We start from the raw sequence: 56,577 nt of genomic DNA, 5'->3' as shown, positions 1-56,577 counted from the left end.
CTGGACGTCCTTCTTGTTCTGCTCCAGCTGGGCGCGGGTGGCGGAGAGGTCCTTGAGCTTCTCGCTGGCCTCGGCCCGCTCCTGGGCCAGTTCGCGCTGTTTGTCCTGAATCTTCTTCAGGGCGTCGACCTGCTGCGCGCTCAACTGGTCGAGCGTGGAGGCCTTGTCCAGGAAGTCGTCCGGATTGGAGGACAGGAAGAGCTGGACCGAGGGGTCGATGCCACCGGAGCGGTACTGCGAGGTGGCCAGCGAACCCAGGCCGTCGCGCAGCTTGTTGAGGTCCTGCTGACCTCGCGCGACATTGTCCTGGATGGTGGATATGTCCTTCTGCAGCTTCTGCTGCTTCTCCTTCGCCCCGTTGAACTTCTCGGTGGCCTGCTCGGCCTTCCCGTAGAGGTCGTCTACCTTGGCCTTTACCTGGTCCTTGCTGAGCTTCTGGCTCGGCGCGGCGTTGGCGGCGTTCGCGCTCAGCACGACAGCGGCGGCAGCGGCAGTGGTCAGCACGGTCACGCGAGCGCGACTCTGCTGCTTGGGTCGACGGTGGGACGCCACGGAGGACGAACTCCTTCTCGTGAGTGAGTGAGCGATCACCCGTTCGGAGGTTCGAGCCCAGACCCTAGTGACCCGACTGTGATCAGTTCAAATCCTCACACTAAAAAATCCCATCACACAATGCATTCTTTGCACACAACCCACATGCTGTAACGCGAGGTTGACGCTACGTTGCGTGACGATCCGGCTAATTCGGGCATTAGCTCTGCCCGTTGGGCCTTCAGGACAGTCGCTTGAGAAGCACCGCAGACGCGACCGGGCGGGCACCGGCCCTGGCGACCCCGTCGGCCACCTCGCGGTCGGTGGAGGCGACGATGACCGGACGGCCCGGCGGCTCCGCGCGCACCAGCTGGCGGATCAGCTCGTCCGCCGTGACGCCCGGCTTGGAGAACAGCACGCGCACCCCGCGCGGCGGCGCGAGCAGCACCGGCGCGGCCAGTTCGGCGCCGTCGAAGACGCATGTCACCTCGGCGCCGGTCTGCGCGGCGAGCGCCGAGAGCTGGCCCAGCAGCCTGAGGCGCTGCTTCTCCAGCGGCATCTGCGGATAGCCGGTCTTGGTGACGTTGTAGCCGTCGACCACCAGATGCGCCTGGGGCAGCGCGAGCAGCTGGTCGAGGATGGCTGGATCATTTTCGGACAGGGCCCGGGCCGCGATGTCCTTCGGTGTCATACGTCCCGGTTCGACCGCGTCCACGGTCTCGGCGGGCCGCACGGACACGGGCGGCAGGGCGAGTTCGCGGCGCAGCCCCTGGGTGGCCTCCAGCAGGGTGTCCAGCAGCAGCCGTACCCGCATGTCCTCCACGCTGCGGCCCTCGCGGGCCGCCCGGCGGGTGGCCTCGAGGGCCGCCTCGGCCTCGCCCAGGCGTGCCTTGAGCCGGCGGGACTCGCTCTCGGCGGCCGACACCTGCGTCTGCGCCTCGGCCCGTACCGCGTCGATCTCGCCGTGCGCCTTGCGCAGTGCGGCCTCGCCCCGCTTGACGTCGCTGTGGGCGGCGCGGAGCTTGCGGTGAAGCGATTCCGCTTCCTTCCTCGCCGACTCCAGCTCCGCGCGCAGCCGTTCGGTCTCGGCGCGGGTGTGGTCGCGGGCCTGGGCCAGCTCGGCGCGCAGCCGCTCCAGCTCGGCCCGGCTCTCCTCGTCCGCGCGCTCGGCGTCGACGCGCTGGGCCTCCTCGCCGGCCGCGGTGACCAGCTTCACCCAGCCCGCCGGGCGCAGTACGTAGGCCGCGGCCGCCACGTCGAGCGGGTCCGCGGCCGGGGGCGGGGAGCCGGAGTCGAGGGCGCCGGTGAGTTCCGGCTGGGCCTCTCTGAGCTTCTCCCCGATCCGCTGCCGGAACAGCGCATCGGTCTCCAGCGCCGCCGCCATCGCGTTGCCGGCGAACTTCGCCCGGCGATTGGGGGCGAACCGGGCGTACTGCCTCAGCTGGGCGGGCAGTTCCGTCACGGTCAGGCCGCCGAAGCCGTCCGAGACGATCTGCACGACCCGTCGGCGCACGCCGTCGGGCAGCGGACGGTCAAGCACCTCAGCGGTGCCGTCGCCCGGCCCCCCGCCTGCGGTCTCCACCATCCCTCACACCCCACTACGTCACTTCTTCGGGGCCGCTCCGCTCAGGAGCCGGCACCCGGCCTGTCCACGAGTTCCACCTGGTCCACCGCATTGCACCAGCGGCAGCGCACCGACTCGATGGTCTCACTGACCACGTCGCGCTCCTCCACCTTCGGCTCACCGGCGAGATCGAGATGGACGTACTCGACGACCTTCGAGGAACGGGTCACGTCGAACCGGGTGAGGTTGCCGCACAGGGTGCAGCGCCATCGGGTCGTCGCGGTCGGCAGGGGAACCGTCATCGTGGCTGTCCGCTTCCTTGTCATTGTCGTTGTCACTCGTACGCGCTTCCGCGCCGCCGGCCGACGCGTGTGGCCGTAACCCTACGGCCTGGCGGGGACTCGCCGCTGGTCCGCGGCGACAACGCCGCAGATGCGCGCGCACCCTACCCCGCTCACCTGCACCGACAGGGCGCCCCACGTCCCTGCGAGCTGATCCACCGGACAGGCCCCGGCGGCGAGGCGGTCTGTCAGCCTGCGTCCCGTTACGTCATGCTCTGTGTTCATGATCAGCGCGTGGAGCACGGCGACCGGCAGGGCCCTCAGAGCGGTCCGGAGCACACCGACACCCCTGACATACGGCCTCATCGCCCTGTGCAGTCTGCTCTTCGTCCTGGGCCCGGCCTCGGGTCTCACCCCCGGATACGGCACCGGGGACGCCCTGCTCGCCGCGCAGCGGACGTACTTCCGGCGCTGGGGCGTGGTCCCGGCCGAGGTGTTCGCCAGGCCGGTGCGCGAGGCCCTGACCCCCGCCACGGCCCTGTTCGTGCACGGCAGCTGGGTGCATCTGCTCGGCAACATGCTCTTCCTCTTCGTCTTCGGCGCGATGACCGAGGAACGGATGGGCCGGGTCGAGTTCACCCTCTTCTACGTCGGCTGCGGATATCTGGCCCTGCTGGGCTACGCGGCCGCCAATGCCACCTCCGAGCAGTCGCTGGTCGGCGCCTCCGGGGCGATCTCGGCGGTCCTCGGAGCGTTCCTCTACCTGTTCCCCCGCGCCCGCGTCACCAGTCTTCTGCCGTTCCTGTTCTTCCTGCCGCTCAGGTTTCCCGCGTGGGTCGTGCTGCCGTTCTGGGCGGCCCTGCAGTGGGCGGCCGCGGAGCAGACCTCCGACGGCCCCGGGGTGGCGTATCTGGCCCACCTGGTCGGCTTCGGGCTCGGCTTCGGCTACGCGTGGGTGCGCTACGGCCGTGCGGCTAGAGTGAAGTCCGCCCCAGCTCCGGCACCCGAGGGAGAGAACCAGCCGTGATCACCGCGATCGTCCTCATCAAGACCAGCGTGGACCGGATCCCCGAGATCGCGGAGCAGATCGCTTCGCTGGAATCGGTGAGCGAGGTTTTCTCCGTCACGGGTACGTATGACTTGATCGCGATGGTCAGGGTGCGGCAGCACGACGATCTTGCCGATGTCATTCCGGGCCGGATCAGCAAGATTCCCGGGGTGGAGGGGACGGACACGCACGTGGCGTTCCGGACGTACTCCCAGCACGACCTCGAGGCGGCGTTCTCCATCGGGCTGGAGTCGTAGGGGCGCCTCGGTACGTCTGCGGGGCGGGGCCGCATACCGATACAGCCCCGCGCCCCTCCGGGTGGATCAGTTCACCGCCGGTACACAGCGGCCGTCCTCCGTCCTGTACGTCCACTTCGCGCCGTCGGTCACCAGTTCCCGGACCGCCGCCACGAAACGCTCCACGTGCTCGTCGGGCGTTCCCGCGCCGAAGCTGACCCGGATGGCGTTGAGGGACTTCTCGCCGGGGGCCGCCTCGGGGGCGCCGCATTCGCCCTGGGTCTGGGGGTCGCTGCCGAGCAGGGTGCGGACCAGCGGGTGGGCGCAGAAGAGGCCGTCGCGGACGCCGATGCCGTACTCGGCGGAGAGCGCCGCGGCGAAGTGGGAGCTGTTCCAGCCCTCCACCACGAAGGAGATCACGCCGACGCGCGGGGCGTCGTCGCCGAACAGGGACAGCACCTTCACCTGCGGGACCTCGGCGAGGCCCTCGCGGACCCTGGTGATCAGATGCTGCTCGCGGGCCACCAGGGTGTCCCAGCCGGCCTCGGTGAGCGCCTTGCAGGCCGACGCGATGGAGTAGGCGCCGATCACATTGGGCGAGCCCGCTTCATGCCGCGCGGCGCTCTCGTGCCACTCCACGTCCACGCCGCCGTCCTGACGCCGGGTCACCTTGCGGCTGGCGCCGCCGCCCGCGAGGTACGGCTCGGCCGCGCGCAGCCAGTCGGCGCGGCCGGCCAGGACGCCGGAGCCGAAGGGGGCGTACAGCTTGTGGCCGGAGAAGGCGACCCAGTCGACGTCCAGGTCGCGGATGTCCACCGGGTGGTGCGGGGCGAGCTGGGCGGCGTCCAGGACGATCCGGGCGCCGTGCGCGTGCGCCGCGGCGGCCAGTTCGCGCACCGGCCACAGCTCCCCGGTGACATTGGAGGCGCCGGTGACGCAGACCAGGGCCGGACCGTGGCCCCCTTCGATCGACACGGTGCGGTCGGCGAGGGCCCGCTCCAGGGTCGCCACGGCCTGCTGCGGGGTGCGGGGGGCGTTGAGGTAGGTGACGTGCGCGTCCTGCCAGGGCAGCAGGGAGGCGTGGTGCTCGGTCTCGAAGACGAAGACCTGGCAGTCGGCGGGGAGCGCGCGGGCCAGCAGGTTCAGGGAGTCCGTGGTCGACCGGGTGAAGACCACCTGGTCGTCGGCGCGGCAGCCGAGGAACTCGGCGACCGCCTTGCGGGCGTTCTCGAACAGGTCGGTGGAGAGCTGGGAGAGGTAGCCGGCGCCGCGGTGGACGCTGCCGTAGTAGGGCGCGTAGGCGGCGACGTCGTCCCAGACGCGCTGCAGGGCGGGGGCGCTGGCCGCGTAGTCGAGGGCCGCGTAGGTGACCTCGCCGCCGGTGACCAGCGGGACGGTGACATCCCGGCCCAGAACGGGCAGCGCCCCCGAAATGTCACGGCAAACGGACTGGTCGGCGGCAGCGGTGAAGACGGACATGGGTGAACTCCCGTGAGGACATACGCCCTGAGGGCGTAGGAAGAAGAGGAAAAGGGTGTGCGGAGGCGGGGCTCGGCGGCCCTATCGCATTCGCTTGCTCACGGGAGGCTCCTCGACGACCAGGACCCCTGCCCTCGCATACAAACCAAAGGCGCGCGAGGGGTCCGCGCTTGCCATAGACCTCACTGCCTACGGCCTGGTCTTCACCCGGGGCACCCCGCCACGGACGGAGGGTTGCCGGACAGTCGGCCGGGGCCTCATGACTGTCACTCATGACCTGGGACAGGAACGTACGGGAAACGATCGTCGTCCCGCAACCCGAGTCCGGATCGCGGGACGACGACCGGTGCACGCTAGGCGTTGCTGGCCGCCACCCACCGCTCCAGCGTCCGCTTCGCCGCGCCTGAGTCGATGGACTCGGCGGCCCTCACCATGCCGGCCCGGAGCTGGTCGGCGAGCGGGGCGTCGGTCGGCGCGAGAGCGACCAGCGCCGCCGCAGAGTTCAGCAGGACGGCGTCCCGGACGGGGCCGCGCTCGCCGTCCAGCAGGCGCCGGGCCACCTCCGCGTTGTACGCCGCGTCGGCGCCGCGCAGGGCCTCCACGGGGACGAGGTCGATGCCGACCTCGCGCGGGTCGAAGATCTCCTCGGTGACCTTGCCGTCCCGGACGACCCAGACCCGGGACGTGGACGTCGTCGTCAGCTCGTCCAGTCCGTCGTCGCCCCGGAAGACCAGGGAGGAGTTGCCGCGCTCGGCGAGGACTCCGGCCACGATCGGTGCCATCCGGGGGTCGGCGACACCGACGGCCTGGGAGCGCACCTTGGCCGGGTTGGTCAGCGGGCCCAGCACATTGAAGGTCGTACGGATGCCCAACTGGCCGCGGGCCGGGGCCACATGGCGCAGTGACGGGTGGAACTTCACCGCGAAGCAGATGGTGATGCCGGCCTCTTCGGCGACCTCGGCGACCCGCTTCGGGGTCAGGTTCAGATTGATCCCGAGCTTCTCCAGGACGTCGGAGGACCCGGAGGCCGAGGACGCGGCGCGGTTGCCGTGCTTGACGACCTTGGCGCCCGTGCCCGCGACGACGATCGACGACATCGTGGAGATGTTCACCGTCTTGGCGCCGTCGCCGCCGGTGCCGACGATGTCGACGGCCGGACCCGGCACCTCGATCACGTTCGCGTGCTCGTACATCGCGCGGACGAGCCCGCTGATCTCCTGGACCGTCTCGCCCTTGGCCCGCAGCGCCACCATGAAACCGGCGATCTGCGCGTCGGTCGCCTCGCCGCGCATGATCCGGTCCATCGCCCACGCGGTGTCGTCGGCGGACAGGTCCTGGCCGTCCAGCAGACCGTTCAGCAGGGCGGGCCAGGAGCGGCCCGCCGCGGTGTCGCCTCCAGCGGGGGTCACAGCGCTCATAGCCGCTCCTGGGTGTCGTACCTGCGAAATCACTGGTTCGAGATCACTGGTCCGAAATCAGTGGTCCGAAATCAGTGGTGATCCCACCCTATCGGCCCCGGGACATGGCGAAGGGCCCCGTCCGTAAGCCGGACGGGGCCCCTCAGCGTGGCGTGGCGACGCGGGGATCAGTGGTGGCCGTGGCCGCTCGTGATCTCCTTGTACTCATCGACGGTCGGCTTCGGGATCTGGTTGTCCTCGCCGTAGTAGGCGTTGGACAGCTTCGCCCGGACCTTCTCCGAGGTGCCGACCTTGCGCTCGACACCGTTCTCGTCGACCGTCGGGCCGATCTCGGCCGGCTCGTACTGGTGGTGAGCCGTGAGGGTGTGCAGCTGCTCCTGGCTGAGCGGCTCGTGCACCTCGATGAACTCACCGTGCGGCAGGCGCTTGATGATGCCGGTCTCGCGACCGTGCAGCACCTTGTCGCGGTCGCGGCGCTGCAGGCCGAGGCAGATCCGCTTGGTCACGAGGAACGCGATGACCGGGCCGACGAAGAACGCGATCCGGACGAACCAGGTCACGGCGTTGATCGACAGGTGGAAGTGCGTGGCCCACAGGTCGTTGCCGCCGCCGACCAGCAGGGTCAGGTAGATCGTCATCCAGGCGACGCCGAGACCGGTGCGGGTCGGGGCGTTGCGCGGGCGGTCCAGGATGTGGTGCTCGCTCTTGTCGCCGGTGACCCAGGACTCGATGAACGGGTAGACCGCGATCGCCACCAGGACCAGCGGGAAGATCACCAGCGGGATGAACACGCCCAGGACGAGCGTGTGGCCCCACAGGTTGATCTCCCAACCCGGCATGAAGCGGATCAGACCCTCGGAGAAGCCCATGTACCAGTCGGGCTGGGCGCCGGTGGACACCTGGTCCGGACGGTAGGGGCCCATGGCCCAGATCGGGTTGATCTGGGCGACCGCCGCGATGGCCGCGATCACACCGAAGACCAGGAAGAAGAAGCCTCCGGCCTTGGCCATGTAGACCGGCAGCAGCGGCATGCCGACGACGTTCTTCTCGGTCTTTCCGGGACCCGCGAACTGCGTGTGCTTGTGGTAGAAGACCAGGATCAGGTGCGCCACCATCAGGCCGAGCATGATGCCCGGCAGCAGCAGGATGTGGATCGAGTAGAACCGGGCGACGAAGTCGTGGCCGGGGAACTCTCCGCCGAACAGGAAGAACGACAGGTACGTGCCGACGATCGGCACGGACAGGATCGCGCCCTCCATGAAGCGGACACCGGTGCCGGAGAGCAGGTCGTCCGGGAGCGAGTAACCGGTGAAGCCGGTGAACATGCCGAGGACGAACAGCAGGAAGCCGAACAGCCAGTTGATCTCACGCGGCTTGCGGAACGCGCCGGTGAAGAACACACGCATCATGTGCACGAACATGCCGGCGAGGAAGATCAGCGCGGCCCAGTGGTGGATCTGCCGCATGAGCAGACCACCGCGCACGTCGAAGGAGATGTGCAGGGTCGAGTTGAACGCCTCGGACATCAGCTGTCCCTGGAGCGGGACATAGCTGCCGTGGTACTGCACCTCGTTCATCGACGGGTGGAAGAACAGTGTCAGATAGACACCCGTCAGGATGATGATGATGAAGCTGTACATGCACACTTCGCCCAACATGAACGACCAGTGGTCGGGGAAGATCTTGCGCATGTTGGCCTTGGCCAGGGAGTAGATCCCGAGCCGGCCGTCGGCCCAGTCGGCGATCCGCTCGCCGGCCGGTGCCTTCCCGCGAGAGCGGGGCTCTTCATTCGGTGTAGTACTCATCCGCGCTCCCAGAATGCAGGACCGACGGGCTCCTCGAAGTCGCCGAGCGCCTGGAGGTAACCGTCACTGTCCACGCCGATGCGCAGCTGCGGCAGGGCGTGGCCGGCGGGGCCGAAGATCACTCGGGCGCCGTCGGAGAGGTCGAAGGTGGACTGGTGGCACGGGCACAGCACGTGGTGCGTCTGCTGCTCGTACAGCGAGATCGGGCAGCCGACGTGGGTGCAGATCTTGGAGAAGGCGACGATGCCTTCGTGCGACCAGTCGAGCTCGCGCTTGTCCTTGATGTTGCCCGGCTGCAGCCGGACGATCATCAGCGCGGCCTTGGCGATCTCCGTCTGGAACTCCTCGTCCGTCTCCTCCAGCCCGTCGGGCTTGGCGAAGGTGAGAGAGCCGACGGCGACGTCCTCGGGACGCAGCGGCTGGTTGGTGTTCATGTTGACCAGGCGCTTGCCCTTGGCCCACATCGTGTGCCGCAGCTTGGTCCCGGGCGCCGGGCCGAGACCGCCGAGCAGCATGACGCCGGAGAGCGGCACCAGGGCCAGCGCGCCGAACATCGTGGTGCGGATCAGCTTGCGGCGGCCGAGCGCCGACTCCTTGGCACCCTCGCGGAAGTCCGCGTGGACCTTCGCGCGGACCTCGGGCGAGGCCGCGATCGCGTGCCGCTCGTCGGCGACCTCGACGTCGGACATCAGGGTGCGGGCCCAGTGGACCGCGCCCGCGCCGATGCTGAACAGCGCCACGCCGAGGGTCAGACCCAGCGTGAAGTTCATCGCGCTGAGGTGCCCGATCGGGAAGACGAAGATCGACTTGTCGTTCGGGACCACCAGGTACGCGACGATGAAGGCGATGGTGGCCAGCATCGACACCGTGAACAGCAGGGCGACCATGCGCTCGGACCGCTTGGCGGCCCGCTCGTCGATGTCCTGGATCCGGTGCTCGTGCGGCGGCAGCCCCGGGTCCGCGAACGGGTTCTCCTCGTCCGCGACCCCTACCGCCACGCCGGGTGCGTGGCCCTGCTCAGCGGGCAGGTTCTCTTCTGGAATGTCTTGGCTACTCATGACTTCTTGGCCTTTGCGGTCCGAGCGGCGACCCAGACGGCGACCGTGATCAGCGCGCCGAGGCCGAAGATCCAGGCGAACAGACCCTCACTGACCGGCCCGAGGCCGCCCAGCTCCAGACCGCCCGGGTTCTCCGTCTTGTCGCCGTTGACCGCGTTCAGGTACGCGATGATGTCCTTCTTGTTCTTCGAAGACAGCGTGGTGTCGGGGAAGGACGGCATGTTCTGCGGGCCCGTCTGCATGGCCTCGTAGATGTGCTTCGGAGCGACACCCTCCAGGCTCGGCGCGAACTTGCCCTTGGTCAGGGCGCCGCCCTTGCCGGTGAAGTTGTGGCACTGCGCGCAGTTGGTGCGGAACAGCTCGCCGCCCTTGGCGATGTCCGCGCCACCCGGGCCGTACTGGTCGTTGGTGGGCACGCTCGGGCCGGCGCCCAGCGAGGCGATGTAGGCGGCGAGCTGGTCGATCTGCGTCTGGTCGTAGACGACCTTCTTGCGCGGGACCTGGGCGCCCTGCGAGGTGGCCGCGGGCATACGGCCGGTGCCGACCTGGAAGTCGACGGCCGCGGCACCCACGCCGACCAGGCTCGGTCCGTCGGAGGAGCCCTGGCCACCGGTGCCGTGGCAGCTGGCGCAGCCGACCTCGTAGAGCTTCTTGCCCTCCTTGATGGTCAGGGACTGGGCGGAATCATCGGCCTGTGCCTTGCCCGCGGGTGCGAACGCGGCATACAGCCCCCCAGTGGCCGCCAGCGCGAGGAGTAGGACGACGACCGCCGCCAGCGGATGGCGTCGTCGTGCGGAGAGCTTTTTCACGGATTACCCCGGTGTCAGGATCTTCTGCGTCGGTGCTTCTGGATGTGCGGGAGCCGGTCCCGCTACTTGATCAAGTAGATCGTGGCGAAAAGGCCGATCCAGACCACATCGACGAAGTGCCAGTAGTAGGACACGACGATGGCGGCGGTCGCCTGCTCGTGGGTGAACCTCTTGGCCATGTAGGTGCGGCCGAGGACGAACAGGAAGGCGATGAGGCCACCCGTCACGTGCATGCCGTGGAAGCCGGTGGTCAGGTAGAACACCGAGCCGTACGGGTCCGAGGACAGCGAGATGCCGTCCTTCTTCACCAGCTCCGTGTACTCGTAGATCTGACCGCCGATGAAGATCGCACCCATGATGAAGGTGAGGATGAACCAGCCACGGAGCTTCTTCACGTCACCGCGCTCGGCCGCGAACACGCCGAGCTGGCAGGTGAGCGAGGAGAGCACCAGGATCGTGGTGTTCGTCGCCGAGAAGGGCACATTGAGCGCCTCGGCCATGTGCTTCCAGTGCGCCGGACCCGTCACCGATCGCAGGGTGAAGTACATCGCGAAGAGGGCCGCGAAGAACATCAGCTCGGAACTCAGCCAGATGATGGTTCCGACGCTGGTGAGGTTCGGCCGGTTGACCGACGGGTGCGCGTGCCCGGTTTCTACTGTCGTTGCTGTCGCCACGACCGACATTATGTCGGTCGCTTATCCCGCCCTCACTCCGGGGGGTGCCGTTCGGAGTGTTGCTGCCCGCCGAACCGGTGTTGACGTGGTGTTCAGGGAGACTTCGACGGGAGTAACATCCGCCCCGAACGGCCCTGTACTTCCCGTCCGTACGACGCCGACGTCCCGGAGGAACCATGCAGCCGACCGCCACGGTGCTGGTCTACAGCGACGACTCCACCACCCGCGAGCAAGTACGGCTGGCCTCCGGCCGTAAACCGGCTCCTGATGTTCCCTTTGTCGAGTTCGTGGAGTGCGCCACCCCCGAGGCGGTCGTCCGGGAGTTGGGCCGAGGCGGTATCGACGTCTGTGTGCTGGACGGTGAGGCCGTGCCGATGGGGGGCATGGGGGTGTGCCGGCAGATCAAGGACGAGGTGTTCAACTGCCCGCCGGTGCTGCTGCTCATGGGGCGGCCGCAGGATGCGTGGCTGGCCACCTGGAGCCGGGCCGATGCGGCTGTGACGCTGCCGGTGGATCCGGTGGAGTTCGCCTCGGCCCTTGCCTCGCTGCTCCGTCAGAAGAGGTTGCTGAGCGCCTCGTAGCCCGGGGCGTGGGACCTCTGCGCCGGTGCGGGCCGTGGGGCCTCTTCGCGCCCGCGCGGCGGACCCTCCTGTCGGCACAGCCCGCGCCCCTGGGTTCGCTACAGCGCTGCCGGCTGGAGACGTACCGTGTTCGTCTCCGACGGTGTGTTCGTCGTGCCGCGGGTCAGGGCGCTGCCCTGGCTCCATCTCTTCCAGTCCAGGTTCCAGTCGCCGAAGCCGTTGCCGAAGGGTTCCATCGCCTTGCCGTTGGTGTTGACGACCTTGACGATGTCGCCCTCGTGGACGGTGTTGAAGAACCACGCGGCGTTCGCCGTGCTCATGCCGGTGCAGCCGTGGCTGACGTTCGCGTAGCCCTGTGAGCCCACGGACCAGGGCGCCGCGTGGACGAACTCGCCGGACCAGGTCACCCGGGTGGCCCAGTACACCGGCAGGTCGTACGAGTCGGAGGTGCCCGCGGCGATGCCGACCGTGGTACCGCGCATGCGGACGAAGTACTGCTTGGCCAGGATGACCTTGACGCCGCTGCGGGTCTCCCAGCCGGGCTTGCCGGTGGTGACGGGGAGCGCTCTGAGCACCGCGCCGTTCTTGTAGACCGTCAGCCGGTGCGCCGCGGCGTCCGTGAGGGCCTCGATCCGCTCCCCCGTGGTGATCGTGAGCGGCTGGGACCTGCCGCCCCACAACCGGTCGCCGATCTTCATGCCGTCCAGGTTGCTGTGCACCGTGATGGTGGCGTGGGTGGGCCAGTACTCCTTGGGCCGGTAGTGGAGCTCCTTGCCGTTCACCCAGTACCAGGAGCCCTGCACGGCCGGTGCGGAGCTCACCCGGAGGGCGTTCTCCACGACGGCGCGCTGCGCCCTGTCCTTGACCTCCTGGTCGAGTTGGGCGGTGATGGGCTGTCCCACGCCGTACTCGCCGGCGTCCGGCCCGAAGGTGACGGTCAGTCGCTTCTTGTTCGTGGGCAGGCTGGTGTCGAACGCGAGGACCTTGCGGCCGGGCGCGCCGTCGTCGTCCTCGGTGCTCACCGTGACCGTGTAGTGGGCGTTGGCGGCCAGCGGAGCGGTGCTGTGCCATCTGCTGCCGTCGGCGGCGAGTTCGCCCGCCACATAGCGCCCTGTGGAGTCCTGGACGGTGACGTCGGTGATCTGGTCGTCGTCGCTGTTGGCGGTGATCTCCAGGGGCTTGTCCGGGTCGGCCCGCTTCCCTGCGTCGATGGGGCCGTTGAAGGAGATCAGGCCCGCCGCGTCGTACGGCTTGGCGGACAAGGGGTTGCCGTCCGAGCCGCAGGCGGTGACGCCCGCGCCGAGTGCGGTCACCAGCAGGGTGCAGCCGACGACGGTGCGGGTCCGCGGAATGTGGTTCATACGATCACGCTATGAGGCGCAGACCTCACCGGCGCGGCAGGTAATCCGTTCGAGTGATCGACACTGCGGCAGGCGGCCGACAGCGGACGGGTGACGGGGCAGGTGGGCCGCGCGGAAAGGCCGGAAGCCCAGACCCTCCTGATGGAGTGTCCGGGCTTCCGGTGGCTGCGCTCGTGTGCTACTGGGTGCGGTTCTCACCGTGGTAGTACTCGAACACCCAGCCGAACAGACCGACCACGATGAACGGGGCCGAGAAGTAGATCAGCCACCAGCCGACCGCGATGCTGAGGAAGGCGATCGCACCGCCGAAGCCCAGCATGAGCGGCTGCCAGCTGTGCGGGCTGAAGAAGCCCAGCTCGCCCGCGTCGTCCGCGACATCGGCCTCCATGTCGTCCTGGGCGCCCGCGTCGACCCGCCGGGCGGTGAAGCCCAGGTAGAAGCCGATCATGACGCTCAGGCCGAAGGCCAGGAACAGTGCGGTGGTACCGGCCGGCTCCTTCGACCACACGCCATACACGATGGCCATGATCAGGATGAAGACGCTCAGCCAGATGAACATCCGACCCTGGATCTTCACTTGCCGGCCTCCTTGCTGCCCTCGACGGCGGTGCCGTGACCGGCGTACTCAAGCTGCTCGAGCGCGGCGATCTCGGGGTGGTGCAGATCGAATGCCGGGGATTCACTGCGAATCCGCGGCAGGGTGAGGAAGTTGTGCCGCGGCGGCGGGCAGGAGGTCGCCCACTCCAGCGAACGGCCGTAGCCCCACGGGTCGTCCACGTTGACCGGCTTGCCGTACTTGGCCGTCTTCCACACGTTGTAGAGGAACGGCAGGATCGACAGGCCGAGCAGGAAGGAGCTGATGGTCGAGATCGTGTTCAGGGCGGTGAAGCCGTCGGCCGCCAGATAGTCGGCGTAACGACGCGGCATGCCCTCGGCACCGAGCCAGTGCTGGACCAGGAAGGTGCCGTGGAAGCCGACGAACAGCGTCCAGAAGGTGATCTTGCCGAGGCGCTCGTCCAGCATCTTGCCGGTCATCTTCGGCCACCAGAAGTGGAAGCCGGAGAACATGGCGAAGACGACCGTGCCGAAGACCACGTAGTGGAAGTGGGCCACCACGAAGTACGAGTCGGAGACGTGGAAGTCCATCGGCGGCGAGGCCAGGATGACACCGGTCAGACCACCGAACGTGAAGGTGATCAGGAAGCCGGTCGCCCAGAGCATCGGTGTCTCGAAGGACAACGAGCCCTTCCACATCGTGCCGATCCAGTTGAAGAACTTCACACCGGTCGGTACGGCGATCAGGAAGGTCATGAAGGAGAAGAACGGCAGCAGCACACCGCCGGTGACGTACATGTGGTGGGCCCACACCGTCACGGACAGACCGGCGATCGCGATGGTCGCGGCGATCAGGCCCATGTAGCCGAACATCGGCTTGCGGGAGAACACCGGGATCACCTCGGAGATGATTCCGAAGAACGGCAGCGCGATGATGTACACCTCTGGGTGTCCGAAGAACCAGAAGAGGTGTTGCCACAGCAAGGCGCCGCCGTTGGCGGCGTCGAAGACATGGGCGCCGAACTTGCGGTCCGCCTCCAGGGCGAACAGCGCGGCCGCGAGGACCGGGAAGGCGAGCAGGACCAGGACACCGGTGAGCAGCACGTTCCACACGAAGATCGGCATGCGGAACATGGTCATGCCCGGGGCGCGCATGCAGATGATCGTGGTGATGAAGTTGACCGAGCCGAGGATGGTGCCGAAGCCGGAGAAGGCCAGACCCATGATCCACATGTCGGCGCCGACACCCGGGGAGCGGACCGCGTCCGACAGCGGCGAGTAGGCGAACCAGCCGAAGTCGGCCGCGCCCTCGGGGGTGAGGAAGCCACCCACCGCGATCGTGGAGCCGAACAGGTACAGCCAGTAGGCGAACATGTTCAGCCGCGGGAACGCCACGTCCGGCGCGCCGATCTGCAGCGGCATGATCCAGTTCGCGAAGCCGGCGAACAGCGGCGTCGCGAACATCAGCAGCATGATCGTGCCGTGCATCGTGAACGCCTGGTTGAACTGCTCGTTCGACATGATCTGCAGACCCGGCCGGGCCAGCTCGGCGCGCATGAGCAGCGCCATCACGCCACCGATCAGGAAGAACGCGAACGACGTCGCGAGGTACATCGTCCCGATCGTCTTGTGGTCGGTGGTCGTCAGCCACTTCACCACTACGTTGCCGGGCTGCTTGCGCCTGACCGGCAGCTCGTCCGCGTACGAGCCTTCAGCTGCCGCGGCACCCTGGGGTTCGTTGAGGATGCTCACAGGTTGTTCGTCTCCCGGTTCTTCTCGTGGCTCGTCTGCGCGATGCCGGCGGGAATGTAACCGGTCTGCCCCTTCTTGGCGAGGTCCTTGAGGTGCTGCTCGTACCGCTCGGGCGAGACGACCTTCACGTTGAACAGCATCCGGGAGTGGTCGACGCCGCAGAGCTCGGCGCACTTGCCGAGGAAGGTGCCCTCCTGGTTGGGAGTCACCTGGAACGAGTTGGTGTGGCCCGGGATCACGTCCATCTTCATCAGGAACGGCACCACCCAGAAGGAGTGGATGACGTCACGAGAGGTGAGGACGAAGCGGACCGTCTTGCCCTTGGGGAGCCAGAGCGTCGGACCCGGGTTGCCCGTCTGCGGGTTCTTCGTGGCGGGCGTACCGGCGTCGTAGACGCCGCCGGCGTTCACCGGGAAGTCCTTCTTGAACCGGTCCGGAATGGCGTCCAGGTTCTTGTCGGTCTTGGCGTCGCCGGCAACACCGGGAACGTTCTCGACGTAGTTGAAGCCCCAGCTCCACTGGTAGCCGACCACGTTGACCGTGAGGTCCGGCTTCTTGGAGAGGTCCAGGAGCTTCGACTCGTCCCGGGCCGTGAAGTAGAAGAGCACCGAGATGATGATGATCGGGACCACCGTGTACAGGGCCTCGATCGGCATGTTGTACCGGGTCTGCGGAGGTACCTCGACCTTGGTGCGGCTGCGCCGGTGGAAGAAAGCACTCCACAGGATCAGGCCCCACACCAGCACGCCGGTGGCCAGTGCGGCAGCCCAGGAGCCCTGCCACAGGGAGAGGATCCGCGGAGCCTCTTCCGTGGTCGGGGTGGGCATGCCAAGGCGGGGGAAGTCCTTGTATGTGCAACCGGTTGCGGTCGCCAGGACCAGGCCCGCGGTCAGTGCCTGCAGCAGCTTCCGCCGCATCGGGCGCCGCGGCGAGCGGTCGGAGCCGTTGGGACTCACGTAGCGCCTTCCCGAGAGTCTCGCCCGCGCGGTCGGCTGCGGCCTTCTCGCTGGTCGGTCGCCGCCCTGCGGCGGGCAGGGGTTTGGATGTTTATGCGGACCAAACCCTAGCCGACGCCCTCCGGGGGTTCGCGGGGAGGGGGGCCTACTGGAGTGGGTGGTTCGCTGAATTGGCGGCCGGGGGCTCGTCGTGGCTGGTCGCGCCCCGCGGCGGAGCCGCAATTGACACAGCCACGCGCCCCTGGGTCGGCTCCCTCCGCCGGGGTCTTAACGTTGCCGTATGGCCTACTTTGACGCTGCCTCCGCCGTTCCTCTCCATCCCGTTGCCCGTCAGGCGCTGTTGGCCTCTCTGGATGAGGGATGGGCGGATCCCGCGCGGCTGTATCGGGAGGGCCGTAAGGCTCGCATGCTGCTCGACGCCGCTCGGGAGGCGGCCGCCGAGGCTGTCGGGTGCCGGGCGGACGAGGTGGTCTTCACCCCCTCCGGAACGCGGGCCGTACACAGCGGCATCGCGGGTGCGTTGGCCGGGAGGCGGCGGGTGGGGCGCCACCTGATCGTGTCGGCGGTCGAACACTCCTCCGTACTCCATTCGGCGGAGGTGTTCGAGGCGGACGGGGGGACGGTGACCCGGGTGCCGGTGAACCGGGCCGGCGCCGTGGACCCGTCCGGCTTCGCGGAGGCGCTCCGTCCGGACACCGCGCTGGCCGTCCTGCAGTCGGCCAACCACGAGGTGGGGACCGTTCAGCCGGTGGCCGAGGCGGCCGAGGCGTGCCGGGCCGCCGGTGTGCCGCTGCTGGTGGACGCGGCACAGTCGCTGGGGTGGGGGCCGGTCGGGGGTGCCTGGTCGCTGCTGACGGCCAGTGCGCACAAGTGGGGCGGGCCGTCCGGGGTCGGGCTGCTCGCCGTACGCAAGGGGGTGCGGTTCGCCGCCCAAGGCCCGGCCGACGAGCGGGAGTCGGGGCGGGCGCCCGGGTTCGAGGACATCCCGGCCGTCGTGGCGGCCGTCGCCTCGCTGCGCGCGGTACGGGCCGAGGCGGCCCAGGAGGCGGTACGGCTGCGGGAGCTGACGGAGCGGATCCGGGCGCGGGTGCCGCAGCTGGTGCCGGATGTGGAGGTCGTCGGCGACCCCGAGCGACGGCTGCCCGGGATCGTCACCTTCTCCTGCCTCTACGTCGACGGCGAGGCCCTGCTGCACGAACTGGACCGCGAGGGCTTCTCCGTCTCCTCCGGCTCCTCCTGCACGAGCAGCACGCTGACGCCCAGCCATGTCCTGAAGGCCATGGGTGTGCTGAGCGAGGGCAATGTCCGGGTGTCCCTGCCGATGGGGGCGGCCGAGGAGGACGTGGAGCGGTTCCTCGCGGTGCTGCCGGGAACCGTCGCGGGAGTGCGCGAGAAGCTGGGCGCGCCGACACCGGCCACACAGGCCGGCCCGGGCGAACTCGTCGTCGACTCCCTCGGCAAGCGCTGCCCGATCCCGGTCATCGAACTGGCCAAGGTGTTCGACCGGGTACCGGTGGGCGGGACCGTCCGCGTCCTCTCCGACGACGAGGCCGCCCGCCTGGACATCCCGGCGTGGTGCGCGATGCGGGGGCAGGAGTACGTCGGGGAGGAGCCGGCGGAGCGGGGAACGGCGTACGTGGTACGCCGGGTGAGCTGAGGAGGTCCGGGGGCGGAGCCCCCGGACGCCGGGCTCAGCCCAGGTGGGCCTGAACCTCCTGGGCGGCCTCGTCCCCGTACGCCTTGGTGAACCGCTCCATGAAGTGCGCCCGCCGCAGCCGGTACTCCTGCGTCCCCACGGTCTCGATGACCAGCGTGGCGAGCATGCAGCCCACCTGGGCGGCGCGCTCCAGCGAAACCCCCCAGGCCAGTCCGGACAGGAACCCGGCGCGGAAGGCGTCGCCGACACCCGTCGGGTCGGCCTTGCGCTCCTCCTCGGCACAGCCGACCTCGACCGGGTCCTCACCGGCCCGCTCGACGCGCACACCGCGCGAGCCCAGCGTGGTGACGCGGTGGCCGACCTTGCCCAGGATCTCGGCGTCGCTCCAGCCGGTCTTGGTCTCGATGAGGCCCTTCTCGTACTCGTTGGAGAACAGGTACGTCGCCCCGTCCAGCAGGACGCGGATCTCGTCGCCGTCCATCCGGGCGATCTGCTGGGAGAAGTCGGCGGCGAAGGGGATCGCGCGGGAGCGGCACTCCTCCGTGTGGCGGAGCATCGCCTCCGGGTCGTCGGCGCCGATGAGGACCAGGTCGAGGCCGCCCACGCGGTCGGCGACGGTCTTCAGCTCGATGAGGCGGGCCTCGCTCATCGCGCCGGTGTAGAACGAGCCGATCTGGTTGTGGTCGGCGTCGGTGGTGCACACGAAGCGGGCGGTGTGCAGGGTCTCGGAGATCCGGACCGACTCGGTGTCCACACCGTGCCGGTCGAGCCAGGACCGGTACTCGTCGAAGTCGGAGCCGGCGGCACCGACCAGGATCGGCCGGGTGCCGAGCTGGCCCATGCCGAAGGCGATGTTCGCGGCGACACCGCCGCGGCGCACGTCCAGATTGTCGACCAGGAAGGAGAGCGAAACCGTGTGCAGCTGGTCCGCGACGAGCTGGTCGGCGAAACGGCCGGGGAAGGTCATGAGGTGGTCGGTGGCGATGGAGCCGGTGACTGCGATGCGCACGACGGGAATTCTCCTGCGGGAGGCTGGATTGACAGTTCACGCTACCCGGTCGGCCGTCTGCGCTGTAGGTGGCGAAACTACCCGATAGTAGATCTTTCTTCGCGACCGGGAGCAGGCCTACGGTGCGGTCATGACGAACCTCAAGTTCCGCTCCACCGCCCCGGCCGACCTCGACGGCGATCTCGCCGCGCTGCGCGGTGACTGCGCCCGGATGGCTCCGCACTGGACGGTTCCCGAGCACTCCGAGTCCCGGCCGGTGCCGCCGTCCCTGATCCACGGGGTGACCGTGCCGGCGAAGTCCGCGCGTCTGCTGGACGCGATGTCGGACTACGGCGACTGACCCGGGGCGCTTTTCGCAGGGAACCGCACGCTCCCCTCCCGCGTCCCATCGCCGTCCCCCACACGGGGGATGCGGGATACGACCAGCGAGGAGCGATGCGGTGAACACCGAGGGACCTGAGAACCGCGAGCACCCCGAGGGCTCCGAGCATGCCGAGAACGGCGAAAGCACCGGGAGCGCCGCGAGCCGGGAGGGCTTCGAGGCCTCCGCGGACGCGGCGGACCCGGCGGGCCCGGCGGACTCCGGGAAGCCCGAGCCGGCGGCCTCGGCGGAGGACGTCACCGCCGTCGCTGACGTCACTGACATCACTGACGTCACCGCCGTTTCCGACGGACGCGACGTGAACGATGTCGGCGACGGCGGCGAAGGTACGGCGGACCGGCCGGGCGGGCGGCGCCGGTCGAGGCTCGCCGTTCTCTCCGTCGCCGCGGCCGTGCTGCTGGTCGGCGGCGGTGGCGCCTACCTCGCGGCGAGCGGCGACGCGGGCGGTCGTACCGGCGGCCCCGGCAGGGCCGGTGACGGCGCCACTCCCCCACCGCTCGCCCTGGACGGCTTCAGCGGCGGCACGGGCGGCATCGCTCCGGGCGAGCCGGACCCGTACGGCGCGACGTATGCGGCCGCGGGCGAACTGCCGGCCGGCCCCGGCTCCGCGCCGGTGTACGCGCCGAAGGGCGAGGTCGGCAAGGACGCGGTGGCCCGGCTGGCGAAGGCGCTGGGCGTCGACGGCACACCGGTGGCCGAGGGCGGGATCTGGCGGGTCGGCGGCAAGGCCGGCTCCGGGCCGAGCCTGCAGGTGAACCGGGACGCGCCGGGCAGCTGGACCTTCAGCCGCTATGCGCCGGGCACCGACGACTGCAAGAAGGGTGTCCTCTGTGCGCACGATCCGATGGGCCCGACGGGCAGCCCGGTGAGCGCGTCCAGGGCGATCGCGGCCGCGGCGCCCGTGCTGAAGGCGGCCGGGCTGGACGACGCGAAGATCGACGCGAGCCAGGTCATGGGCCTCCAGCGGGTGGTCAACGCCGACCCGGTGGTCGGCGGGCTGCCGACGTACGGCTGGACGACGGGCCTGACCGTGGACCGGCAGGGCGAGCTGGTCGGCGGGCACGGGCTGCTCGGGACGCCGGTGAAGGGCGACACGTATCCCGTGCTGAGCGCCGCGAAGACGCTGAAGCTCATGAACGCGGCGCCGAAGGGCGACCACCGGATGGGGATCGGCGGCTGTGCCGATCCGGGGCCGCTGAAGGACCGGCTGGAGCAGCCCTGCCGCGCCTCCACCGGGGCGCCGAAGCAGGGGGCGGACCCGGGCACCGACACGGTCGGCGTGGCGAACGCGGTGTTCGGGCTGGCCGCGCACTCGGTCGCCGGGCGGCAGACGCTGGTGCCGTCCTGGCTGTTCCAGGTGCGGGAGCCGGCCGGTCAGGGCGCGTCCACGGTGACGTATCCGGCGGTCGACCCCCGGTACCTGGCCTCGGCCACGACTCCCTCCGGCGGGCCGAGCACGGCGCCGAAGCCGCACAACGTGCAGGTGACCGGGTACACGGCCGACGACCGGGAGCTGAACGTGAGCTTCTACGGCGGGGTGTGCGCCGACTACACGGCGACGGCGAAGGAGGCCGGCGACCGGGTGACCGTGACCGTCACCGAGCGGCCCTGGCCGAACAAGGTGTGCGTGCTGATCGCCAAGGAGTACGTGAAGACCGTACGGCTGGACAGGCCGCTGGACGGCCGGACGGTCGTCGGCACCGACGGCAAGCCGATCCCGCAGGCCAAGCCGGGCGAGCTCCGGCCCGACGCGCCGACGCAGGCTCGTTAGCCTCCTGACGTACGGCAGCCTCCGGGCGTACGGAAAAAGGCGGCGGCCCCCATGACAAGGGGCCGCCGCCTTTTCGATCCGTCAGGCAGAACCGTCGGCTCAGCTGAAGGAGTCGCCGCAGGCGCAGGAGCCGGTCGCGTTCGGGTTGTCGATCGTGAAGCCCTGCTTCTCGATGGTGTCCACGAAGTCGATGGTGGCGCCGCCCAGGTACGGAGCGCTCATCCGGTCCGTGACGACCTTGACCCCGCCGAAGTCCTTCTCCACGTCGCCGTCGAGCGAGCGCTCGTCGAAGAAGAGCTGGTAACGCAGACCGGAGCAGCCGCCGGGCTGAACAGCGACGCGCAGCGCGAGGTCGTCACGGCCTTCCTGGTCGAGCAGGGCCTTGACCTTGGCCGCGGCGGCGTCGGTCAGGATGATGCCGTCGGTGACGGTGGTGGTCTCGTCCGATACGGACATCTACATCTCTCCCGGGTTGTACGGAGACTGCTTGCCGACGAGTGCAACCGGCGCTTCCGCGGATTCATTCCGGGCCGGGCAGTCGTGTTGTCGCGTTTTTCTTCCGCTTTCATGCTCGCACATGCCCCACGGCACCGGCAGCGGCCTGTGGAGGGACCCGGGCGGGATTCATGTCACATCGACGTTATGGCCATCGTCAAAGTGACATGAACCAGTTATGATAGATAGCGTCAGTTAGACGAAAAGTAGAAAGGGTGCGTGTCGTGACCACCGCCCAGACCCCGGAGCTCGACGTGCAGCCGACTCCGCTCGCCCTGCTGCTGCTCGGCCGTGAGGCCGACCCGAAGAGCGAGCGGGGCGTCGAGTGCCCCGGCGACCTGCCTTCGCCGTCCGACCCCGACCTGGTCGAGCGCGCCCGCGCGGCCAAGGAGAAGCTCGGCGACAAGGTCTTCGTGCTCGGCCACCACTACCAGCGCGACGAGGTCATCCAGTTCGCGGACGTCACGGGCGACTCCTTCAAGCTGGCCCGGGACGCGGCCGCGCGCCCGGAGGCCGAGTACATCGTCTTCTGCGGTGTGCACTTCATGGCCGAGTCGGCGGACATCCTCACCTCCGACGACCAGAAGGTCGTCCTGCCCGACCTCGCCGCCGGCTGCTCGATGGCCGACATGGCGACGGCCGAGCAGGTCGCGGAGTGCTGGGACGTCCTGACCGAGGCGGGCATCGCCGAGCAGGTCGTGCCGGTCTCGTACATGAACTCCTCCGCCGACATCAAGGCGTTCACCGGCAAGCACGGCGGCACGATCTGCACCTCGTCCAACGCCAAGCGCGCGCTCGACTGGGCCTTCGAGCAGGGGGAGCCCTCGACAACAAAGGTGCTGTTCCTGCCGGACCAGCACCTCGGCCGCAACACCGCGGTCCGGGACATGGGCATGTCCCTGGACGACTGCGTGGTCTACAACCCGCACAAGCCGAACGGCGGCCTGACGGCGGACGAGCTGCGTGCGGCGAAGATGATCCTGTGGCGGGGCCACTGCTCGGTCCACGGCCGCTTCAGCCTGGACTCGGTCAACGACGTCCGCGCCCGCATCCCCGACGTGAACGTCCTCGTCCACCCCGAGTGCAAGCACGAGGTCGTCGCCGCCGCGGACTACGTCGGCTCGACGGAGTACATCATCAAGGCCCTGGAAGCCGCCCCGGCCGGTTCCAAGTGGGCCATCGGCACCGAGCTGAACCTGGTCCGTCGTCTGGCGAACCGTTTCGCGCCCGAGGGCAAGGAGATCGTCTTCCTCGACAAGACGGTCTGCTTCTGCTCGACCATGAACCGGATCGACCTGCCCCATCTGGTCTGGGCCCTGGAGTCCCTGGCCGAGGGCAACCTGGTCAACCGGATCGAGGTCGACCAGGAGACGGAGGCGTTCGCCAAGCTGGCGCTGGAGCGGATGCTGGCGCTGCCGTAGGACTCCGCACGAACCAGGCCGGGGCCCGGCCCCCCAGGAAGGGGGGCCGGGCCTCGGTGATGTTCGGATGCCCTCGGCGTTCAGACGCCGGCCGGTTCCCGCGCCTCGGACTCGCGGGCCTGCTGCTTCGCCGCCCGCTTCTTGGCGCGGCGCTCCTTGCGGAGCTCCAGCATCGCGTAGAGCGTCGGGACCAGGAGCAGGGTCAGCAGGGTCGACGTGATCAGGCCGCCGATGACGACCACCGCGAGGGGCTGGGCGATGAAGCCGCCCTCGCCGGTGACGCCCAGCGCCATCGGGAGCAGGGCGAAGATCGTCGCCAGGGCCGTCATGAGGATCGGGCGCAGCCGGTGCCGGCCGCCCTCGATCACGGCCTCGACCACGCCGTAGCCCTGCCCGCGGTACTGGTTGATCAGGTCGATCAGCACGATCGCGTTGGTCACCACGATGCCGATCAGCATCAGCATGCCGATCATCGCCGGGACGCCCATCGGGGTGCCGGTGGCGACCAGCAGGCCGATCGCGCCCGTCGCCGCGAACGGGATGGAGACCAGCAGGATCAGCGGCTGGGCCAGCGAACGGAAGGTCGCGACCAGCAGCATGAAGACGATCGCGATCGCCGCCAGCATGGCCAGGCCCAGGTTCTTGAACGCGTCGTTCTGGTCCGACGTGACGCCGCCGATCTCGGCCTTCGCGCCCGTCGGCAGCTTCAGCGCCTTGATCTTCGACTGGAGCTCGGTGCTGATCGCGCCCGTGTTGTCGCCGGTCGGCTTGGCCGTGATGGTCGCGGCCCGCCGGCCGTCGATCCGGGTCAGCGACACCGGGCCGTCCACCAGCCGCACCGTGGCGATGTCGCCCAGCTTCACCGGGCCGAGGCGCAGCGCCTTCAGCTGGGCCAGGGTGGTCGCGGGCTCCGCCGACCGCACCACGACATCGCGCTCGGTGTCGTCGAGGATCGCCTTCGCCGCCGTCGTACCGCGCACGGCCTGGGCGACCGCGGCGCCCAGCTTCTGGTCGTCGAACCCGGCCGCGGCCGCCTTGGCGTTGGCCTTGACCGAGATCCGGGGCACGCTGGTCGCGAGGTCGCTGGTGACGTCCGTGACGCCGTCCAGTCCTGCGACCGTGGAGCGGACCTCGTCCGCCGCCGTGCTCAGCGCCTGCGGGTCGGACGCCTTGACCACCACGCTCAGGTTCTGGTTGCCGAAGCCGTCGCCGGCCGACACGGTGGTCGTACCGATGCCCTGGAGCTTCTTCAGGCCGTCCTCCAGGTGCTTCTGCACCTTGTCGTACGACTTCGAGTCCTTCAGCATCACCTGGTACGACGCCTGGTTGGTCTGGGTGCTGCCGCCGAAGGCCGCCATGAAGCCGGAGGAGCCGACGGTGACCTGGTAGTCCTTGACGCCGTCGGTGGCGGCCAGGAGCTGCTCCACCCGCTTGGCCTGCTTGTCCGTCTCGGCGAGGCCGGTGCCGGGCTTCAGCTCCTGCTTGACGGTGAGGACCTCCTGCTCGCCCTGGTCGAAGAAGTTCGTCTTCAGCAGGCCGCCCATGCCGAACGTGACGACGAGGACCACGATCGCGAGCAGCACGCTGGTGAGGCGGCGGCGCGTGGCGAAGCGCAGGACGGGGACGTAGGCACGCTGGAGGCGGCTGTTCGCCTCCTTCTCCTCGGCCCGCCGGCGGGCCTCGGCCGCGTCCCCGGGGGTGCCCTTCGGGGCGCGCAGGAACCAGTACGACAGGACCGGGACGACCGTCAGCGACACCAGCAGGGAGGCCAGCAGGGCCGCCGTCACCGTGATGCTGAACGAGCCGAACAGGGCGCCCACCATGCCGCCGACCAGGCCGATCGGCAGGAACACGGCGACCGTGGTGAGGGTGGAGGAGGTGACCGCGCCGGCCACCTCGCGCACGGCGTTCAGGATCGCGTCCTTGCGCTCCTCGCCGTAGCCGAGGTGCCGCTTGATGTTCTCCAGGACCACGATCGAGTCGTCGACGACACGGCCGATGGCGATGGTCAGCGCGCCGAGCGTGAGCATGTTCAACGACAGGCCGCGCGCCCACAGCACGATCAGGGCGAGGACGACGGACAGCGGGATGGAGACGGCCGTGACCAGCGTCGAGCGGATCGACGCCAGGAAGACCAGGATGACCAGGACGGCGAAGAGCAGGCCGAGCGCGCCCTCGGTGGTCAGGCCCTTGATGGACTTCGAGACGGCCGGGCCCTGGTCGCTGACGACCGTGAGCTTCGCGCCGGAGCCGAGCTGCTCGCGCAGGTCGGGCAGCTTGTCCTTGACCGCGCCGGAGATGGTGACCGCGCTGCCGTCGTGGTCCATCGTCACGTTGACGGCGAGGCTGGGCCGGCCGTCGGTGCGGGTGATGGAGTCGGCCGGGGCCGGCTGCTCCTTCACGGTGGCCACGTCACCGAGGCGTACGGGCTTCTCCCCGCTCTCGCCGGTGACCATCAGGTCCTGGATCTGCCGGAGCGAGGTGAAGCCGCCGCCGACCTGGACGGTGCGGCTCACGCCGTTCTCGTCGAAGGAGCCGGCCGGGACGGTCGCGCCGCCCGCCTGCAGGGCCTGCCCGAGCGCGGCGGAGGTGAGTCCGGCCCGCGCGAGCCTCGCATCGTCCGGGGTGACCGTGACCTGGAGGTCGCGGACGCCGGTGACCTGGACGCGGCCGACACCGGAGATGTCCTTCAGCGTCGGTACGACGGTCTTGGCCAGCTGGTCGGAGAGGGCCTGCTGGTCCTTGTCGGAGGTGACGGCGAGGACCACCGTCGGCATGTCGTCGGTCGAGCCGGAGACGACCTGCGGATCGACGCCGGACGGGAGCTGGTTGCGGGCCCGGTTCACGGCCTGCTGGACGTCGGAGACGATCTGCTTGGTGTCGTTGCCGTAGTCGAAGGACGCCATGATCACGGCGTTGCCCTCACTGGCGGTCGAGGTGACGCCCTTGACGCCGGAGACGCCCTGGAGGTTGTTCTCGATCGGTTCGACGACCTGCTTCTCGACCACGTCGGGCGAGGCGCCCTGGTACGGCGCGATCACCGACACCATGGGCAGGTTGATGGTGGGCAGCAGCTGCTGCTTGATCTGGGGTATCGCGATCAGTCCGAAGACGAGCGCGACGAGGGACATCAGGCCTGTCAGGGCCCGTTGCCGGAGGCTGAATCTCGACAGCCAGGACATGGATCAGGGTCTCTCAATCTGTGAGCGGCAGGCCCTCCCACCTTGAGCCCTCACAGAGAGTCGAACCGTAGGCCCAGGGTCCATTTCCTTATCCGGCCCCTACTGCGCCCGCAGTACGCCCGGGTGGAGACCCGCAGTACGCCCGGGTGGAGATCAGTCCGTCCTCGGCCGGACCAGCCCCGACTCGTACGCGATCACGACGAGCTGCGCCCGGTCGCGCGCGCCCAGCTTGGCCATGGCCCGGTTGACGTGCGTCTTCACCGTGAGCGGGCTGACCGCGAGCCGCTCGGCGATCTCGTCGTTGGAGTGCCCGCCGGCGACCTGGACGAGCACCTCGCGCTCGCGGCCGGTGAGCGCGCCGAGCCGCTCGGAGCGGGCCGGGTCACGGCCGTCGTCGCCGTCCCCCTGGGCGAGGAAGCGGGCGATCAGCCCTTTGGTGGCGGTGGGTGACAACAGCGCCTCGCCGCCCGCGGCGAGGCGGATGGCGTTCAGCAGCTCCTCCGGTTCGCTGCCCTTGCCGAGGAAGCCGGAGGCGCCCGCGCGCAGCGCCTGGACGACGTAGTCGTCGACCTCGAAGGTGGTCAGGATGACCACGCGGACCTGGGCGAGGGAGGGATCCTCGCTGATCATCCGGGTCGCGGCGAGCCCGTCCGTGCCCGGCATGCGGATGTCCATGAGGACGACGTCGGCGCCCTGCTCCTTCGCCAGCCGGACCGCCTCGGCCCCGTCGGAGGCCTCCCCGACGACCTCCATGTCGGGCTCGGAGTCGACCAGCACCCGGAACGCGCTGCGCAGCAGTGCCTGGTCGTCGGCGAGCAGGACACGGATCGTCATGCGGTCTCCCCCGGGGCCGTCGTACGGGTCTCGCTTCGGGTCTTGAGGGGCAGGATCGCATGGACGCGGAAGCCGCCGCCGTAGCGGGGTCCGGTGGTCAGGGTGCCGCCGAGGGCGGTGACCCGCTCGCGCATGCCGAGCAGTCCGTGCCCGCCGCCGGCCCCGGGCACACCGGCCGCGCCCGCGCCGTCGTCCAGGACGGTGACCTCGATGTTCGGCCCCACGCGTACGACGCTGACCTCGGCCCTGGCGTCGGGCCCCGCGTGTTTCTGGGCGTTCGTCAGGGCCTCCTGGATGATCCGGTACGCGGCGAGGTCGACGGCGGCGGGCAGTTCGGTGCCCTGGTCGGCGCGGGCCACCGCCACTGGCAGGCCCGCGTTGCGGAAGGTGGCGGCCAGCTCCTCAAGGCGGCTCAGGCCGGGGGCGGGTTCGGTCGGGGCCTCGGGGTCGCCGGACTGGCGGAGCAGGCCGACGGTGGCGCGCAGCTCGTCGAGGGCGGAGCGGCTGGCCTCGCGTACGTGCGCCAGGGCCTCCTTGGCCTGGTCGGGCCGCTTGTCCATGACATGCGCGGCGACCCCGGCCTGCACATTCACCAGGGCGATGTGGTGGGCGACGACATCGTGCAGATCGCGGGCGATCCGCAGCCGCTCCTCGGCGACCCGGCGGCGGGCCTCCTCCTCGCGGGTGCGTTCGGCTCGCTCGGCCCGCTCCCGGATGGCCTGGACGACCGCGCGCCGGCTGCGCACGGCGTCCCCGGCGGTGGCGCCGATGCCGGTCCAGGCGAGCACGCCGAGGTTCTCCTGCGCGTACCAGGGCAGGGGGCCGCCGAGCATGGCGGCGGCCGTCAGCACGGTCATGGTGAGCAGGCCGACGCGCCAGGTGGTGGTGCGGTCGGTGGTCGCGGCGACGGTGTACAGGGCGACGACGGCGGACATCGCGACCGGGGCGCGGGGGTCACCGGTGACGGACTCGATGACGGAGAGGGTGCCGGTGGCGGCGAGGACCGGCTTCGGGGCGCGGCGGCGGAAGACGAGGGCGGCCGCGGCCAGGGCCATGAGGAGCAGGCCTTGGCCGTCCGGGGTGCGGACGCCCCAGGTGACGCCGTTGTTCCCGCGGGGGATCACGAAGGATCCGGCGACCATGCACACCAGCACACCTGCGGCGATGGCCGCGTCCAGGGCCGAGGGGTGGGCCTTGAGGCTGCAGCGGGCGCGGTCGAGAGTGCTCACGGGTGAACAGTACGGGTGCTGTACGGGTGCCCTGTACTGCCTCCGGTCGGGGGTGGGGGCACTTGCCCGGGGCGACGCCGCCCCGAGCTGTCGGGGAACCTCTGGAGAGACCGGGTCAGCCCGGGATCAGCCCGTCGTCGCTGAGCATCTCCCGGACCTCGTCCAGGGAGGCGTCCGACGCCGGAAGGATCAGCTCCGAGGGCTCCAGGGCGTCGTCCGGCAGGGGCGTGCCGAGCCGACGGACGGAGTCGAGGAGGGCGCCCAGCGTACGGCGGAAGCCTTCCTCGTCACCGGATTCCATCTCCGCCAGCAGCTCGTCGTCCAGCTTGTTCAGCTCGACGAAATGGGAGTCGTCCAGCCGCACCTGGCCCTCCCCCATAATCCGTACGATCACGTCGGCCTCCTCGGCTCGGGCCCCGGTGCCGGACTACTGCTTGTCGAAGCGCGGGGTGTCCTTCGGCTGCTGCTGGGGCTGCCCCTGGGCGGTGCCGCCCTCGATGGCCTGCTGCGGGGAACCTCCGGCCAGCTCGGCCTTCATGCGCTGCAGCTCCAGCTCTACATCCGTACCACCGGAGATGCGGTCCAGCTCGGCCGTCAGGTCGTCCTTGGCCATGCCGGTCGGGTCGTCCAGGGCGCCGGAGGCGAGCAGCTCGTCGATGGCGCCGGCCCGGGCCTGGAGCTGGGCGGTCTTGTCCTCGGCGCGCTGGATGGCGAGGCCGACGTCGCCCATCTCCTCGGAGATGCCGGAGAAGGCCTCGCCGATCCGGGTCTGGGCCTGGGCGGCGGTGTAGGTGGCCTTGATGGTCTCCTTCTTCGTGCGGAACGCGTCCACCTTGGCCTGCAGGCGCTGGGCCGCGAGGGTGAGCTTCTCCTCCTCGCCCTGGAGGGTGGAGTGCTGCGTCTCGAGGTCGGTGACCTGCTGCTGGAGGGCGGCGCGCCGGGACAGCGCCTCGCGGGCCAGGTCCTCGCGGCCGAGCGCGAGCGCCTTGCGGCCCTGGTCCTCCAGCTTGGTGGACTGCTGCTGCAACTGGTTGAGCTGGAGTTCCAGGCGCTTGCGGCTGGTCGCCACGTCGGCGACCCCGCGGCGCACCTTCTGCAGCAGCTCCAGCTGCTTCTGGTACGAGTAATCGAGGGTCTCGCGCGGGTCCTCGGCCCGGTCAAGGGCTTTGTTCGCCTTCGCGCGGAAGATCATCCCCATACGCTTCATGACACCGCTCATGGGCTTCGCGCGCCCCCTTCTGACGGACTCCAGCTCACAGATCCTGCGACAGGACCCACAGTACGGGCCCTGACTCCATTACCGCACTGTTCGGGGATGGATACGCTCATCCCCAAGGACGACTGCGGACGGTATCGCTCCGGCGTGAGGAGTAGGTGGTCCTCGGGGTGGGCCTTTTCGAGGCCCGCCGGTGACCGCCGGGTGAAGCGCCTGCAACGTCCCCTCTGTCCCCCTACAGACGTCCGGTGTTGCCGGATCGTTCCCCGCCGGACTGGGGTCCATGCCGGTGCAGCCCGTACCCTTGGGTTTTGTGTTCCGTAGCCGTGCCAAGGACGAGAAGGCTCCCACCGACAAGACGCCGGTAGGCCTCTCCAAGCAGCCCCGTGACCCGCAGGCCCCGAAGGGCAGGCCCACGCCCAAGCGCAGTGAGGCCCAGACCCAGCGGCGCAGCGTGGCCAACACGCCGACCAACCGCAAGGAGGCCGCCAAGCGCCAGCGCGAGGAGCGGCGCCAGGCCCTGGAGCGGCAGCGCCAGGCGCTGGCCAGCGGTGACGAGCGCTATCTGCCCGCCCGGGACAAGGGCCCGGTCCGCAGGTTCGCCCGTGACTGGGTGGACTCGCGGTTCAACGTCGCCGAGTTCTTCCTGCCGCTCGCCGTGGTGATCCTCGTGCTGAGCGTGGTGCGGGTGCCGGCGATCCAGTCGATCGCGCTGCTGCTGTGGCTGGTGGTGATCGTGCTGATCGTGGCGGACGCGGCGTTCAGCGGCTTCCGCCTGAAGAAGCGCCTCAAGGAGAAGTTCCCCGGGCAGAACACGCGTGGCGCGGTCGCCTACGCCCTGATGCGGTCCCTGCAGATGCGCCGGCTCCGGCTGCCGAAGCCGCAGGTCAAGCGCGGAGAGCGGCCCTGAGCGCAGACGCCTTCACCGGGGGTGCGGCCGCGGCCTGGCTGAGCAAGCTGGGCCGGCTGCGTGATGTCGTGCGACAGGAGCTGGTGGCCCGGCAGCTCGACGAGCAGATAGCCGGGCGGTTCCCGGTCGGGCAGCGGCTGCGGGTGCTCGACGTGGGCATGGGCCAGGGCACGCAGGCGCTGCGGCTGGCCCGGCTCGGCCATCAGGTGACCGGGGTCGAGCAGGACCCGACGATGATCGCCGCCGCGCGTGAGGCGCTGGCCGCGCAGCCGGAGGGCATCCGCGAGCGGGTGCGGCTGGTGCAGGGCGACGGGCGCGACACCGGTGTGCACTTTCTGCCGGGCGGTTTCGACGTGGTGCTGTGCCACGGTGTGCTGATGTACGTCGAGGAGCCGGACCCGCTGCTGGCGGGCCTGGCCCGGATGCTCGCGCCCGGCGGGCTGCTGTCCCTCCTGGTCCGCAACGGCGACGCGCTCGCCCTGCGGCCGGGCCTGTCCGGGGACTGGTCGGGCGCCCTGGACTCCTTCGACACCACCGCCTATCGCAACCGCCTCGGCCTGGACGTACGAGCCGACCGGCTGGCCACCCTCACCGCCACGCTCGCCGGGATCGCCGCCCCGCTGCACGCCTGGTACGGCGTGCGGGTCTTCACGGACACCGCCGCGGACGACGCGCCGATCCCGGACGACCTGGAGACGCTGCTGGCCGCCGAGGAGCGGGCCGGCCGCACCGATCCCTACCGCGGAGTGGCGGCACTGCTCCACCTGTGCGGCGTACGAGGCTGAGCCGGTCGCCCGGTCCCTGTGCGGCGCACGGGGTCGGGCCCGTTCGGGGGAACACCTCGGGCCGGTCGATCGGCGGCCGGTGAGACTCGGGGCATGGACGCTTCCCGTACCCGCGCCCTCGGCGGGGCCATCGCCGCCGCTGCTCTCGTGTGCTGCGCCGTCCTCGTCGCCGGCTGCTCCCGCTCCGCCGCGCCGGCCCCGCAGGACACCGGCACCGCGACGACCGCGCGGGCGGCCGTGCCGATGGCCGCGAACGATCTGCAGAGCGACTACCTGAAGGTCATCAAGGAGGTCCTGCCGTCGGTCGTGCAGATCCAGGCGCGCCACGACCTGGGCTCCGGGGTGGTGTACGACGGCAAGGGACACATCGTCACCAACGCGCATGTGGTCCAGTCGGAGAAGACCTTCAGGGTGACCACGGCCAACAGCGAGGAGCCGCTCACCGCGCACCTGGTGTACTCCTACCCCGAGCAGGACCTGGCCGTGATCAAGCTGGACAAGGTGCCGGCCGGGCTGAAGGCGGCGACGTTCGGGGACTCCGAGAAGGTGCAGGTCGGCCAGATCGTGCTGGCCATGGGCTCACCGCTGGGGCTGTCGTCCAGCGTGACCCAGGGCATCGTCTCGGCGACCGGGCGGACCGTCAGCGAGGTGGGCGGCGGTACGGGCGCGACCCTCGCGAATCTGGTGCAGACCTCGGCTCCCATCAACCCCGGCAACAGCGGCGGCGCCCTGGTCAACCTGGACGGGCAGGTCATCGGCATCCCGACGCTCGCCGCCGCCGACCCCAACCTCGGGGGCAGCGCGGCGCCCGGCATCGGGTTCGCCATCCCGGCGTCGATGGTGAAGACGATCGCCGGCCAGATCGTGAAGGAAGGCAAGGTCGTCGACTCGGGCCGGGCCGCACTCGGCGTCACCGCGCGGACGGTGGTGGACGACCGCTACCAGCCCGCCGGGGTGGCGGTGGTCAGCGTCCGGAGCGGCGGCCCGGCCGCCAAGGCGGGCCTGCGGCCGGGCGACATCATCACGAGGCTGGGGAACGAGCGGATCAGCACCGTCACCTCCCTCTCGGAGACGCTGGCTGCGGACCGGCCGGGCCAGAAGACGACGGTGAGGTACCAGCGCGCCGGCGCCGAGAAGTCGGCGACGGTGACGCTGGGCGAGCAGTGAGGGAGCGCGGCGGGCAGGGGTACGACCCGGGGCCGTACCCCTCGGGTCCGCTAGGCCGCGTCGGCGTGCAGGCTCATCGGACCGTAGATCTCGGTGTTCTCCTCGAACAGCCGCACCTGGTCGGCCCCTCCGTCGAGCAGCGCCTTCCAGTGCTCCCCGATCCAGGACTCGGCATCTCCCTGCGTGGTGAACTCCTCGGGCTGCACGGCGGGCTGGACCTCCGTCCCGTCGGCCTTCTCGAACCGCCACGTCCATGCCGTCATCCAGTCCTCCTTCGATCCAACACCTGCTGGAAGACTAGCCGGAAGCGCAAGACCTGATCAGACAGGCGAAAATCGATTCCGTGGAAGTGACTCTGCTCGGTACCGGCGCCCCGGCCGGACTGCCTCGCCCCGACTGCCCCTGTGCCGCCTGCGCGACCGCGCTGGGGCCGGACGCCCGGGCGGCGACGGCCGTGCTGGTGGACGGGACGCTGCTGCTCGACCTGACGCCGGGCGTGGCGTTCGCGGCGGCGCGGGCGGGGCATTCGCTGGGCGGGGTACGGCAGGTGCTGCTGTCGCATCCGCACGACGGGCCGGCGGTGGAGGTGCCGGCCGGGCTGCCGCAGCCCGTGCGGGTGCCGGACGGGCGGGAGTTGGCGCTGCTGACGGGGCATCGGGTACGGGCCGTGGCGATGGACTCGGGCGGCACCGGGTACGCGGTGACCGGGCCGGACGGGCAGCGGCTGCTGTATCTTCCGCCGGGCGGGGCGCCGGCCGGTCTGGAGACGGGGACGGCGGAGTCGTACCACCTGGTCCTCGCGGACGTCGTGGCCCGCCCGGACGCGCTGGCCCGGCTGCGCGCGGTCGACTCGGTGGGCCCCACGACGGACGTGGTCGCCGTCCATCTCGACCACGACGTGCCGCCGGGCGCGGAGTTGCGGCGCCGGCTGGCGGCGGCCGGGGCGCGGGTGGTGCCGGACGGTACGACGCTGGCGGTCGGCGCGTACGAGGACGTGCCGGACGTGCCGCGCCGGACGCTGGTGCTGGGCGGGGCGCGCTCGGGCAAGTCGGTGGAGGCCGAGCAGCGGCTGGAGTCCTTCCCCGACGTGCTGTACGTGGCGACCGGCGGGACGCGGGGCGGGGACAGCGAGTGGGCGGAGCGGGTGGCCGTGCACCGGGAGCGGCGGCCGGGGTCGTGGCGTACGGCGGAGACGACGGATCTGGTGCCGCTGTTGCGGGAGGACGGGCCGCCGTTGCTGATCGACTGTCTGTCGCTGTGGCTGACGGACGTCATGGACTCCGTGGGGGCGTGGGACGACGCGGAGTGGGCGGGCGGCGGTGAGAAGGCGTTGCGGGAGCGGGTGCGGGAGTTGGCCGAGGCCGTGCGGGGTACGCGGCGGACCGTTGTCGCCGTGTCCAACGAGGTGGGGTCGGGGATCGTGCCGGCGACCGCGTCCGGGCGGCGGTACCGGGATGAACTGGGTCGGCTGAACACGGCGTTCGGAGCGGAGTGCGAGCAGGTCCTGCTGGTGGTGGCCGGGCAGGCGTTGGTGCTGCGGGGCTGAGGGGCGGCGGGGCCGCATGGCCGACGGCAGCGCCGTTCCCCGAGGGGCGCGGGGCCGTACCGGTCAGCGGACGGCCTTGCGGGCCACGAGCCGGTACGCGTTGGAAAAGGGCGTGCGGCGGACGAACGGCGCCAGGACGTGGTCGAGGGCCGAGGCCGCGGCCAAGAGAGGCTCCGCGGCGAGTGTCAGGAGGGGATGGGGGGCCGAGGCCAGGGCGAGGGCGCCCGAGAGGTCGTAGGGGATGTGCGGGGCGTGGCGGTCCGTGACGAGGATCGCGCAGCCGAGCCCCTCTAGTTCCGCGCGCAGATTGGCCAGGGGCATCAGGTGGAGGTGGCGGGGCTGGCCCCAGGGGAGCCACCATCGGCCGAGCAGCGCGGCGAACGCGCAGCGCGGGTCGGCGACTTCCAGGACCAGGTGGCCGCCGGGGCGCAGGACGGTGAGCGCCGCGCGGAGCTCGGCGCGCGGGTCGGGCGTGTGCTCCAGGTGGCGGAACATGCTGACCACGTCGTAGCGGCCGCGCAGCCGGGCCGCCGTCCCGGGGGTGGCGAGGTAGCCGCGGTGCGCCTCCTCGACCCGCTCCTCCAGTTGTGCCTGCTGCACCCGGGCCGTCGGGTCCAGCCCGTCGAAGCTCGTGTACGGGAAGAACTCCTTCGCCGCCGCGGGAAAGCCGGCGTGGCCGGTGCCCACGTCCAGCCAGCTCTCCGCCTCGGACAGCGCCGACAGCTTGTGGGCGGCGGCACGGTGCCGGCGCCGGACCGCGCCGTCGGACACGACGCGGGCGGTGAATTCCTCCAGGTGCCGTACGTAGAAGTCCCGGTGGTAGAAGGCGAGCCCCTCCGCCGTGAGGCGGGGGTTCTGGAAGGCGTGGGCGCAGTCACGGCACTGGTCGACGACGAACCGGCCCGGCCGGTGGCGCAGCGGATCGCTCGCCCGTACCCGGGTGCGCAGCCGGGCGGAGCCGCACCAGGGGCAGTTCTCGCGGCGCGGTTCGAGAAACGGGTCCAAGGACCGCGTGAGGGTCTTCGGGGTGCTGGCGGGCGAGGTCGACATGGGCGACTCCCTGAGCGACATTCCACGACAAACCGGAAAGTATGGGATCCCGATCTTGGGTGCAATGACGTCGTGGGCGTGTGGTCGCCATGTGGCGCGGAAGCGTTCGTTCTCTGGCGGTACTGTTCGGCGAATGAGCAGGCTTAATCTGGACGACTTCACCGATCTGATCGAGCGCCCGGACGGGGGCGTGCGCCGTGACGCCGAGGCCCGGCGGGAGCGCCAGATCGTGCCGCCCGGGGCGCTGGGCCGCCTCGACGAGCTGGGCGAGTGGCTGGCCGCCGCGCAGGGCGCCGTGCCGGTACGGCCCATCGAACGGCCGCGGGTGATCCTCTTCGCCGGTGACCACGGCATCGCCGAGCTGGGCGTCTCGGCGCGGCCCGCGGGCGGTGCGGAGCAGCTGGTGCGGGCGGTCCTGGAGGGCGCGAGCCCGGTGTCCGTGCTGGCGCGGCGGCAGGAAGTGCCGGTACGGATCGTGGACATGGCCCTGGACTGCGCACCGGACGCCTTCCCGGAGGACGTCGTACGACACCGGGTGCGGCGCGGCAGCGGCCGTATCGACATCGAGGACGCGCTCACCCTGGAGGAGGCGGAGGCGGCGCTGCGCGCGGGCGTCGCCGTAGCCGACGAGGAGGCCGACTCGGGTACGGACCTGGTGGTACTCGGGGACGTCAGCGTGGGCGGGACGACGGCCGCGGCGGTGCTGATCGCCGCGCTGTGCGGGACCGACGCGTCGGTGGTGACCGGGCGGGGCGGAGCCGCGATCGACGACCTGGCGTGGATGCGCAAGTGCGCGGCGATCCGGGACGCGCTGCGGCGGGCGCGGCCGGTGCTCGGGGACCAGGCGCAGCTGCTGGCGACCGTGGGCGGCGCGGACCTCGCGGCGATGACCGGGTTCCTGCTGCAGTGCGCGGTGCGGAAGCTGCCGGTGATCCTGGACGGCGTCGTGGCCGCCGCGTGTGCGCTGGTCGGGCAGCGCGTCGCCTTCCGGGCGCCGGACTGGTGGCTGGCCGGGCACGACAGCGGGGAGCCGGGGCAGGCGAAGGCACTGGACCGGATGGCCCTGGAGCCGCTGCTGGAGCAGGGCGTGAAGGTCGGCGAGGGCATGGGGGCCCTGCTGGCGCTTCCCCTGGTGCGGGGCGCTGCCGCGCTGGCCGCCGAACTGCCCGAGAAGCAGCCGGAGACCGAGAAGGAGCCGGAGGAACCTTCCGAGGAGGAGAGCGACTAGTCGGGTTTCGGCCGGTTCGGCGCTGCCGGATTCCGCCGTCCCGGCCGATCGCCGTTGCGGCGGAAAAGATCGGCAGGTGCCGCCTCCCGGCGGAAAAGTGCGGTTCGTCAGGGCGGCGCCCATATGATCCTGACCCATGGGAGATGCCCGAAATGCCGTTCCGCTGCAAGCCGAGCCGGGGCGCCCGGGTGAGAAGGAGCGGCGGTCCACCGGGGCCTCCCGGCGAGCCGCCGCCTTCGCCGTCTGGTATCTGCGGACCATCGCCTTCATCAACTTCCTCAGCGCGGTCTGGGTCTCGCTCGGCCAGGACGTGCGCCGGCACAACCAGGACGACTTCTTCACGCCGTATCTGCTGACGGCGGGCTTCGCCTCGGGTCTGTTCACGGCGTTCCTGGCGATCACCATGCGGCGCAGAAAGCGGGCCGCCTGGATCCTCAACCTCGTGCTCAGCGGGTCCTTCCTCGTTCTGTTCGCGTTCGCCATGGTCTTCCCGGAGCTGCGCCGGTACGCGCAGAACTGGATCTCGCTGGGGCTGACGGCCGCCTTCGTCGGCGCGCTGGTCGTGGGCCGGCGCGAGTTCTACGCCAAGGGCGACCGGTCCAATCCCCGGCTCGCGGCGACAGTCGCGATCGGTGGCGGGCTGTCCGCGAGCCTGCTGGCCGGGCTGCTGGTGACGGTCACCAACCAGCCGCCGGACGCGGCCCGTTCGACCTTCCTGGAGCGCTGGCACTACGGCACCCTGCGGCTGGTGTCGGTGGCGGCCGACGAGTCCCGCTTCCCGGGCATCGACCCGCCGAACTGGACCAACGTCACGATCAACGTGCTCAGTACGGCCCTCGTCCTCGCCGTGTTCTACGCCGCCTTCCGCTCCCGGCGCGCCGTGGACCCGCTCACCGAGGACGACGAGAAGCAGCTGCGGGCCCTGCTGGAGCGGCACGGCGAGCGGGACTCGCTGGGCTACTTCGCGCTGCGCCGGGAGAAGAGCGTGGTGTGGTCGCCGACCGGGAAGGCGGCCGTCGCCTACCGGGTGGTCGGCGGGGTGAGCCTGGCGTCCGGGGATCCGCTCGGCGATCCGGAGGCGTGGCCGGGCGCGATCGCACCGTGGCTGGCCGAGGCCCGGGCGCACGGCTGGATCCCGGCGGTGATGGGGGCGAGCGAGGAGGCGGGCACGGTCTACGCCCGGCACGGTCTTGACGCCCTGGAGCTCGGCGACGAAGCGATCGTGGAGGTCGCCGACTTCACGCTGGAGGGCCGGGCGATGCGGACGGTCCGGCAGGCGTACAACCGGGTCAAGCGGGCCGGATACCAGGTGCGGATCCGGCGCCACGAGGACATCCCGGCCGGCGTGTCCGGCCCGGCCGACTCGGCGGACGCGTCGAACTCGTCGAACTCGTCGGACGAGATGGCGTATCTCGTGAAGCGGGCGGACGACTGGCGGGACGGCGCGACCGAGCGCGGCTTCAGCATGGCGCTCGGCCGGCTCGGGGACCCCGAGGACGGGCAGTGCGTGATGCTGGAGTGCACGGATGCCGACGGCCGGCTGCGCGCCCTGCTGTCGTTCGTGCCGTGGGGGCCGCACGGGCTGTCCCTGGACCTGATGCGCCGTGACCGGGACTCCGACAACGGGCTGATGGAGTTCATGGTCATCGAACTGCTGCGGCGGGCCGACGAGATCGGGATCACGCAGGTCTCGCTCAACTTCGCGATGTTCAGGTCGGTCTTCGAACGTGGCGCGCGTCTCGGTGCCGGTCCGGTGCTGAGGCTGTGGCGGTCGCTGCTCAGCTTCTTCTCCCGCTGGTGGCAGATCGAGTCGTTGTACCGCGCCAACGCCAAGTACCGGCCCATCTGGGAGCCACGATTCCTGCTCTTCGAGAAGAGCGCGGACCTGCCGCGCATCGGCCTCGCCTCGGCCCGCGCGGAGGGCTTCCTGGGGGGCCTGTCGCCGGATTCGCGTCGTCCGCCCGCAGGGCGGGCCCCGCGGCGTCTGGTGCGTGCGATCGCAAGGCGCCGGAGCGACCTCGACGGCGGTGCCCCCGCGCGAGCGAAGCCGAGCGTGGGAGAGGAGCCACGTGGGCGGTTCGGCAACGCGGCTGGGGGTGCCCCCTCTGGGGGAGTGCGTGCCAGGCGTCGCGGGGCAGACGGGAATCCGGCGACAGGCCCCACGGCGCCGGGACTGCCGAAGTGGCTGCACCGCAGGCACCTGGACACGCACCGATGAGGAACGTCTGATGAGAACCCTCGCCCGCTGGGCCCGTGAGGAGTGGGGGCTGCTGTGCGTCACCGTACGGGAAGCCCTGCTGAAGCGGCGCCTGCGGGCGATCCGGATGACGCTCGCGGTGGTGTGCCTGACCTACCTGCTCCAGTGGGTGCAGAACCAGCAGTGGGGCTATCAGTTCGTGCAGAACGTGGGCGCCGTACGGGCCGAGGACCCGCTGTGGCTGGCCCTGCTGCGCACTCCCCTGTCGCTGTACGTGCCGGCGCTGGATCTGCCGGTGTGGGGTGCGCTGGCGCAGATCCTGCTGGTGTTCGGGATCTCCGAGGTGTGCATCGGCTGGTGGCGGACCCTGGTCATCGCGTACGTCGCCACGCTCGCCGGCACCCTGTACGCGCGCATCGGCATCTCCCTCGGCGCGCACGCCCCGTTCGGGCTGCCGTGGACGGACGCGCAGGTGGTGGACACCGGCCCGTCGGCGGCCGTGGTGGGGCTCGCCGTGTTCGTGGCCTGGCGGTACGGCGCCTATCTGACGGCGGGCGCGGTGACCATGGCCATGGTGGCCGAGGTGCTGATCAAGGAGAACCTGGCGGGCAAGGAACACCTGGCCGCGCTGATGGCGGTGGGGCTGCTGTGTCTGATCGTGGCGGTGCGGCACCGCCGGGGGCACCGGCTGCGGCCCCGGCTGCGGCGCGGGTACGGCCGGCTGACGCGGCGCGGTCAGCGGCGGTCGGGCCACCGGACCGGGCGCGGGTCGGGCTTGCCGCCGATCAAGTCCTGAAAGGCGTGGCGCGGCCTGGCCCAGCGGCGGTCGTGATGATAGGCGCGCAGGGCGGCCTTGGCGCGGGCGCGCGGGCGACGGCCGTAGAAGCGGCGGGCCCACGGGGAGCCGGGGCGGGCCAGCCGGACGGCGCCGACCAGCGCGACCAGCGGCACGATCGCCCCGAAGACGGCGATGCGCGCCTTGCCCTTGCTCAGGGCGACGAGCGCCAAGAGGAAGTTCATGGCGATGGTGGTGAGGGCACCGCCGCGGTTCTGAAGTTCCTCCGGGGACAGGTCGTTGACGCCGAACGGGGAGAACCCGGCGAGCAGCAGCCCGACGAGTGCGGCGGTGAGCACGACGACCTCGACGCTCTTGCGGCCCTCCTCGCTCCAGTAGACGTCGTCCAGGTGCAGGATGAGCGCGAACTCGTCCAGCACCAGCCCGGCGCCCATGCCGAACAGGACGGCGGCGACGGCCCCGCCCGCGCCGTGCCGGTCGCTGGCGACCGCGCCGAATCCGCCGACGAGGGTGAGGACGACGCCGGGTACGACGTGGTGGATGTGCAGCCCGCCCGCCTTGACGTTGCCGAACGGGCCCCGGCCGGCCCGGATCAGGCGGGTGATCACGCGGGTGACGACGAAGGTGAGCACGAAGGCGGCGAGGGCGAGCAGCAGCGGGAGCTTGCCCGGTTCGACGATGTTCCGTACCCACCAGTGCCCCATATGCGCACCATATCCCCGGGTGCGGCGGGTGGCTCCACGAGCGCCGGGTAACCTGCGCCGGTGCTCAAGTCCTCCCGTTTCGACGGCCTCCGCTTCGCCTTCGGCACCCTCACCGTGCTGCCCGTCCGGGTGCACCGCTGGGACCGGGGGGCCGCACGCGCCGGGATGCTGACCGCCCCCGTGGCCGGGCTGGTCGTCGGCGGCTGCGCGGCCGGACTCGGGCTGCTCCTGCTCGCCCTGGGCGCCGGTCCGCTGCTGGCCGCCGTCGCCTCCGTCGCCGTACCCGCGGCCCTGACCCGCGGGCTGCACCTCGACGGGCTCGCCGACACCGCCGACGGGCTGGGCAGCGGCAAGCCCGCGGAGGACGCGCTACGGATCATGAAGCAGTCGGACATCGGGCCGTTCGGGGTCATCACCCTGGTCCTGGTGGTGCTGGCCCAGGTCGCGGTGCTGGCCCAGCTCTACGGCGACTCCTGGGGGCGGGGCGCGCAGGCGGCCGTCGTCTCGGCGGTCACGGCGCGACTCGCCCTCACCCTGGCCGCCCGCACCGGAGTCCCGCCCGCCCGGCCGGAGGGGCTGGGCGCGGCGGTCGCCGGGGTGGTACCGGCGCCGGGCGCACCGGCCGTGGCGGCCGCCGTCACGCTCGGCGCGGCCGTCTGGGGCGCGGCCCTCGGGCCGTACGGCGCGCTGCGCGCGGCGGCCGCGGTGCTCCTGTCCCTGGCCGCGGCCGAACTCCTGCTCCGCCGCTGCGTCCGCCGCTTCGGCGGGGTCACGGGGGACGTCTTCGGCGCGCTGGCGGAGACGGCGGCGACGGCTTCGCTGATCGTGCTGGCTCTGGGCCACTGAAACCGGACCGCTAAGCTCTTTGCCTGAACACGGACAACACAGTGGTGATTCGGGGGGAGATCCGTGCCGACGCTGCGCCGCGCCCTGGCCTGGTCCATAGATTTCGCGCTGGTGGCGGCGGCAGCCGCGCTGCTCGCGATACTCACCTTCCACAGAATCGCCGCGCTGGTGACCGACGTGCCCTCGCTGGCCGCCAGGGGCGGCCTCGACCTGGTCACCTCGCGCGGTGACGTCATGAGCGCCTCCGAGCACCTCGGCCTGTCCCTGTGGGACAGCATCGTGCTGGACGTGGAGGAAGCCTTCGGCGCGCTCGTCGTCGTCACGTTCCTCTACCAGTGGGCCTGCCTCACGCTGCTCGGCCGCACCCTCGGCAAGGGCCTGCTCGGCCTGCGCATCACCCCGCGGCTGTCCCGGGCCGCCGCGCGCCGGGCCGCCGTCACCACCGCCGCGGACGTCGCGGTGTACGCGCTGGCCTGTGTGCTGCTGATCGAGGGCCGGTTCGTGCTGTCGGTACTGGTGTGGGCCGTCGCGGTGGTGCTGTTCGTGGTCAACGCCCTGACGGTGTTCTTCCCCGGCCGCCGCTCCCTCGCCGACCGGCTGGCCGGCACCTCCGTGGTGGGCGTGTTCCAGCGGCGGACGTGACGGCTCCGGCTCGTTCGCCGGTGCGGTTCGCGGGCGCGTGGGTGGCGGAAATGGACATGGCGCCACGCTCAGGTGAACGCCCGTAGGAATGAGCGAGGGCGCGCACGCGCGTAGTCTCGTCCCGGGTGTTCGCCGACAGGGTGAAGGCCCCGGTTGCCACCAGTGCCCAGGTATGGACCTAGGGTCGGCTCTCGGGCCCGGTCGACCCACCCCTCTTCGGCCACAGCAACTTCACATCGGAAGCGAGAACTCACCACCGTGACTGCTCTGACTCTCAGCACCGCAGCGGCGCCCGGCCTGCGGGCCGACGCGATCGTGATCGGTGTCGCCAAGGGCGCTGGATCCAGGTCCGGGGACCTCGTCGTCGCGCCGGGCGCCGAAGCCGTGGACAAGGCGTACGACGGCAAGCTGGCCGGCGTTCTGGAGACCCTCGGTGCCTCGGGTGCCGAGGGCGAGCTCACCAAGCTGCCCGCACCGGCCGGTTTCAAGGCCCCGATCGTCGTGGCGGTCGGCCTGGGCGCGGAGCCGGACGCCAAGAGCGAGGACGCGGGCGACGAGGTCTACGACGCCGAGGCGCTGCGCAAGGCCGCCGGCGTGGCCGCCCGGGCGCTCGCCGGCTCGAAGAAGGCGGCGTTCGCGCTGCCCGTCGACGGCCCGGGTGCCGTCGGCGCGATCGCCGAGGGCGTGCTGCTCGGCGCGTACGCCTTCGACGTCTACAAGGAGAACGGCAAGGACGCCAAGGGCAAGAACGGCAAGGCTCCGCTGGCCGAGGCCGCGCTGCTCGGCGGCAAGCCGCGCGACGCCGCCCACAAGGGTGCCGTCGCCCGTGCCGTCGCGGTCGCCGAGGAGCTGAACCGCGCCCGCGACCTGATCAACATGCCGCCGAACGACCTCAACCCGGCGGCGTTCGCCGCCGAAGCGCAGGCCGCGGCCAAGGAGCACGGCCTCAAGGTGCAGGTGCTCGACGAGAAGGCCCTGGCCAAGGGCGGCTACGGGGGCATCCTCGGCGTCGGCGGCGGCTCGGCCGCGGGCCCACGCCTGGTCAAGCTGTCGTACACGCACCCGAAGGCCGACAAGCACCTCGCATTCGTCGGCAAGGGCATCACCTACGACTCGGGCGGCATCTCGCTGAAGCCGGCCGGGCACAACGAGACGATGAAGTGCGACATGAGCGGTGCGGCCGCCGTGTTCGCCGCGGTCGTCGCCGCCGCGCGGCTCGGCCTGGAAGTCAGCGTCACCGGCTGGCTGGCGCTGGCCGAGAACATGCCGTCCGGCAGCGCCACCCGCCCCGGGGACGTCCTGCGCATGTACAGCGGCAAGACCGTCGAGGTCCTCAACACCGACGCGGAGGGCCGCCTGGTCCTGGCGGACGCGCTGTGGGCGGCCTCGCAGGAGAAGCCGGACGCGATCGTGGACGTCGCGACCCTCACCGGCGCGATGATGCTGGCGCTGGGCAGCCGGACGTTCGGGGTCATGGCCAACGACGACGCGTTCCGCTCCGCGGTGCACGAGGCGGCGGAGGAGGTCGGCGAGCCGGCCTGGCCGATGCCGCTGCCTGAGCACCTGCGCAAGGGCATGGAGTCCCAGGTCGCCGACCTCGCGAACATGGGTGAGCGGATGGGCGGCGGGCTGGTCGCCGGTCTCTTCCTGCGCGAGTTCGTGGCGGAGGGGATCACCTGGGCGCACCTCGACATCGCCGGCCCGGCGTTCAACGAGGGCGGTCCGTTCGGGTACACGCCCAAGGGCGGCACGGGTTCTGCCGTGCGCACGCTGGTCCGGCTGGCGGAGCTCACCGCCGCGGGTGACTTGGGCTGAAACGCCTGATGGCGCGGTCCATTCCGTAGTGCTGATCCGCCGCGTGGGAGGTGTTCGCGCCCACGCGGCGGAGCCGCATATCGGACACGGCCCCGCGCCCCTTGGTCACGCGCGCCTCCGTTTTCAGCTGTACGTGGGGCGTCTCACACCCCGGCCCGGCGTCTCGTCCGCCTCGAACAAGTGCAAAGATGGAGCCCGGCAGGACAGGGCCCCCACCGAAGGGCCGAAGCATCAAGCGGCCGGACACCAGCCGCCCGCCGGTCACTGGAGATCGGCGCAAGGCGCACATGCATGGAGGACGTGACGTGGCGAACGACGCCAGCACCGTTTTCGACCTAGTGATCCTCGGCGGTGGTAGCGGTGGTTACGCCGCGGCCCTGCGCGGGGCGCAGCTGGGCCTGGACGTCGCCCTGATCGAGAAGGACAAGGTCGGCGGCACCTGCCTGCACCGGGGTTGCATCCCCACCAAGGCCCTGCTGCACGCGGGCGAGATCGCCGACCAGGCCCGCGAGAGCGAGCAGTTCGGCGTGAAGGCGACCTTCGAGGGCATCGACGTCCCGGCCGTCCACAAGTACAAGGACGGCGTCATCGCCGGCCTGTACAAGGGCCTGCAGGGTCTGATCGCGTCCCGCAAGGTGACCTACATCGAGGGTGAGGGCCGACTGTCCTCCCCCACCTCCGTCGACGTCAACGGCCGGCGCGTCCAGGGCCGCCACGTCCTGCTGGCGACCGGCTCCGTGCCGAAGTCGCTGCCGGGCCTGGAGATCGACGGCAACCGGATCATCTCCTCCGACCACGCCCTCGTCCTGGACCGCGTGCCGAAGTCCGCGATCATCCTGGGCGGCGGTGTCATCGGCGTCGAGTTCGCCTCGGCGTGGAAGTCCTTCGGCTCGGACGTCACGGTCATCGAGGGCCTGAAGCACCTCGTCCCGGTCGAGGACGAGAACTCCTCGAAGCTTCTTGAGCGCGCGTTCCGCAAGCGCGGCATCAAGTTCAACCTGGGCACCTTCTTCCAGAAGGCCGAGTACACCCAGGACGGCGTGAAGGTCACCCTCGTGGACGGCAAGGAGTTCGAGGCCGAGGTCCTCCTCGTCGCCGTCGGCCGCGGCCCGGTCTCGCAGGGCCTGGGCTACGAGGAGCAGGGCGTCGCCATGGACCGTGGCTACGTCCTGGTCGACGAGTACATGCAGACCAACGTCCCGACCATCTCCGCCGTCGGTGACCTGGTCCCGACGCTCCAGCTCGCGCACGTCGGCTTCGCCGAGGGCATCCTGGTGGCGGAGCGTCTGGCCGGTCTGAAGACCGTCCCGATCGACTACGACGGTGTCCCCCGGGTGACGTACTGCCACCCGGAGGTCGCCTCCGTCGGCATCACCGAGGCCAAGGCCAAGGAGATCTACGGCGCGGACAAGGTCGTCGCCATCAAGTTCCCCCTGGGCGGCAACGGCAAGAGCAGGATCCTGAACACCACGGGCGAGATCAAGCTCGTCCAGGTCAAGGACGGTGCCGTGGTCGGCATCCACATGGTCGGCGACCGCATGGGTGAGCAGGTCGGCGAGGCCCAGCTGATCTACAACTGGGAGGCGCTGCCGGCCGAGGTCGCCCAGCTCATCCACGCCCACCCGACGCAGAACGAGGCGCTCGGCGAGGCCCACCTGGCGCTGGCCGGCAAGGCGCTGCACGCACACGACTGACCCTCGGTCGACGAAGCGACGACTTCAGACTTCCGCAATTCGTAAGGAGCAACCGAAACCATGGCGGTTTCCGTAACCCTTCCGGCGCTCGGTGAGAGCGTCACCGAGGGCACTGTCACCCGCTGGCTGAAGGCCGAGGGCGAGCGCGTCGAGGCCGACGAGCCGCTGCTCGAGGTCTCGACCGACAAGGTCGACACCGAGATCCCCTCGCCCGCCTCCGGCGTGCTGGCCTCCATCAAGGTCGCCGAGGACGAGACCGTCGAGGTCGGCGCCGAGCTGGCCGTGATCGACGACGGCACCGGCGCCCCCGCGGCCGCCCCGGCCCCCGCCGCCGAGGCCGCTCCGGCTGCCCCGGCCCCGGTCGCCGAGGCCGCTCCGGCTCCGGCCGCCCCTGCCCCGGCCGCCGCCCCGGCCGCCCCGGCCGGTGGCGCCACCGGCACGGACGTGGTCCTGCCCGCGCTCGGTGAGTCCGTCACCGAGGGCACCGTCACCCGCTGGCTGAAGTCGGTCGGCGACTCCGTCGAGGCCGACGAGCCGCTGCTCGAGGTCTCCACGGACAAGGTCGACACCGAGATCCCGGCGCCCGCCTCCGGCGTGCTCCTGGAGATCGTGGTCGGCGAGGACGAGACCGCCGAGGTCGGCGCCAAGCTCGCCGTCATCGGCGCCGCGGGTGCCGCCCCGGCCGCCGCTCCGGCTCCGGCCACCCCGGCCCCCGCCGCCGCTGCCCCGGCCGCTCCGGCCCCGGCTCCGGCTGCCCCGGCCGCGCCCGCCGCTCCGGCCGCGCCCGCCGCCGCCCCGGCCCCGGTCGCCCCCGCGGCTCCGGCTCCGGCGCCCGCCCCGGCTCCGGTCACCCCGGCCACCGCGCCGACCTCCCCGACCGCCACCCAGGCGACGGACGAGGGCGCCTACGTCACCCCGCTGGTGCGCAAGCTCGCCGCCGAGAACGGCGTCGACCTGGCCGCTGTCAAGGGCACCGGCGTCGGCGGCCGTATCCGCAAGCAGGACGTCATCGCCGCCGCCGAGGCCGCGAAGGCCGCCGCCGCTGCTCCGGCCCCGGCCGCCGCACCGGCCGCCGCCAAGAAGGCCCCGGCGCTGGAGGTCTCCCCGCTGCGCGGCCAGACCGTCAAGATGCCCCGCATCCGCAAGGTCATCGGCGACAACATGGTCAAGGCGCTGCACGAGCAGGCCCAGCTGTCGTCGGTCGTCGAGGTCGACGTCACCCGCCTGATGAAGCTGCGCGCCAAGGCCAAGGACGGCTTCGCGGCCCGTGAGGGCGTCAAGCTCTCCCCGATGCCGTTCTTCGTCAAGGCCGCCGCGCAGGCGCTGAAGGCCCACCCGGTCATCAACGCCAGGATCAACGAGGCCGAGGGCACGATCACCTACTTCGACTCCGAGAACATCGGTATCGCGGTGGACTCCGAGAAGGGCCTGATGACCCCGGTCATCAAGGGTGCGGGCGACCTGAACATCGCCGGTATCGCCAAGGCCACGGCCGACCTGGCCGGCAAGGTCCGCGCCAACAAGATCACCCCGGACGAGCTGTCCGGTGCGACCTTCACCATCTCCAACACCGGTTCGCGTGGCGCCCTGTTCGACACGATCATCGTGCCGCCGGGCCAGGTCGCGATCCTCGGCATCGGTGCCACGGTCAAGCGTCCGGCCGTCATCGAGACCGAGGAGGGCACGGTCATCGGCGTCCGCGACATGACCTACCTGACCCTCTCCTACGACCACCGCCTGGTCGACGGCGCCGACGCGGCCCGTTACCTGACGGCGGTCAAGGCGATCCTGGAAGCGGGCGAGTTCGAGGTCGAGCTGGGCCTTTGACCCGACCTGGCGGCCTTCGGGCCGAGGATCGAAACGAAGTCGAGCTGGGCCTCTGACGTTCCTTCAGCCAGTACGGCACCCCGTCCGGAGCTTTCCGGGCGGGGTGTTCGTGTTTGTCGGCACACGTTGCGTGTAAGCCTCGTCTCACCTGCGCGAAAGCACCCCCGCCCGCCCCGCCCACGGAGCGAACCCGCCGTATTGTCTAAACGTCAGCCCTCCCGAAGGAGCCCTCATGACCGCGCCCGTCGTCCACTCGCTGCGCGAACAGATCCGCGAGCACATCGTGGAGGGGATCGTCAGCGGGCGCTGGCAGCCGGGTGAGCGCATCGTGGAGCGCCGTATCGCCACCGAGCTGGAGGTCAGCCAGACCCCGGTCCGCGAGGCCCTGCGCGAGCTGGAGTCACTGCGCCTGATCGAGTCCGCGCCGAACAAGGGCGTGCGCGTGCGGAACCTGACCGCGGCGGACCTGGAGGAGAGCTATCCGGTCCGGGCCGGACTGGAGGCCATCGCGGCGGAGCTGGCGGCCAGCCATCTCGCGGAGGACTGCTCGGCCCTGGAGCCGCATGTCCTGGCCCTGTACAAGGCCGACCGCGACGCCGATGGCACGGCCCAGGTCCGCCACACCGTGGGCTTCCACCGCGAGCTGGTCCGGGCCGCGAACAACTCGGTACTGCTGCACACCTGGGAGGGCCTGGGCATCGAGGTCTTCACGGCGCTGTCGATCCGCTGGCTGGGCACGGTGCAGCAGTCGTACGCGGAGGAGCACGAGGAACTGGTGGCCGCCTTCAAGCGGCGGGACCCCCGGATCGCCGAGATCGTGAAGGCCCATGTCCTGGGGTGCGCGCCGCGCGCCTGACGCAGTCGAGCAGACCTACGCTCACCTGCGAAAACAAGGCAAAACAGCGTCACCCGGTGCCATTACTCAAGGCACCGCGTGCCTACTTTCTCGGAATCGAGATGTTTTCGAGGTCAACCCTTTGATCGATCATCGATCAGGGGGTTACAGTCGCCGACGGACTTCCACCGAAGTCCACGCCCTGTCCTGCCAAAGACCAAGGGCACCCCCGAACCCTTACCGATGAGGGAACCCCCTTCGACTGAGGAAGGCGGCGACATGACCGACCCCAACGCCATCCAGCCGAGCGCGCTCGACCAGCTCCCCGACCGCGACCCGGAGGAGACCGCCGAATGGCAGGCCTCCCTCGACGCCGTCGCCCGGGAGGCCGGGCCGCACCGCGCCGCGTACCTGATGCGGCGCACGCTGGAGCGCGCCGAGGCGGGCGGCATCGCGCTGCCGAAGCTCCTCGAGACGGACTACGTCAACACCATCCCCACCTCCGCCGAGCCGGGCCTGCCCGGTGACCCGGAGATGGAGGCCCGGATCACCGCCTGGAACCGCTGGAACGCCGCCGCCATGGTGACCCGCGGCTCGAAGCACGGCGTCGGCGGCCACATCGCCACCTTCGCCTCCGCCGCGTGGCTGTACGAGACGGGCTTCAACCACTTCTTCAAGGGCAAGGAGGGCGACGGCTCCGGCGACCAGCTGTACATCCAGGGCCACGCCTCCCCCGGTATCTACGCCCGCGCCTTCCTCGACGGCCGGCTGAACGAGCACCACCTGGACCACTTCCGCCAGGAGACCGGCGGCAACGGCCTGCCGTCGTACCCGCACCCGCGCCGGCTGCCCTGGCTGTGGGAGTTCCCGACGGTGTCGATGGGTCTCGGCCCGCTCTCCGCGATCTACCAGGCACGCTTCAACCGCTACCTCACCAACCGCGGCATCAAGGACGTCTCGTCCTCGCACGTGTGGGCGTTCCTCGGCGACGGCGAGATGGACGAGCCGGAGTCGACGGCGGCCCTCGCGCTCGCCGCCCGTGAGGAGCTGGACAACCTCACCTTCGTCATCAACTGCAACCTGCAGCGCCTCGACGGCCCGGTCCGCGCCAACTTCAAGATCGTGCAGGAGCTGGAGGCCCAGTTCCGCGGCGCCGGCTGGAACGTCGTCAAGACGCTCTGGGGCACCGCCTGGGACGAGCTGTTCGCCCTCGACACCACGGGCGCGCTGGTACGCCGCCTGCGCGAGGTACCGGACGCGCAGATCCAGACGTACCAGACCCGCGACGCCGCCTACATCCGCGCCGACTTCTTCGGCAAGGACCCGGCGCTCGCCGAGCTGGCGAAGCTGCTGAGCGACGACAAGATCCTGGAGTGCTTCCACCTCTCGCGCGGTGGTCACGAGGCCCGCAAGGTCTACGCCGCGTACAAGGCCGCCGTCGAGCACAAGGGCGCGCCGACCGTGATCCTGGCCCAGACGGTCAAGGGTCACACCCTCGGCGAGGGCTTCGCGTCGAAGAACGCCAACCACCAGATGAAGAAGCTGACGGTGGACGAGTTCAAGACGATGCGTGATCTTCTTGAACTCCCCATCTCCGACAGCCAGTTCGTCGACGGCGTGGTGCCCTACGGCCACCCGGGCGCCGACTCCCCCGAGGTCCGCTACCTCCAGGAGCGCCGCGCGGCCCTCGGCGGCCCGGCCCCCGCCCGCCGTACGCACGCCCTCGCCCCGCTCCCCGCCCCCGCCGAAAAGGCCTTCGCCGCCTTCGACAAGGGCTCCGGCTCGCAGAACGTGGCCACCACGATGGCCTTCGTCCGCCTGGTCAAGGACCTGGTCCGCGACAAGGAGACGGGCAGGCGCTGGGTGCCGATCGTCCCGGACGAGGCACGCACCTTCGGCATGGAGAGCCTCTTCCCCTCCCTCGGGATCTACTCCCCCAAGGGCCAGACGTACGAGCCGGTCGACCGCGACCAGCTGATGTACTACAAGGAGGCCAAGAACGGCCAGATCCTCAACGAGGGGATCACCGAGGCCGGTTCGATGGCCGACTTCATCGCCGCGTCCACCGCGTACGCGACGCACGGCGAGGCGATGATCCCCTTCTACATCTTCTACTCGATGTTCGGCTGGCAGCGCACGGCCGACCAGATGTGGCAGCTCGGCGACCAGCTCGGCCGCGGCTTCCTCGTCGGCGCGACGGCCGGCCGTACGACCCTCACCGGCGAGGGCCTGCAGCACGCCGACGGCCACTCCCCGGTGATCGCGGCGACGAACCCGGCCGCCCTCACCTACGACCCCGCCTTCGCCTACGAGGTCGCGGTGATCGTCCGCGAGGGTCTGCGCCGGATGTACGGCGAGGCCAAGCCGGGCGAGGACCAGAACGTCTTCTACTACCTGACGGTCTACAACGAGCCGCTGCCGCAGCCCGCCAAGCCGCAGGGCCTCGGCATCGACGAGGGCGTCGTCAAGGGTCTGTACCGCTTCAACACGGCGGAGTCCGCGGGCCTGTCCCCGGCCGCCAACGCCGCGCGCATCCAGCTGCTGGGCTCCGGTACGGCGATCCACTGGGCCCTTCAGGCGCAGAAGCTGCTGGCCGAGGAGTGGGGCGTGGCCGCCGACGTGTGGTCCGCGACCTCCTGGTCCGAGCTGCGCCGGGACGCGATGGAGGCCGACGCGGCCCTGCTGCGCGGCGAGGAGCGGGTGCCGTACGTCCGCCAGGCGCTGCAGGGTGCCGAGGGCCCGGTGCTGGCCGTCTCCGACTACATGCGCCAGGTTCCCGACCAGATCGCGCAGTGGGTCGAGCAGGACTGGTCCTCGCTGGGTGCCGACGGCTTCGGTCTGTCGGACACCCGTGAGGCCGCCCGCCGCCACTTCGGCGTCGACGCCCAGTCGATCGTCGTCGCGGCCCTGGCCCAGCTCGCCAAGCGCGGCGAGGTGAAGGCCACGGCGGTCAAGGAGGCCCGGGAGAAGTACGGGCTGTAAGCCGACCGACGGGTCGGACCGGCCGTCAGTCACCGCCGGTCCCCCCGTCGAGATCGCTCGCCGTTGCGGCGGATGGAGAAGGGCACCCTTCCCCATCCGCCGCTCGGCGTTTCGTCGCATCGCGCCAGCGCCTCGTGGAGTTCGGCCAGCCGGCCCAGACCGCCACCACCCGCCGGGCGGCGTTCGCCGTCCAGGACGGCCTCGCCGCGGGCGTGGGCGATGACCGTGTACGGCCGGGCAGCCGGGCCGTCGGCCTGATCCCGCGGCGGAACCGGAGGCGCCCGCGCGTTACGAGCCGCCCACGCCTCCCCCATGCTCACCGCCGGGGCGGCACGCTTCGTGGCAGGCTGGCGGCATGCGTGCGGCCCGGCTCATCAAGATGGTGCTCCTGCTGCAGTCCCGGCCGTCCATGACCGCCGCCGAACTCGCCCGGGAGCTGGAGGTGTCGGAGCGGACGGTCACCCGGGACGCGCAGGCGCTGTCGGAGGCCGGCGTGCCGGTGTACGCGGACCGGGGGCGGGCCGGCGGATACCGGCTGATCGGCGGCTACCGGACCCGGCTGACGGGCCTGGCCAGGAGCGAGGCGGAGGCGCTGTTCCTGAGCGGGGTGCCCAGGGCGCTCAGGGAGATGGGGCTGGAGGACGCCGCCTCCGCGGCCCGGCTGAAGGTCTCCGCGGCGCTGCTGCCCTCGCTGCGGGACGCCCCGGACAGCGCCGCCCAGCGGTTCCATCTGGACGCGCCGGCCTGGTTCCAGGAGCCGGAGACGCCCGCGCTGCTGCCGGTGGTCGCGGAGGCGGTGTGGGACGACCGCCGCGTCACCGCCCGGTACCGGCGGGGTGACCGCGAGGTCGAGCGGCTGCTGGAGCCGTACGGGCTCGTGCTGAAGGCGGGCGTCTGGTACCTGTGCGCGCGGGTGGCCGACGGCGACTCCTCGGAGGGCGACTCGGGAGACGACTCCTCCGGGGCATACCAGCCCTACCGGACCTACCGGATCGACCGGTTCCGTGCCGTGGATCCTCTGGAGGAACGGTTCTCCCGTGATCCGGAGTTCGGCCTGCCCGGCTACTGGGCCGAGCAGGCCGAGCGGTTCGCACGCTCGATCCTGCGCGCCGAGGTCGTCGTACGGCTGTCCCCGCTGGGCGTGCGCAGGCTGCGGTACGCCGTCGAACCGGTGGCGGCGCGCACGGCGCTGAGCGGGCTGGGCGAGCCGGACGGCGCGGGCTGGGTGACGGTGACGCTGCCGGTGGAGTCCGAGGAGGTCGCGTACACACAGCTGACGGCCCTCGGGGCAGAGGCCGAGGTGCTGGCCCCGCAGAGCCTGCGGGAGCGGTTCGCGGCGGATGCGGCTCGGCTGGCGGCGCTCTACGGCCGTACGGGCGACCGCCGGCGCCCCTGGACGGACTCCGCGGACGCCGGATAACGATCCGCCGTACTCCGGTGTACTCCGCGTGCGTCCCACCGGTGGAGGCCCGATGCTGGTGCCGTGATGGACGAGACGGAGTTCTGGGAGCTGATCGACGCCGCCCGCGAGACCGCCGAGGGCGATCCCGAGGAACAGGCCGACGTGCTCGTGGACCGGCTGCTCCAGCTGGACCCCGACATGGTCCTGGACTTCGCCCGTCACTTCGAGGCCCGCTACAACCGCGCCTACCGCTGGGACCTGTGGGGTGCCGCCTGGGTGTTGCTGGACGGGGCCAGCGACGACGCGTTCGACTTCTTCCGCTGCTGGCTGATCGGCCAGGGCCGGGAGGTCTACGAGGGCGCCGTGCACGAGCCGGACTCACTGGCCGAGCTGCTGGGCGAGTTCGACGAGGAGATCGACGGCGACGGCGAGGAGCTGGGCTATGCGGCGGACGAGGCCTACGAGCAGCTGACCGGCACCGTCGCACCGGACCTGGGCATCGCCCCGGCCCCCGCCGAGCCGGAGGGCACACCGGTGGACTTCGAGAACGAGCGGGCCCTCGCCGAACGGTTTCCGCGGCTGTGGGACCGCTTCCGGGAGTAGCCGGCTCCGGCTCAGCCGGCCGAGCGCCCGTGGACGGCGTCGGCCGGCGGATACCCCTGGGCCCGGCCGGCCCGCTCCGTGTGGTGCAGCGGCGCGGCGTTCGCCTGGTCGAGGGCGGACGCGGTGACCGCGGCCGGGCCCAGGACGACGGTGGCGGCCGCGCAGAGCGCCGCCCAGGGGCCGCGCGCGGTCCATGTCCGGCGGGTCCGCTCCGTGGTCTCGGCATGTGTACGCGTGCTGTTCGTGATCCCCACCTCCGTGATCACCTCTGGCCGGCTGGTGTCGTCCCCGACCGTAGGGCGCGGGGCTCGGAGAAGGCTGCGTGGCGGCTAGGGGGTTCCTGTGAGCGCCCCGGGGGCCGGCCGGCCCGGGAGAACGGGGGCGGTCCAGCCCGGGAAGGCGGGGCCGGCCCGGCCCGGCAGAACCGGAATGGTCCGGCTGGGGACGGCCGGGGTGGTCCGGCCCTGGAGACGGGCGGCGTGCTCCCTGATCTCGGGCAGGAGGACGGTGAGGGCGACGCCGGGACAGTTGGTCATGTAGCCGTCCTTGTGGCCGGCCAGGGCGGGCAGGGTGACGGCGGTGCCGAGCTGGAAGCGGCTGTGGCTGTCGCTGGAGACGAGGCGGACGTTCGCGCGCGGGTCGATGTCGGCGAGGCCCAGTTTCCAGGCGGCGAGGGCGGCGATCGCGTCGGTCATGGCCTTGGGCACGGGCACCCCGGCGGTGAAGGTGCCGATCGCGGCGATCCCGGCGGTGCGGTGGTTGAAGCCCAGGGTGTGGGCGCCGATGACGGCCCGGTCGGAGCCTCCGGCGCGCCCTTCGTAGATAGTGCCGCAGCGGTCGACGAGGAAGTTGTAGCCGATGTCGTCCCAGTGCCGGTCGCCGGTCTGGCCGGCGTACAGGTGGCGGATGATGTTCGGCACGTCGGCACAGTCGTAGTTGCCCGGCGAGTCGGTGTGGTGGAGGAAGACGGCGATCACCTTGTCGTCGTAGCGCGGGGGCGGCGGCTGGGCGCGGCCGGCGGTGCCCAGCCAGACGGAGCGGGGCACGATGTGCGGCCGGGCGGCGCGGTGGAAGGCCGGAGCGCGGGCCGGCAGGGGCCCGTCCTGGGCCACGGTGGTGTCCTCGACACCGTGGGCGAACAGGGAGAGCGCGACGATCGCCGCCAGGCCGGGCAGACTGCCGAGCAGCACCAGCAGGCCACCGGGTATGCGCCGGCCGAACCGGCTGCGTGTCCCCGCCGTACCCGCCGTACCCGGCGCACCCCGTGTCCGCATCGCCTCCGGCTTCCGCGGGGTCCCCGGCAGCTCCGGTATGCCCTGCGTCTCCAGTGGCTGAGGCGGCTCAGGTGGCTCAGGTGGCTTCGGTCTCTCCGGTGGCTCCGCGCTCTCCGCCGGCCCCGGCGGTTCCTGCGTCCCGGTCTCGGGTGTCCCCGATGCCGGGGTCGGCGGGGTTCCGGTTGTCCCGGTCCCCGGTTTCCCCGATGCCGGCGGGTGCACGGGGCTCTCGTTGGCCGGTGTCCCCGATATCCGCGGGGTTCCGGGCTTCTCCGGTGTTCTTCGGACGGCGAACATGATCCCACTCTCGGGCCGCCGGGCCCCGCCCGCGATGTGCGCTGTGCCACCTGGCGGAACCATCGTCCCTGTCCGGGACGTTTCTGGGGGTACACACATACGTGGCCGGTTCGCCGCCCGGTGGCCGTTCTCGCGTGTGGGTGGGTGACTGATCACCGGGCCCGTCCCGTCCGTACTGAGGGGTCCGAGAGAAAGGCGGCTCCGTGGACCTGCTCGACCTGGTGCTAGCGCTGGTGATCCTCGTCTACGCGGCGTCCGGATACCGGCGCGGCCTCGTGGCCGGCTGTGTCTCGCTGGCCGGGTTCGTCGGCGGCGCCGCCATCGGTGTGTGGGTGCTGCCCTGGGTGACCGCCCTGGCCCAGCGCGGCACGGCGCAGGCGACGGTGCTCGCGGTGGCGACGGTCCTGGTGCCGGCGGTGGTGGGGCACGAGCTGGCGGGCCGGCTGGCGCTGCGGCTGCGCGGGGAGCTGGACCGGGGCCCGCTGCGGGTCGTGGACGGGATAGGGGGCGCGGCGGCGAACTCGATCGCCGTGCTGATCGTCGCCTGGGTGGCGGCGAGCGTGCTGGGCGCGGCCCCGTCCCAGACGCTGACGACGGCGATACGGAACTCGACGCTGCTGGGTGCGGTGCAGAAGGCGATGCCGGACACCACGCCCGCGTGGTTCTCGCGGGCCACGTCGGCGCTGACCGAGGCGGGCTTCCCCCAGGTCTTCAACCCGTTCGAGAACGAGTCGACGGCCCGGGTCGCCCGCCCCTCCGGCGACAGCGTCACCCCGGCCGCGACGAGCGCGGCGAAGCTGAGCACGGTCAAGATCGAGGGCGTGTCGGGCAACGAGGGCCGCGAGGGCAGCGGTTTCGTCTACTCCGCACAGCACGTGATGACCAACGCCCATGTGGTGGCGGGCATCGACCAGCCGAGCGTCCGGGTGGGCGGGGTCGGGCGGTCGTACGAGGCCCGGGTGGTGCTCTTCGACCCCGACCGGGACGTGGCGGTGCTGTATGTGCCGGGTCTGCATGCCCCGGTGCTGCGCTTCGACACGACCGCGGCGCGCGGCGACTCGGCGGTGGTCGCGGGCTATCCGCAGGACGGGGGCCTGAATCTGCAGGCGGCGACGGTGGCGAGCCGGGTCCAGGCCACGGGGCAGAACATCTACAACGACGCCACGGTCACCCGGGACATCTACTCGATCCGCTCCACGGTCCGGCCGGGCAACTCCGGCGGCCCGCTGCTGACCAAGAACGGCAGGGTGTTCGGGGTGGTCTTCGCCCGCTCCACCTCGGACGCCGAGACGGGGTACGTGCTGACGGCGGACGAGGTGGCGGGCGACGCCCAGCGCGCGGCCACGGCGACGGTGCCGGTGGACACGGGCCAGCTGGTCAGCTCCTAGGACTCCTGGGATTCCTGGGACAGGCCCCGGCCGTCACAGTTTCCGGCCCATGAGTACGTCGTCGACGTAGGCGCCGTCGAGGAGGAACTCCTCCGGCTGCACGCCCTCGACGGCGAACCCCTCCGACTCGTACAGCGCGCGGGCCGGGGCGTTGTGCCCGAGGACGCGCAGGGTCAGCCGCCGCGCACCGCGCCTGCGGGCCTCCTCGCCCGCGGCCCGGATCAGCGCGCGCCCGAGGCCCCGCCCGCGTGCCTCGTCGGCGACGGCGAGGCCCTGGATCTGGAGCACATGCGCGTTGGAGGCGAGCGGGGTGGGGCGGGCGATGCGGACGTAGCCGACGACGCGGCCGTCGGCCTCGGCGACCAGGTAGTCCTGCGGGACGTGCCGCTCGTCGAAGAACGGCCCCTCCGGCTGCGGCGAGACGGCGTGCAGGGTGGACCAGGTGGCGCGATCGAGGAGGGCGAGTGCCTCCTCGTCCCCGGCGACGGCGACGCGTATGGATGGCTCCGGCATGCCGATCACCCTACGACGGGTGTCCGGAGCACCTCACGGGGTTTTGGCACGGGCATGCTGGAGCCATGGAACGTCTCCGTATCGCGGTGGCCGGCGCGTCCGGGCTCATCGGCAGCGCTCTGGTGCGGTCCCTGACGGCGGACGGGCACGAGGTGGTCCGGCTGGTGCGCCGGGCGGCCACGGGTCCGGGCGAGGTCTGCTGGGACCCGGTCGGGCAGCACGTGGACGCGGTCGGGCTGACCGGCTGTGCCGCGGTGGTCGATCTGGCCGGGGCCGGGATCGGCGACCGCCGCTGGACACCGGCGTACAAGCGGCTGCTGCGGGACAGCCGGGTGCTGGGCACGGCCGCGCTGGCGGAGGCGGTGGCCGCGCTGCCGGAGCCGCCCCGGGTCTTCGTCAGCGGCAGCGCGATCGGTATCTACGGCGACACCGGCGACCGCGTGGTGGACGAGCAGGCGCCGCCGGGCGACGGCTTCCTGCCCTCGCTGTGCGTGGAGTGGGAGGAGGCGGCGGCGCCCGCGCAGGAGGCGGGCGTACGCACGGTGTTCGCGCGGACGGGGCTGGTGGTGGCCCGGGGCGGCGGGGCCTGGGGGCGGCTGTTCCCGCTGTTCCGCGCGGGGCTCGGGGGGCGGCTGGGTGACGGGCGGCAGTACTGGTCGTACATCGCGCTGCACGACGAGGTCGCCGCGATCCGGTATCTCATCGACGACGACACCCTGTCCGGGCCGTTCAACCTGACGGCCCCCGAGCCGCTGACGAACCGTGAGATCAC

At 71.1% G+C, this 56,577-nt stretch carries 52 protein-coding genes and 1 riboswitch (2 of these 53 only partly in view); of the genes, 25 read left to right on the top strand and 27 right to left on the bottom strand.

The window, feature by feature from the left end; translation table 11 throughout:
* The 3 genes from AB5L52_RS31730 to AB5L52_RS31720 all read right to left on the bottom strand — a co-directional run.
* Positions 1-552, bottom strand: the 5' portion of a protein-coding gene (locus tag AB5L52_RS31730) for an NlpC/P60 family protein (RefSeq protein ID WP_351018157.1). It extends 483 nt beyond the left edge of the window; 552 of the gene's 1,035 nt are visible here — the first part of the coding sequence; the start codon lies at positions 550-552; its stop codon lies beyond the left edge, outside the window.
* Between the two features lie 220 nt (positions 553-772).
* Positions 773-2,116: an NYN domain-containing protein gene (locus AB5L52_RS31725; protein WP_351018159.1), complete on the bottom strand. Its 1,344-nt coding sequence runs from the start codon at positions 2,114-2,116 to the stop codon at positions 773-775.
* A gap of 41 nt (positions 2,117-2,157) precedes the next feature.
* Positions 2,158-2,397: a hypothetical protein gene (locus AB5L52_RS31720; protein WP_095756136.1), complete on the bottom strand. Its 240-nt coding sequence runs from the start codon at positions 2,395-2,397 to the stop codon at positions 2,158-2,160.
* A 262-nt stretch (positions 2,398-2,659) separates the two neighbouring features.
* Between AB5L52_RS31720 and AB5L52_RS31715 the strand changes: the two genes are divergently transcribed.
* Together AB5L52_RS31715 and AB5L52_RS31710 are read left to right on the top strand one after the other, a co-directional pair.
* Positions 2,660-3,403 (top strand): rhomboid family intramembrane serine protease, encoded by a 744-nt coding sequence (locus tag AB5L52_RS31715; protein WP_351567693.1) that lies wholly within the window; start codon positions 2,660-2,662, stop codon positions 3,401-3,403.
* Positions 3,400-3,681, top strand: a complete 282-nt coding sequence (locus tag AB5L52_RS31710; RefSeq protein WP_023551367.1) for an Lrp/AsnC family transcriptional regulator — start codon at positions 3,400-3,402, stop codon at positions 3,679-3,681. Before AB5L52_RS31715 ends, AB5L52_RS31710 begins: the two co-directional genes overlap by 4 nt.
* A gap of 66 nt (positions 3,682-3,747) precedes the next feature.
* Here the strand turns inward: AB5L52_RS31710 and AB5L52_RS31705 are convergent, their stop codons facing one another.
* From AB5L52_RS31705 to AB5L52_RS31680, 6 genes are all read right to left on the bottom strand, one after another.
* Complete coding sequence (locus AB5L52_RS31705) at positions 3,748-5,139, bottom strand: aminotransferase class V-fold PLP-dependent enzyme (protein ID WP_351018166.1); 1,392 nt, start codon at positions 5,137-5,139, stop codon at positions 3,748-3,750.
* A gap of 161 nt (positions 5,140-5,300) precedes the next feature.
* Positions 5,301-5,417: riboswitch (SAM riboswitch) on the bottom strand.
* Positions 5,418-5,492: 75 nt separating this feature from the next.
* A complete protein-coding gene (gene trpD / locus AB5L52_RS31700) occupies positions 5,493-6,557 on the bottom strand; it encodes an anthranilate phosphoribosyltransferase (RefSeq protein WP_351018168.1) in 1,065 nt (354 codons plus the stop codon).
* A 167-nt stretch (positions 6,558-6,724) separates the two neighbouring features.
* The gene (locus AB5L52_RS31695) at positions 6,725-8,362 is read right to left on the bottom strand and encodes a cytochrome bc complex cytochrome b subunit (RefSeq protein WP_351018171.1); all 1,638 of its coding nucleotides are present in this window, start codon (positions 8,360-8,362) and stop codon (positions 6,725-6,727) included.
* A complete protein-coding gene (locus AB5L52_RS31690) occupies positions 8,359-9,420 on the bottom strand; it encodes a Rieske 2Fe-2S domain-containing protein (RefSeq protein WP_351018174.1) in 1,062 nt (353 codons plus the stop codon). The genes AB5L52_RS31695 and AB5L52_RS31690 overlap by 4 nt, the downstream gene beginning before the upstream one ends.
* Positions 9,417-10,229, bottom strand: a complete 813-nt coding sequence (locus tag AB5L52_RS31685; RefSeq protein ID WP_351018177.1) for a cytochrome c — start codon at positions 10,227-10,229, stop codon at positions 9,417-9,419. The genes AB5L52_RS31690 and AB5L52_RS31685 overlap by 4 nt, the downstream gene beginning before the upstream one ends.
* Positions 10,230-10,291: 62 nt before the next feature.
* Entirely contained in the window at positions 10,292-10,912 is a 621-nt protein-coding gene (locus AB5L52_RS31680) for a heme-copper oxidase subunit III (protein WP_076090254.1), read from the bottom strand.
* Between the two features lie 167 nt (positions 10,913-11,079).
* Between AB5L52_RS31680 and AB5L52_RS31675 the strand changes: the two genes are divergently transcribed.
* Positions 11,080-11,484 carry a hypothetical protein gene (locus tag AB5L52_RS31675; protein ID WP_351567683.1) on the top strand — a complete coding sequence of 135 codons (405 nt, stop codon included), beginning with the start codon at positions 11,080-11,082 and terminating at the stop codon, positions 11,482-11,484.
* Between the two features lie 98 nt (positions 11,485-11,582).
* Here the strand turns inward: AB5L52_RS31675 and AB5L52_RS31670 are convergent, their stop codons facing one another.
* From AB5L52_RS31670 to coxB, 4 genes are all read right to left on the bottom strand, one after another.
* Positions 11,583-12,845: an Ig-like domain-containing protein gene (locus tag AB5L52_RS31670; RefSeq protein ID WP_351018183.1), complete on the bottom strand. Its 1,263-nt coding sequence runs from the start codon at positions 12,843-12,845 to the stop codon at positions 11,583-11,585.
* Positions 12,846-13,023: 178 nt separating this feature from the next.
* The gene (locus AB5L52_RS31665; protein ID WP_351018186.1) at positions 13,024-13,422 is read right to left on the bottom strand and encodes a cytochrome c oxidase subunit 4; all 399 of its coding nucleotides are present in this window, start codon (positions 13,420-13,422) and stop codon (positions 13,024-13,026) included.
* Positions 13,419-15,152, bottom strand: coding sequence for a cytochrome c oxidase subunit I (gene ctaD, locus AB5L52_RS31660; protein WP_351018189.1), 1,734 nt, complete (start codon positions 15,150-15,152; stop codon positions 13,419-13,421). Before ctaD ends, AB5L52_RS31665 begins: the two co-directional genes overlap by 4 nt.
* Positions 15,149-16,108 (bottom strand): cytochrome c oxidase subunit II, encoded by a 960-nt coding sequence (coxB, locus tag AB5L52_RS31655; RefSeq protein WP_351018192.1) that lies wholly within the window; start codon positions 16,106-16,108, stop codon positions 15,149-15,151. Before coxB ends, ctaD begins: the two co-directional genes overlap by 4 nt.
* Before the next feature lie 280 nt (positions 16,109-16,388).
* Between coxB and AB5L52_RS31650 the strand changes: the two genes are divergently transcribed.
* Positions 16,389-17,765, top strand: a complete 1,377-nt coding sequence (locus tag AB5L52_RS31650; protein ID WP_351018194.1) for an aminotransferase class V-fold PLP-dependent enzyme — start codon at positions 16,389-16,391, stop codon at positions 17,763-17,765.
* A gap of 34 nt (positions 17,766-17,799) precedes the next feature.
* Here the strand turns inward: AB5L52_RS31650 and AB5L52_RS31645 are convergent, their stop codons facing one another.
* On the bottom strand, positions 17,800-18,774 hold the full coding sequence (locus tag AB5L52_RS31645; RefSeq protein WP_351018197.1) for a carbohydrate kinase family protein: 975 nt from the start codon (positions 18,772-18,774) through the stop codon (positions 17,800-17,802).
* 130 nt (positions 18,775-18,904) lie between these two features.
* Between AB5L52_RS31645 and AB5L52_RS31640 the strand changes: the two genes are divergently transcribed.
* Together AB5L52_RS31640 and AB5L52_RS31635 are read left to right on the top strand one after the other, a co-directional pair.
* Positions 18,905-19,114 (top strand): hypothetical protein, encoded by a 210-nt coding sequence (locus AB5L52_RS31640; RefSeq protein ID WP_351018200.1) that lies wholly within the window; start codon positions 18,905-18,907, stop codon positions 19,112-19,114.
* 340 nt (positions 19,115-19,454) lie between these two features.
* Entirely contained in the window at positions 19,455-20,927 is a 1,473-nt protein-coding gene (locus tag AB5L52_RS31635; RefSeq protein WP_369369010.1) for a hypothetical protein, read from the top strand.
* Positions 20,928-21,026: 99 nt separating this feature from the next.
* Here the strand turns inward: AB5L52_RS31635 and AB5L52_RS31630 are convergent, their stop codons facing one another.
* Positions 21,027-21,383 (bottom strand): iron-sulfur cluster assembly accessory protein, encoded by a 357-nt coding sequence (locus AB5L52_RS31630; protein WP_028422454.1) that lies wholly within the window; start codon positions 21,381-21,383, stop codon positions 21,027-21,029.
* A 263-nt stretch (positions 21,384-21,646) separates the two neighbouring features.
* Here AB5L52_RS31630 and nadA point away from each other — a divergent pair, with 263 nt between their 5' ends.
* Entirely contained in the window at positions 21,647-22,843 is a 1,197-nt protein-coding gene (gene nadA / locus AB5L52_RS31625) for a quinolinate synthase NadA (RefSeq protein WP_351018204.1), read from the top strand.
* A gap of 80 nt (positions 22,844-22,923) precedes the next feature.
* Here the strand turns inward: nadA and AB5L52_RS31620 are convergent, their stop codons facing one another.
* The 5 genes from AB5L52_RS31620 to AB5L52_RS31600 all read right to left on the bottom strand — a co-directional run bounded on the left by AB5L52_RS31620 (position 22,924) and on the right by AB5L52_RS31600 (position 29,307).
* On the bottom strand, positions 22,924-26,025 hold the full coding sequence (locus tag AB5L52_RS31620; RefSeq protein WP_369367329.1) for an efflux RND transporter permease subunit: 3,102 nt from the start codon (positions 26,023-26,025) through the stop codon (positions 22,924-22,926).
* A gap of 153 nt (positions 26,026-26,178) precedes the next feature.
* Entirely contained in the window at positions 26,179-26,859 is a 681-nt protein-coding gene (locus AB5L52_RS31615) for a response regulator transcription factor (protein WP_351018210.1), read from the bottom strand.
* Complete coding sequence (locus AB5L52_RS31610; protein WP_351018212.1) at positions 26,856-28,088, bottom strand: histidine kinase; 1,233 nt, start codon at positions 28,086-28,088, stop codon at positions 26,856-26,858. The genes AB5L52_RS31615 and AB5L52_RS31610 overlap by 4 nt, the downstream gene beginning before the upstream one ends.
* A 115-nt stretch (positions 28,089-28,203) precedes the next feature.
* Entirely contained in the window at positions 28,204-28,482 is a 279-nt protein-coding gene (locus AB5L52_RS31605) for a hypothetical protein (protein WP_351018215.1), read from the bottom strand.
* 33 nt (positions 28,483-28,515) lie between these two features.
* Positions 28,516-29,307 carry a PspA/IM30 family protein gene (locus tag AB5L52_RS31600; protein ID WP_351018218.1) on the bottom strand — a complete coding sequence of 264 codons (792 nt, stop codon included), beginning with the start codon at positions 29,305-29,307 and terminating at the stop codon, positions 28,516-28,518.
* Between the two features lie 310 nt (positions 29,308-29,617).
* On the opposite strand from AB5L52_RS31600, the gene AB5L52_RS31595 reads away from it, so the two are divergent.
* The 3 genes from AB5L52_RS31595 to AB5L52_RS31585 all read left to right on the top strand — a co-directional run bounded on the left by AB5L52_RS31595 (position 29,618) and on the right by AB5L52_RS31585 (position 32,166).
* Positions 29,618-30,214, top strand: a complete 597-nt coding sequence (locus AB5L52_RS31595; RefSeq protein ID WP_351018219.1) for a DUF3043 domain-containing protein — start codon at positions 29,618-29,620, stop codon at positions 30,212-30,214.
* Between the two features lie 83 nt (positions 30,215-30,297).
* Positions 30,298-30,999: a methyltransferase domain-containing protein gene (locus AB5L52_RS31590; RefSeq protein ID WP_351018436.1), complete on the top strand. Its 702-nt coding sequence runs from the start codon at positions 30,298-30,300 to the stop codon at positions 30,997-30,999.
* Between the two features lie 93 nt (positions 31,000-31,092).
* On the top strand, positions 31,093-32,166 hold the full coding sequence (locus AB5L52_RS31585) for a S1C family serine protease (protein ID WP_369367328.1): 1,074 nt from the start codon (positions 31,093-31,095) through the stop codon (positions 32,164-32,166).
* A gap of 50 nt (positions 32,167-32,216) precedes the next feature.
* On the opposite strand, the gene AB5L52_RS31580 is transcribed toward AB5L52_RS31585, so the two are convergent.
* Positions 32,217-32,429: a hypothetical protein gene (locus AB5L52_RS31580; protein WP_031173077.1), complete on the bottom strand. Its 213-nt coding sequence runs from the start codon at positions 32,427-32,429 to the stop codon at positions 32,217-32,219.
* Positions 32,430-32,509: 80 nt separating this feature from the next.
* Between AB5L52_RS31580 and AB5L52_RS31575 the strand changes: the two genes are divergently transcribed.
* Positions 32,510-33,712 (top strand): bifunctional adenosylcobinamide kinase/adenosylcobinamide-phosphate guanylyltransferase, encoded by a 1,203-nt coding sequence (locus AB5L52_RS31575; RefSeq protein ID WP_369367327.1) that lies wholly within the window; start codon positions 32,510-32,512, stop codon positions 33,710-33,712.
* A gap of 63 nt (positions 33,713-33,775) precedes the next feature.
* Here the strand turns inward: AB5L52_RS31575 and AB5L52_RS31570 are convergent, their stop codons facing one another.
* Complete coding sequence (locus tag AB5L52_RS31570; protein ID WP_369367326.1) at positions 33,776-34,762, bottom strand: class I SAM-dependent methyltransferase; 987 nt, start codon at positions 34,760-34,762, stop codon at positions 33,776-33,778.
* Between the two features lie 133 nt (positions 34,763-34,895).
* Between AB5L52_RS31570 and cobT the strand changes: the two genes are divergently transcribed.
* The 3 genes from cobT (at position 34,896) to AB5L52_RS31555 (ending at position 38,983) form a co-directional block, all read left to right on the top strand.
* Positions 34,896-35,990: a nicotinate-nucleotide--dimethylbenzimidazole phosphoribosyltransferase gene (cobT, locus tag AB5L52_RS31565; protein ID WP_351018230.1), complete on the top strand. Its 1,095-nt coding sequence runs from the start codon at positions 34,896-34,898 to the stop codon at positions 35,988-35,990.
* A gap of 136 nt (positions 35,991-36,126) precedes the next feature.
* Entirely contained in the window at positions 36,127-38,208 is a 2,082-nt protein-coding gene (locus AB5L52_RS31560) for a phosphatidylglycerol lysyltransferase domain-containing protein (protein WP_369367325.1), read from the top strand.
* A gap of 10 nt (positions 38,209-38,218) precedes the next feature.
* On the top strand, positions 38,219-38,983 hold the full coding sequence (locus AB5L52_RS31555; RefSeq protein WP_369367324.1) for a hypothetical protein: 765 nt from the start codon (positions 38,219-38,221) through the stop codon (positions 38,981-38,983).
* Here AB5L52_RS31555 and AB5L52_RS31550 read toward each other — a convergent pair.
* Positions 38,923-39,687, bottom strand: coding sequence for a hypothetical protein (locus AB5L52_RS31550; protein WP_351018238.1), 765 nt, complete (start codon positions 39,685-39,687; stop codon positions 38,923-38,925). The two genes, AB5L52_RS31555 and AB5L52_RS31550, sit on opposite strands and share 61 nt — an antisense overlap.
* Positions 39,688-39,747: 60 nt before the next feature.
* Between AB5L52_RS31550 and AB5L52_RS31545 the strand changes: the two genes are divergently transcribed.
* The 7 genes from AB5L52_RS31545 (at position 39,748) to aceE (ending at position 50,328) form a co-directional block, all read left to right on the top strand.
* Positions 39,748-40,533 carry an adenosylcobinamide-GDP ribazoletransferase gene (locus tag AB5L52_RS31545; RefSeq protein WP_369367323.1) on the top strand — a complete coding sequence of 262 codons (786 nt, stop codon included), beginning with the start codon at positions 39,748-39,750 and terminating at the stop codon, positions 40,531-40,533.
* Positions 40,534-40,596: 63 nt separating this feature from the next.
* A complete protein-coding gene (locus AB5L52_RS31540) occupies positions 40,597-41,175 on the top strand; it encodes an RDD family protein (protein WP_369367322.1) in 579 nt (192 codons plus the stop codon).
* Between the two features lie 258 nt (positions 41,176-41,433).
* Entirely contained in the window at positions 41,434-42,990 is a 1,557-nt protein-coding gene (locus AB5L52_RS31535; RefSeq protein ID WP_369367321.1) for a leucyl aminopeptidase, read from the top strand.
* A 305-nt stretch (positions 42,991-43,295) separates the two neighbouring features.
* Positions 43,296-44,684 carry a dihydrolipoyl dehydrogenase gene (lpdA, locus tag AB5L52_RS31530; RefSeq protein ID WP_351578405.1) on the top strand — a complete coding sequence of 463 codons (1,389 nt, stop codon included), beginning with the start codon at positions 43,296-43,298 and terminating at the stop codon, positions 44,682-44,684.
* A 60-nt stretch (positions 44,685-44,744) separates the two neighbouring features.
* A complete protein-coding gene (sucB, locus tag AB5L52_RS31525; protein ID WP_369367320.1) occupies positions 44,745-46,511 on the top strand; it encodes a 2-oxoglutarate dehydrogenase, E2 component, dihydrolipoamide succinyltransferase in 1,767 nt (588 codons plus the stop codon).
* Between the two features lie 232 nt (positions 46,512-46,743).
* Complete coding sequence (locus AB5L52_RS31520; protein ID WP_369367319.1) at positions 46,744-47,367, top strand: GntR family transcriptional regulator; 624 nt, start codon at positions 46,744-46,746, stop codon at positions 47,365-47,367.
* A 258-nt stretch (positions 47,368-47,625) separates the two neighbouring features.
* A complete protein-coding gene (aceE, locus tag AB5L52_RS31515) occupies positions 47,626-50,328 on the top strand; it encodes a pyruvate dehydrogenase (acetyl-transferring), homodimeric type (protein WP_369367318.1) in 2,703 nt (900 codons plus the stop codon).
* Between the two features lie 29 nt (positions 50,329-50,357).
* Here aceE and AB5L52_RS31510 read toward each other — a convergent pair whose 3' ends face one another.
* The gene (locus tag AB5L52_RS31510; RefSeq protein ID WP_369367317.1) at positions 50,358-50,642 is read right to left on the bottom strand and encodes a hypothetical protein; all 285 of its coding nucleotides are present in this window, start codon (positions 50,640-50,642) and stop codon (positions 50,358-50,360) included.
* Positions 50,643-50,683: 41 nt separating this feature from the next.
* Here AB5L52_RS31510 and AB5L52_RS31505 point away from each other — a divergent pair, with 41 nt between their 5' ends.
* Together AB5L52_RS31505 and AB5L52_RS31500 are read left to right on the top strand one after the other, a co-directional pair.
* On the top strand, positions 50,684-51,748 hold the full coding sequence (locus AB5L52_RS31505) for a helix-turn-helix transcriptional regulator (protein ID WP_369367316.1): 1,065 nt from the start codon (positions 50,684-50,686) through the stop codon (positions 51,746-51,748).
* A 66-nt stretch (positions 51,749-51,814) separates the two neighbouring features.
* Entirely contained in the window at positions 51,815-52,333 is a 519-nt protein-coding gene (locus AB5L52_RS31500; RefSeq protein ID WP_351018438.1) for a DUF4240 domain-containing protein, read from the top strand.
* An 11-nt stretch (positions 52,334-52,344) separates the two neighbouring features.
* On the opposite strand, the gene AB5L52_RS31495 is transcribed toward AB5L52_RS31500, so the two are convergent.
* Together AB5L52_RS31495 and AB5L52_RS31490 are read right to left on the bottom strand one after the other, a co-directional pair.
* The gene (locus AB5L52_RS31495) at positions 52,345-52,581 is read right to left on the bottom strand and encodes a hypothetical protein (RefSeq protein ID WP_369369009.1); all 237 of its coding nucleotides are present in this window, start codon (positions 52,579-52,581) and stop codon (positions 52,345-52,347) included.
* A gap of 81 nt (positions 52,582-52,662) precedes the next feature.
* Positions 52,663-53,523, bottom strand: coding sequence for a peptidoglycan recognition protein (locus AB5L52_RS31490; RefSeq protein ID WP_369369008.1), 861 nt, complete (start codon positions 53,521-53,523; stop codon positions 52,663-52,665).
* 584 nt (positions 53,524-54,107) lie between these two features.
* Here AB5L52_RS31490 and AB5L52_RS31485 point away from each other — a divergent pair.
* Positions 54,108-55,292: a MarP family serine protease gene (locus AB5L52_RS31485; RefSeq protein ID WP_351018266.1), complete on the top strand. Its 1,185-nt coding sequence runs from the start codon at positions 54,108-54,110 to the stop codon at positions 55,290-55,292.
* Positions 55,293-55,325: 33 nt separating this feature from the next.
* Here the strand turns inward: AB5L52_RS31485 and AB5L52_RS31480 are convergent, their stop codons facing one another.
* Complete coding sequence (locus AB5L52_RS31480) at positions 55,326-55,805, bottom strand: N-acetyltransferase family protein (RefSeq protein WP_369367315.1); 480 nt, start codon at positions 55,803-55,805, stop codon at positions 55,326-55,328.
* A 65-nt stretch (positions 55,806-55,870) separates the two neighbouring features.
* On the opposite strand from AB5L52_RS31480, the gene AB5L52_RS31475 reads away from it, so the two are divergent.
* Positions 55,871-56,577 carry the 5' portion of a TIGR01777 family oxidoreductase gene (locus AB5L52_RS31475; RefSeq protein ID WP_351018272.1) on the top strand. 187 nt of this gene lie beyond the right edge of the window, so only the first 707 of its 894 coding nucleotides appear in the window; its start codon is at positions 55,871-55,873; the stop codon falls past the right edge of the window.

The sequence above is a fragment of the Streptomyces sp. CG4 genome, assembly GCF_041080655.1.
GTDB lineage: Bacteria > Actinomycetota > Actinomycetes > Streptomycetales > Streptomycetaceae > Streptomyces.
The sequence above is the reverse complement of the archived record's forward strand: the minus strand, read 5'-3'. Positions and strand labels throughout refer to the sequence as shown.

Coding starts and splice junctions, on each gene's coding strand:
- AB5L52_RS31620 (WP_369367329.1), bottom strand. CDS start 26,025: ATGTCCTGGCTGTCGAGATTCAGCCTCCGGCAACGGGCCCTGACAGGC.
- AB5L52_RS31570 (WP_369367326.1), bottom strand. CDS start 34,762: ATGTCGACCTCGCCCGCCAGCACCCCGAAGACCCTCACGCGGTCCTTG.
- AB5L52_RS31510 (WP_369367317.1), bottom strand. CDS start 50,642: ATGGGGGAGGCGTGGGCGGCTCGTAACGCGCGGGCGCCTCCGGTTCCG.
- aceE (WP_369367318.1), top strand. CDS start 47,626: ATGACCGACCCCAACGCCATCCAGCCGAGCGCGCTCGACCAGCTCCCC.
- AB5L52_RS31705 (WP_351018166.1), bottom strand. CDS start 5,139: ATGTCCGTCTTCACCGCTGCCGCCGACCAGTCCGTTTGCCGTGACATT.
- AB5L52_RS31670 (WP_351018183.1), bottom strand. CDS start 12,845: ATGAACCACATTCCGCGGACCCGCACCGTCGTCGGCTGCACCCTGCTG.
- AB5L52_RS31715 (WP_351567693.1), top strand. CDS start 2,660: ATGATCAGCGCGTGGAGCACGGCGACCGGCAGGGCCCTCAGAGCGGTC.
- sucB (WP_369367320.1), top strand. CDS start 44,745: ATGGCGGTTTCCGTAACCCTTCCGGCGCTCGGTGAGAGCGTCACCGAG.
- AB5L52_RS31650 (WP_351018194.1), top strand. CDS start 16,389: ATGGCCTACTTTGACGCTGCCTCCGCCGTTCCTCTCCATCCCGTTGCC.
- AB5L52_RS31725 (WP_351018159.1), bottom strand. CDS start 2,116: ATGGTGGAGACCGCAGGCGGGGGGCCGGGCGACGGCACCGCTGAGGTG.
- AB5L52_RS31630 (WP_028422454.1), bottom strand. CDS start 21,383: ATGTCCGTATCGGACGAGACCACCACCGTCACCGACGGCATCATCCTG.
- AB5L52_RS31550 (WP_351018238.1), bottom strand. CDS start 39,687: ATGGGGCACTGGTGGGTACGGAACATCGTCGAACCGGGCAAGCTCCCG.
- AB5L52_RS31555 (WP_369367324.1), top strand. CDS start 38,219: ATGAGAACCCTCGCCCGCTGGGCCCGTGAGGAGTGGGGGCTGCTGTGC.
- cobT (WP_351018230.1), top strand. CDS start 34,896: ATGAGCAGGCTTAATCTGGACGACTTCACCGATCTGATCGAGCGCCCG.
- AB5L52_RS31640 (WP_351018200.1), top strand. CDS start 18,905: ATGACGAACCTCAAGTTCCGCTCCACCGCCCCGGCCGACCTCGACGGC.
- AB5L52_RS31720 (WP_095756136.1), bottom strand. CDS start 2,397: ATGACGGTTCCCCTGCCGACCGCGACGACCCGATGGCGCTGCACCCTG.
- trpD (WP_351018168.1), bottom strand. CDS start 6,557: ATGAGCGCTGTGACCCCCGCTGGAGGCGACACCGCGGCGGGCCGCTCC.
- AB5L52_RS31580 (WP_031173077.1), bottom strand. CDS start 32,429: ATGACGGCATGGACGTGGCGGTTCGAGAAGGCCGACGGGACGGAGGTC.
- AB5L52_RS31615 (WP_351018210.1), bottom strand. CDS start 26,859: ATGACGATCCGTGTCCTGCTCGCCGACGACCAGGCACTGCTGCGCAGC.
- AB5L52_RS31560 (WP_369367325.1), top strand. CDS start 36,127: ATGGGAGATGCCCGAAATGCCGTTCCGCTGCAAGCCGAGCCGGGGCGC.
- AB5L52_RS31520 (WP_369367319.1), top strand. CDS start 46,744: ATGACCGCGCCCGTCGTCCACTCGCTGCGCGAACAGATCCGCGAGCAC.
- AB5L52_RS31680 (WP_076090254.1), bottom strand. CDS start 10,912: ATGTCGGTCGTGGCGACAGCAACGACAGTAGAAACCGGGCACGCGCAC.
- AB5L52_RS31585 (WP_369367328.1), top strand. CDS start 31,093: ATGGACGCTTCCCGTACCCGCGCCCTCGGCGGGGCCATCGCCGCCGCT.
- AB5L52_RS31675 (WP_351567683.1), top strand. CDS start 11,080: ATGCAGCCGACCGCCACGGTGCTGGTCTACAGCGACGACTCCACCACC.
- AB5L52_RS31500 (WP_351018438.1), top strand. CDS start 51,815: ATGGACGAGACGGAGTTCTGGGAGCTGATCGACGCCGCCCGCGAGACC.
- AB5L52_RS31600 (WP_351018218.1), bottom strand. CDS start 29,307: ATGAGCGGTGTCATGAAGCGTATGGGGATGATCTTCCGCGCGAAGGCG.
- AB5L52_RS31690 (WP_351018174.1), bottom strand. CDS start 9,420: ATGAGTAGCCAAGACATTCCAGAAGAGAACCTGCCCGCTGAGCAGGGC.
- AB5L52_RS31695 (WP_351018171.1), bottom strand. CDS start 8,362: ATGAGTACTACACCGAATGAAGAGCCCCGCTCTCGCGGGAAGGCACCG.
- AB5L52_RS31505 (WP_369367316.1), top strand. CDS start 50,684: ATGCGTGCGGCCCGGCTCATCAAGATGGTGCTCCTGCTGCAGTCCCGG.
- AB5L52_RS31480 (WP_369367315.1), bottom strand. CDS start 55,805: ATGCCGGAGCCATCCATACGCGTCGCCGTCGCCGGGGACGAGGAGGCA.